The organism is Cupriavidus sp. 2SB (genome assembly GCF_005503625.1).
In the GTDB taxonomy this organism is placed as follows: Bacteria; Pseudomonadota; Gammaproteobacteria; order Burkholderiales; family Burkholderiaceae; genus Cupriavidus.
Genome location: NZ_SCMX01000002.1, coordinates 55,999 through 113,510 on the forward strand (window position 1 = coordinate 55,999; position 57,512 = coordinate 113,510).

52 protein-coding genes and 1 pseudogene (2 of these 53 only partly in view) are annotated in these 57,512 nt (G+C 63.8%); 16 read left to right on the top strand and 37 right to left on the bottom strand.

The window, feature by feature from the left end:
- From FFS21_RS01290 to sdhC, 28 genes are all read right to left on the bottom strand, one after another.
- A protein-coding gene (locus tag FFS21_RS01290) for an O-succinylhomoserine sulfhydrylase (RefSeq protein WP_137923124.1) crosses the window boundary here: on the bottom strand, positions 1-1,122 show its 5' portion. Its footprint begins 87 nt before the window's first position; only the first 1,122 of its 1,209 coding nucleotides appear in the window; it begins with the start codon at positions 1,120-1,122; its stop codon lies beyond the left edge, outside the window.
- 36 nt (positions 1,123-1,158) lie between these two features.
- Positions 1,159-2,685, bottom strand: coding sequence for an amidophosphoribosyltransferase (gene purF / locus FFS21_RS01295; RefSeq protein WP_137923125.1), 1,527 nt, complete (start codon positions 2,683-2,685; stop codon positions 1,159-1,161).
- 142 nt (positions 2,686-2,827) lie between these two features.
- Entirely contained in the window at positions 2,828-3,325 is a 498-nt protein-coding gene (locus FFS21_RS01300; protein WP_137923126.1) for a CvpA family protein, read from the bottom strand.
- Positions 3,326-3,409: 84 nt separating this feature from the next.
- The gene (locus FFS21_RS01305) at positions 3,410-4,141 is read right to left on the bottom strand and encodes an SPOR domain-containing protein (RefSeq protein ID WP_137923127.1); all 732 of its coding nucleotides are present in this window, start codon (positions 4,139-4,141) and stop codon (positions 3,410-3,412) included.
- A gap of 70 nt (positions 4,142-4,211) precedes the next feature.
- Positions 4,212-5,522: a bifunctional tetrahydrofolate synthase/dihydrofolate synthase gene (gene folC, locus FFS21_RS01310; protein ID WP_137923128.1), complete on the bottom strand. Its 1,311-nt coding sequence runs from the start codon at positions 5,520-5,522 to the stop codon at positions 4,212-4,214.
- Between the two features lie 79 nt (positions 5,523-5,601).
- Positions 5,602-6,474, bottom strand: a complete 873-nt coding sequence (gene accD, locus FFS21_RS01315; RefSeq protein ID WP_137923129.1) for an acetyl-CoA carboxylase, carboxyltransferase subunit beta — start codon at positions 6,472-6,474, stop codon at positions 5,602-5,604.
- A 173-nt stretch (positions 6,475-6,647) separates the two neighbouring features.
- On the bottom strand, positions 6,648-7,445 hold the full coding sequence (gene trpA, locus FFS21_RS01320; RefSeq protein WP_137923130.1) for a tryptophan synthase subunit alpha: 798 nt from the start codon (positions 7,443-7,445) through the stop codon (positions 6,648-6,650).
- Between the two features lie 17 nt (positions 7,446-7,462).
- Complete coding sequence (locus FFS21_RS01325; RefSeq protein ID WP_137923131.1) at positions 7,463-8,407, bottom strand: DNA-methyltransferase; 945 nt, start codon at positions 8,405-8,407, stop codon at positions 7,463-7,465.
- Positions 8,407-9,600, bottom strand: a complete 1,194-nt coding sequence (trpB, locus tag FFS21_RS01330; protein ID WP_137923132.1) for a tryptophan synthase subunit beta — start codon at positions 9,598-9,600, stop codon at positions 8,407-8,409. Before trpB ends, FFS21_RS01325 begins: the two co-directional genes overlap by 1 nt.
- Before the next feature lie 109 nt (positions 9,601-9,709).
- A complete protein-coding gene (locus FFS21_RS01335) occupies positions 9,710-10,420 on the bottom strand; it encodes a phosphoribosylanthranilate isomerase (protein WP_137923133.1) in 711 nt (236 codons plus the stop codon).
- Positions 10,410-11,249, bottom strand: coding sequence for a tRNA pseudouridine(38-40) synthase TruA (truA, locus tag FFS21_RS01340; protein WP_137923134.1), 840 nt, complete (start codon positions 11,247-11,249; stop codon positions 10,410-10,412). Before truA ends, FFS21_RS01335 begins: the two co-directional genes overlap by 11 nt.
- Positions 11,250-11,417: 168 nt before the next feature.
- A complete protein-coding gene (locus FFS21_RS01345) occupies positions 11,418-14,219 on the bottom strand; it encodes a motility hub landmark protein FimV (RefSeq protein ID WP_137923135.1) in 2,802 nt (933 codons plus the stop codon).
- Between the two features lie 336 nt (positions 14,220-14,555).
- Positions 14,556-15,692, bottom strand: a complete 1,137-nt coding sequence (gene asd / locus FFS21_RS01350) for an aspartate-semialdehyde dehydrogenase (RefSeq protein WP_137923136.1) — start codon at positions 15,690-15,692, stop codon at positions 14,556-14,558.
- A 367-nt stretch (positions 15,693-16,059) separates the two neighbouring features.
- A complete protein-coding gene (gene leuB / locus FFS21_RS01355; RefSeq protein WP_137923137.1) occupies positions 16,060-17,127 on the bottom strand; it encodes a 3-isopropylmalate dehydrogenase in 1,068 nt (355 codons plus the stop codon).
- 34 nt (positions 17,128-17,161) lie between these two features.
- A complete protein-coding gene (leuD, locus tag FFS21_RS01360; protein WP_137923138.1) occupies positions 17,162-17,812 on the bottom strand; it encodes a 3-isopropylmalate dehydratase small subunit in 651 nt (216 codons plus the stop codon).
- 10 nt (positions 17,813-17,822) lie between these two features.
- The gene (locus FFS21_RS01365; protein ID WP_130389614.1) at positions 17,823-17,954 is read right to left on the bottom strand and encodes an entericidin A/B family lipoprotein; all 132 of its coding nucleotides are present in this window, start codon (positions 17,952-17,954) and stop codon (positions 17,823-17,825) included.
- Between the two features lie 66 nt (positions 17,955-18,020).
- On the bottom strand, positions 18,021-19,430 hold the full coding sequence (leuC, locus tag FFS21_RS01370; protein WP_137923139.1) for a 3-isopropylmalate dehydratase large subunit: 1,410 nt from the start codon (positions 19,428-19,430) through the stop codon (positions 18,021-18,023).
- A gap of 399 nt (positions 19,431-19,829) precedes the next feature.
- Positions 19,830-20,531, bottom strand: coding sequence for an ABC transporter ATP-binding protein (locus FFS21_RS01375; RefSeq protein WP_137923140.1), 702 nt, complete (start codon positions 20,529-20,531; stop codon positions 19,830-19,832).
- Positions 20,531-21,298: a high-affinity branched-chain amino acid ABC transporter ATP-binding protein LivG gene (gene livG / locus FFS21_RS01380; RefSeq protein ID WP_137923141.1), complete on the bottom strand. Its 768-nt coding sequence runs from the start codon at positions 21,296-21,298 to the stop codon at positions 20,531-20,533. Before livG ends, FFS21_RS01375 begins: the two co-directional genes overlap by 1 nt.
- On the bottom strand, positions 21,295-22,548 hold the full coding sequence (locus FFS21_RS01385; protein ID WP_137923142.1) for a high-affinity branched-chain amino acid ABC transporter permease LivM: 1,254 nt from the start codon (positions 22,546-22,548) through the stop codon (positions 21,295-21,297). The genes livG and FFS21_RS01385 overlap by 4 nt, the downstream gene beginning before the upstream one ends.
- A gap of 9 nt (positions 22,549-22,557) precedes the next feature.
- A complete protein-coding gene (gene livH / locus FFS21_RS01390) occupies positions 22,558-23,484 on the bottom strand; it encodes a high-affinity branched-chain amino acid ABC transporter permease LivH (RefSeq protein ID WP_137923143.1) in 927 nt (308 codons plus the stop codon).
- A gap of 138 nt (positions 23,485-23,622) precedes the next feature.
- The gene (locus FFS21_RS01395) at positions 23,623-24,750 is read right to left on the bottom strand and encodes a branched-chain amino acid ABC transporter substrate-binding protein (protein ID WP_137923144.1); all 1,128 of its coding nucleotides are present in this window, start codon (positions 24,748-24,750) and stop codon (positions 23,623-23,625) included.
- 530 nt (positions 24,751-25,280) lie between these two features.
- Positions 25,281-26,582 (bottom strand): citrate synthase, encoded by a 1,302-nt coding sequence (gene gltA / locus FFS21_RS01400; RefSeq protein ID WP_137923145.1) that lies wholly within the window; start codon positions 26,580-26,582, stop codon positions 25,281-25,283.
- Positions 26,583-26,624: 42 nt separating this feature from the next.
- Positions 26,625-26,906 carry an FAD assembly factor SdhE gene (locus FFS21_RS01405; RefSeq protein WP_137923146.1) on the bottom strand — a complete coding sequence of 94 codons (282 nt, stop codon included), beginning with the start codon at positions 26,904-26,906 and terminating at the stop codon, positions 26,625-26,627.
- Positions 26,907-27,058: 152 nt separating this feature from the next.
- A complete protein-coding gene (locus FFS21_RS01410; protein ID WP_137923147.1) occupies positions 27,059-27,760 on the bottom strand; it encodes a succinate dehydrogenase iron-sulfur subunit in 702 nt (233 codons plus the stop codon).
- A gap of 34 nt (positions 27,761-27,794) precedes the next feature.
- Positions 27,795-29,573, bottom strand: a complete 1,779-nt coding sequence (gene sdhA, locus FFS21_RS01415; RefSeq protein WP_137923148.1) for a succinate dehydrogenase flavoprotein subunit — start codon at positions 29,571-29,573, stop codon at positions 27,795-27,797.
- A gap of 3 nt (positions 29,574-29,576) precedes the next feature.
- Positions 29,577-29,942, bottom strand: coding sequence for a succinate dehydrogenase, hydrophobic membrane anchor protein (sdhD, locus tag FFS21_RS01420; RefSeq protein WP_124683765.1), 366 nt, complete (start codon positions 29,940-29,942; stop codon positions 29,577-29,579).
- Positions 29,943-29,953: 11 nt separating this feature from the next.
- Positions 29,954-30,364 (bottom strand): succinate dehydrogenase, cytochrome b556 subunit, encoded by a 411-nt coding sequence (gene sdhC, locus FFS21_RS01425; protein ID WP_137923149.1) that lies wholly within the window; start codon positions 30,362-30,364, stop codon positions 29,954-29,956.
- Positions 30,365-30,381: 17 nt separating this feature from the next.
- Between sdhC and FFS21_RS01430 the strand changes: the two genes are divergently transcribed.
- Entirely contained in the window at positions 30,382-30,765 is a 384-nt protein-coding gene (locus FFS21_RS01430; RefSeq protein WP_137923150.1) for a hypothetical protein, read from the top strand.
- Here the strand turns inward: FFS21_RS01430 and FFS21_RS01435 are convergent.
- Entirely contained in the window at positions 30,747-31,616 is an 870-nt protein-coding gene (locus FFS21_RS01435) for a GntR family transcriptional regulator (RefSeq protein WP_137923151.1), read from the bottom strand. The two genes, FFS21_RS01430 and FFS21_RS01435, sit on opposite strands and share 19 nt — an antisense overlap.
- 420 nt (positions 31,617-32,036) lie before the next feature.
- On the opposite strand from FFS21_RS01435, the gene FFS21_RS01440 reads away from it, so the two are divergent.
- The 6 genes from FFS21_RS01440 to FFS21_RS01460 all read left to right on the top strand — a co-directional run bounded on the left by FFS21_RS01440 (position 32,037) and on the right by FFS21_RS01460 (position 39,491).
- Positions 32,037-33,020: a malate dehydrogenase gene (locus tag FFS21_RS01440; RefSeq protein ID WP_137923152.1), complete on the top strand. Its 984-nt coding sequence runs from the start codon at positions 32,037-32,039 to the stop codon at positions 33,018-33,020.
- A gap of 139 nt (positions 33,021-33,159) precedes the next feature.
- On the top strand, positions 33,160-34,140 hold the full coding sequence (locus FFS21_RS01445; protein WP_137923153.1) for an HpcH/HpaI aldolase/citrate lyase family protein: 981 nt from the start codon (positions 33,160-33,162) through the stop codon (positions 34,138-34,140).
- Positions 34,141-34,368: 228 nt separating this feature from the next.
- Positions 34,369-34,923: a hypothetical protein gene (locus FFS21_RS01450; RefSeq protein WP_137923154.1), complete on the top strand. Its 555-nt coding sequence runs from the start codon at positions 34,369-34,371 to the stop codon at positions 34,921-34,923.
- 246 nt (positions 34,924-35,169) lie between these two features.
- Positions 35,170-37,875 carry an aconitate hydratase AcnA gene (gene acnA / locus FFS21_RS01455; RefSeq protein WP_137923155.1) on the top strand — a complete coding sequence of 902 codons (2,706 nt, stop codon included), beginning with the start codon at positions 35,170-35,172 and terminating at the stop codon, positions 37,873-37,875.
- A 184-nt stretch (positions 37,876-38,059) separates the two neighbouring features.
- On the top strand, positions 38,060-38,203 hold the full coding sequence (locus FFS21_RS31900; RefSeq protein WP_171020303.1) for a hypothetical protein: 144 nt from the start codon (positions 38,060-38,062) through the stop codon (positions 38,201-38,203).
- Positions 38,204-38,288: 85 nt separating this feature from the next.
- The gene (locus tag FFS21_RS01460; RefSeq protein WP_137923156.1) at positions 38,289-39,491 is read left to right on the top strand and encodes a DUF2863 family protein; all 1,203 of its coding nucleotides are present in this window, start codon (positions 38,289-38,291) and stop codon (positions 39,489-39,491) included.
- A gap of 73 nt (positions 39,492-39,564) precedes the next feature.
- On the opposite strand, the gene trmB is transcribed toward FFS21_RS01460, so the two are convergent.
- Complete coding sequence (trmB, locus tag FFS21_RS01465) at positions 39,565-40,233, bottom strand: tRNA (guanine(46)-N(7))-methyltransferase TrmB (protein WP_171020304.1); 669 nt, start codon at positions 40,231-40,233, stop codon at positions 39,565-39,567.
- 106 nt (positions 40,234-40,339) lie between these two features.
- On the opposite strand from trmB, the gene FFS21_RS01470 reads away from it, so the two are divergent.
- The gene (locus FFS21_RS01470; protein WP_137923157.1) at positions 40,340-41,935 is read left to right on the top strand and encodes an ABC transporter substrate-binding protein; all 1,596 of its coding nucleotides are present in this window, start codon (positions 40,340-40,342) and stop codon (positions 41,933-41,935) included.
- A gap of 181 nt (positions 41,936-42,116) precedes the next feature.
- Here FFS21_RS01470 and FFS21_RS01475 read toward each other — a convergent pair whose 3' ends face one another.
- Together FFS21_RS01475 and FFS21_RS01480 are read right to left on the bottom strand one after the other, a co-directional pair.
- Positions 42,117-43,037, bottom strand: coding sequence for a class I SAM-dependent methyltransferase (locus FFS21_RS01475; protein WP_171020305.1), 921 nt, complete (start codon positions 43,035-43,037; stop codon positions 42,117-42,119).
- A 29-nt stretch (positions 43,038-43,066) separates the two neighbouring features.
- Positions 43,067-43,837 (bottom strand): tetratricopeptide repeat protein, encoded by a 771-nt coding sequence (locus tag FFS21_RS01480; protein ID WP_137923159.1) that lies wholly within the window; start codon positions 43,835-43,837, stop codon positions 43,067-43,069.
- A 167-nt stretch (positions 43,838-44,004) separates the two neighbouring features.
- Here FFS21_RS01480 and FFS21_RS01485 point away from each other — a divergent pair, with 167 nt between their 5' ends.
- Positions 44,005-44,496, top strand: coding sequence for a hypothetical protein (locus FFS21_RS01485; RefSeq protein ID WP_137923160.1), 492 nt, complete (start codon positions 44,005-44,007; stop codon positions 44,494-44,496).
- 68 nt (positions 44,497-44,564) lie between these two features.
- Here FFS21_RS01485 and FFS21_RS01490 read toward each other — a convergent pair whose 3' ends face one another.
- The 3 genes from FFS21_RS01490 to FFS21_RS01500 all read right to left on the bottom strand — a co-directional run bounded on the left by FFS21_RS01490 (position 44,565) and on the right by FFS21_RS01500 (position 48,715).
- The gene (locus FFS21_RS01490) at positions 44,565-45,059 is read right to left on the bottom strand and encodes a DNA-deoxyinosine glycosylase (RefSeq protein ID WP_137923161.1); all 495 of its coding nucleotides are present in this window, start codon (positions 45,057-45,059) and stop codon (positions 44,565-44,567) included.
- A gap of 112 nt (positions 45,060-45,171) precedes the next feature.
- The gene (gene htpG, locus FFS21_RS01495; RefSeq protein WP_137923162.1) at positions 45,172-47,073 is read right to left on the bottom strand and encodes a molecular chaperone HtpG; all 1,902 of its coding nucleotides are present in this window, start codon (positions 47,071-47,073) and stop codon (positions 45,172-45,174) included.
- Positions 47,074-47,179: 106 nt separating this feature from the next.
- The gene (locus FFS21_RS01500; RefSeq protein WP_137923163.1) at positions 47,180-48,715 is read right to left on the bottom strand and encodes an aminotransferase-like domain-containing protein; all 1,536 of its coding nucleotides are present in this window, start codon (positions 48,713-48,715) and stop codon (positions 47,180-47,182) included.
- Positions 48,716-48,799: 84 nt separating this feature from the next.
- On the opposite strand from FFS21_RS01500, the gene FFS21_RS01505 reads away from it, so the two are divergent.
- From FFS21_RS01505 to FFS21_RS01535, 7 genes are all read left to right on the top strand, one after another.
- On the top strand, positions 48,800-49,477 hold the full coding sequence (locus FFS21_RS01505; protein WP_137923164.1) for a VOC family protein: 678 nt from the start codon (positions 48,800-48,802) through the stop codon (positions 49,475-49,477).
- A 30-nt stretch (positions 49,478-49,507) separates the two neighbouring features.
- Positions 49,508-50,224 carry an alanyl-tRNA editing protein gene (locus FFS21_RS01510; protein ID WP_137923165.1) on the top strand — a complete coding sequence of 239 codons (717 nt, stop codon included), beginning with the start codon at positions 49,508-49,510 and terminating at the stop codon, positions 50,222-50,224.
- A 5-nt stretch (positions 50,225-50,229) separates the two neighbouring features.
- The gene (locus FFS21_RS01515; RefSeq protein ID WP_137923166.1) at positions 50,230-50,865 is read left to right on the top strand and encodes a LysE family translocator; all 636 of its coding nucleotides are present in this window, start codon (positions 50,230-50,232) and stop codon (positions 50,863-50,865) included.
- Positions 50,862-51,830: a DMT family transporter gene (locus tag FFS21_RS01520; RefSeq protein ID WP_137923167.1), complete on the top strand. Its 969-nt coding sequence runs from the start codon at positions 50,862-50,864 to the stop codon at positions 51,828-51,830. Before FFS21_RS01515 ends, FFS21_RS01520 begins: the two co-directional genes overlap by 4 nt.
- Before the next feature lie 12 nt (positions 51,831-51,842).
- On the top strand, positions 51,843-52,298 hold the full coding sequence (locus tag FFS21_RS01525) for a RidA family protein (protein ID WP_137923168.1): 456 nt from the start codon (positions 51,843-51,845) through the stop codon (positions 52,296-52,298).
- A 130-nt stretch (positions 52,299-52,428) separates the two neighbouring features.
- Entirely contained in the window at positions 52,429-53,616 is a 1,188-nt protein-coding gene (locus FFS21_RS01530; RefSeq protein WP_137923169.1) for an aminotransferase-like domain-containing protein, read from the top strand.
- A 42-nt stretch (positions 53,617-53,658) separates the two neighbouring features.
- Entirely contained in the window at positions 53,659-54,303 is a 645-nt protein-coding gene (locus FFS21_RS01535; protein WP_137923237.1) for a glutathione S-transferase family protein, read from the top strand.
- Positions 54,304-54,367: 64 nt separating this feature from the next.
- Here the strand turns inward: FFS21_RS01535 and parC are convergent, their stop codons facing one another.
- The gene (parC, locus tag FFS21_RS01540) at positions 54,368-56,695 is read right to left on the bottom strand and encodes a DNA topoisomerase IV subunit A (protein ID WP_137923170.1); all 2,328 of its coding nucleotides are present in this window, start codon (positions 56,693-56,695) and stop codon (positions 54,368-54,370) included.
- Positions 56,696-56,833: 138 nt separating this feature from the next.
- Positions 56,834-57,512 (bottom strand): annotated as a pseudogene (locus tag FFS21_RS01545) (lytic transglycosylase domain-containing protein) (it continues 127 nt past the right edge of the window).

The window sequence follows — 57,512 nt, forward strand, 5'->3', positions numbered from 1 at the left end:
CCCCGCGGCAGCCTTGACCTCGGGTGCCACGCGACCATGCGTGGTGGTGTACGGATGCGTGATCGTCGTGCGCGTGTCGCCCAGGTTGCCGGTGATCGAGCACAGCTTCGTGCTGTCGATCACTCGCCAGGCATTCGCGCGCATCTGCTCCGGCGTATCGCCCTTCAGTTCGAATGAAACAATCGCGCCACCGCCGCTCTGCTGGCGTTGGGCGATCTCGTACTGCGGGTGCGACTTCAGCGCCGGATGGAACACGCGGTTCACGGCCGGATGCGACTCAAGGAAACTGGCAATCTCCAGCGCGCTCTGCGAATGGCGCTCCATGCGGATGGCCAGCGTCTCCATGCCCTTGAGCATGACCCACGCATTGAACGCTGACATCGTCGGGCCCGCCGTCCGTACGAACGGGAAGACCTTGCCCATGATGTAGTCGTGCTTGCCCACCACGGCGCCGCCAAGTACGCGACCCTGCCCGTCGATATGCTTGGTGGCCGAATGCACCACCACGTCCGCACCGAACTTGATCGGCTGTTGCAGCGCTGGCGAGCAGAAGCAGTTATCCACCACGAACAGCGCGCCGGCGTTGTGCGCGATATCGCCAATGGCGGCGATATCGGACACTTCCGTCAGCGGGTTCGACGGCGTTTCCAGGAAGAACAGCTTGGTATTGGGCTTGACTGCCGCACGCCATGCGGACAGGTCACTGCTGTCCACATAGGTCGTCTCCACGCCGAACTTGGCGAGGATCGTGTTGAACAGCGTCATCGTCGATCCGAAGATCGATCGTGAACTGACCAGATGGTCACCCGACTGCAACGACGCCAGCGCCACCGACAGGATTGCGCTCATGCCCGATGCCGTGGCCATGCAAGCCTCGGCGCCTTCCAGCGCGGCCAGCCGCGACTGGAACATCGACACCGTCGGATTCGTGAAGCGCGAATACGTGTACGCCTCTTCCGAGTTCGCGAACCGCTCGGCCGCCTGGGCGGCGTTGTCGAAACAGAAGCTCGAGGTCAGGTACATCGCCTCGGAATGCTCCATGAAATCGCTGGAACGCAGGGTGCCGGCGCGCACGCCGAGGGTGTCGATGCCGTAGGACTCGGGTTGGAACGGTTCGCTCATGCTGCAATCACTACCCAATGTTGGTTGTTCTGGTTGTTATTCGTTGTTGCTCGAACGCTGCAGGTGAAGCTGCGAACGCTCGGTTTCACCGCTCGGGCCTTCACGGTCTGCCGTCGTGCGCGAAGCCTCCAGGCGATCGAGGTAAGCCTCGTCGATATCCCCCGTCACGTACTTGCCATCGAAGCACGAGGCATCGAAGTCACGCAGGTTCGGGTTGATATCGCGCAGAGCCTGCTTCAGCGCTTCCACATCCTGATAGACAAGCTGGTCGGCGCCGATCATCTTGGCCACTTCCTCGTCGGTGCGGCCATGGGCCACCAGCTCGCTGCGCGTCGGCATGTCGATGCCATACACGTTCGGGAACTTCACCGGCGGCGCAGCCGAGGCAAAGATCACCTTCTTGGCGCCGGCGTCGCGTGCCATCTGCACGATCTCGAACGACGTCGTACCGCGCACGATCGAGTCATCGACGATCAGCACGTTCTTGCCCTTGAACTCCACGCCCATCGCGTTGAGCTTCTGGCGCACCGACTTCTTGCGCACCGCTTGCCCCGGCATGATGAAGGTACGGCCAACGTAGCGATTCTTGAAGAAACCCTCGCGGTACGGCACGCCCAGTGCATTGGCTACCTGCATGGCGGCCGGACGGCTCGAATCGGGAATCGGCATGACCACATCGATGTCGCCTGCCGGCACTTCGCGGCGGATCTTCTCGGCCAGATAGTCACCCATGCGCATGCGCGCATCGTAGACGGGCACGCCGTCGATGCACGAATCCGGACGGGCCAGGTAGACATATTCGAAGATGCAAGGCGTCAACTGCGGATTCTCGGCGCATTGCTTGCTGTGCAGCTTGCCGTCGAGGTCGATGAACAGCGCCTCGCCCGGGGCCACATCACGGTCCATCGTGTAGCCCATGCCTTCCAGGGCTACCGACTCCGACACCACCAGGTATTCCTTGCCCGTCGGGGTATCCATGCTGCCGATGCACAGCGGACGGATGCCGAAGGGGTCGCGCACGGCCAGCAAGCCGTAACCCGAGATCTGTGCCGTGATCGCATAGGCGCCCTTCACGCGGCGGTGCAGACCGGCCACAGCCGTGAAGATCATCTCCGGGTCCAGCGCCTTGCCGCCGCTGGCCCGTTGCAGCTCGTCGGCCAGCACGTTCAGCAGCACTTCGGAGTCCGAATGCGTGTTGATGTGGCGACGGTCGCGGCGGAACATTTCCTCGCGAAGCTGTTCCGAATTGGTCAGGTTGCCGTTGTGGGCCAGCATGATGCCGTACGGCGCATTCACGTAGAACGGCTGGGCTTCTTCCTCGCTGGAGGAGCCGGCGGTCGGGTAGCGAACCTGCCCGATGCCCGAAGTGCCCGGCAGGCCGCGCATATTGCGCGTGCGGAACACATCGCGCACGAGGCCGTTGGCCTTGTGCATGTGGAAGGTGCTGCCATTGGCCGTGGCGATGCCGGCTGCATCCTGTCCGCGGTGTTGCAACAGCAGCAGGCTGTCATAGATCAATTGGTTGACAGGGCTGGTGGAAACCACGCCGACGATACCGCACATGCCGAACTCCCAGGAAAGGCAAATAATTCAGGGGCGCGATTCCGTCATGTACGCGACGGAACTGCGTTGGTACTACACCGCGCGCGCGCCGAAGTCCGGGCGCCCGCGTCTTGATCAGGTTTTCAACTTCCGACCTTCAATCTCAGGTCTTCACATACTTCGCCAGGTCGGGCGGCAGCCATTGCCGCAACTCGTTCATGGCCTGCACGACGTAGGGCCGAGATAGCGCATCGCGCCAGAACGGCTCCTCGGGCAGCTTCGTCAGTCCGGCGACCACGACCACAAGCATGACGATCAGCGCGCCGCGCGCCAATCCAAACACAAACCCCAAGCCGCGATCCGCAGGTTTCAGGCCTGTGGTCTCCAGTAACTGGCCCAGGATGGCCCCTGCCAATGCCGCCACGATCCACGTGCCGAAAAACACCGCCAGAAATCCCAGCGCACTGCGCGTCAGCGCGCCACCCGGCAACGATTCCGGCATCCATTGCGCGGCCATTCCACCGAAATGGTAGGCCAGCACGAAGGCCACTACCCAGCCCACCAGCGCCAGCACCTCGCGTACGAGGCCCCGCAACACGCCAATCAATGCCGATGCCACGAGGATAAAAGCCACCCCATAGTCGAAAAAAGTAAATGCCATGCGTCGGACTTCGATCCCTGTCAGATGGGGGCGGTCCGCGGCCCTGCAACGGCAAGGCTTCGCAAATCGCTCCGCTCCACCGTGTTATTGCTCGACCACTTTCGAGGTCAGCCCGATGGCACGTACTTTCTTGTCAGCTGCATCCACGGCATCGCGGCTATTGAACGGGCCGGCACGCAGCAGGATGCGATCCCCATCGGAGAGGGTCTTCTTTTCCACGTAGGCCGGCACCTTGCTCTCCTTGAGCTTGGCCAACCAGCCGCGCGCACGCTCTTCCGACGAGAACGCGCCGATCAAAATCAGGTACTTGGTGTTGGCATTGGCGCTGGCAGCAGGTTTGTCCGTCGGCTTGGCCTCTGCAACCTTGGCATCGGCCTTGCCCTTGTCAGCGGCAGGTGCAGGTGCATTGACGATTTCCTCGCCGGCATCGAGCGCCGCATCGTTACGGCCGCTGGATGCCTGGGGCGGCAGCGGGTCAGCCTTGCGCGCCTCGACCTTCGGCTTCTGCGTGCCGCCCTGCCCGTTGGCAACCTTGACGGCCACGTCTTCGGAGACCGGGCGCGGCTTGTGCTCGAACACGATCGGCAGCACGATGACCGCCGCGGCCAGCAGCACCACGGCGCCGATCAAACGGCGGCGGGCGCGTTGCTTTTGCGGGAAGTCGGGGTCGAGGCTGTCGTCGGCCCGGTCGGCGTAGTCGTCCGCCGTACGGCGCGATGCACCGATGCCGGAGCCGGAATCTGCCCGTGTGCGGCGACCGCGTTCGGGAGCCGGGTCATTGCCCTTGCGGGACGAAAACAGCGAAAGCAGGCCCATAGATGCCCAATGTTGGTGTTCGGTGCGATGTCATTCAGGCTGCCGATGGGGTGGCAGCGCCGTCAGCGAATTAGTTGGCCTGCGTGGCACGGTAGGCCAGCACGCCCGCTACGGTGTAGAACGACCCGAAGACCAGGATTCTATCATTCTCGGTGGCTCTCCCGATGGCATCGCGATAGGCCAATTCCGGGCTAGGGAACAACGCTACCGTGTTGTCGGGACCTTCGTGGAAGCCGGTGGTGTCGAGCGCAGCCCGCAGGTCGGCGCCGCTCGCGGCACGCGGCGTGGGCAGGTCGCACATGCACCAGTGATCCACCTTGTCGGCCACCTGCTGCAATACCCCGGCAATGTCCTTGTCCGCCATCGCGCCGAACACCGCGTACGTGTAGCGGAAGAATCCCATGTTGTCGAGATTCTGGCCCAGCGTGGCCGAGGCATGCGGATTATGTGCCACATCGAGGATGACAGCCGGACGACCCGGCATCACCTGGAATCGTCCCGGCAGTTCGACGAATGCCAGGCCATTGCGCACTTCCTGCGCGCTCACCGGCAGGTGCGGGCGCATGGCCTGCAGCGCTGCCAGCGCCGCCGACGCATTCAGCAACTGGTTCGCGCCGCGCAAGGCCGGATAGCCGAGACCATTGAGCTTGCGCTCGCGGCCAGTCCAGTCCCACTGCTGGCGCTCCTGCCCCGGCGCGGCCTGATGGCGGAAGTCGCGCCCTACCAGCCAGAGATCGGCGCCGATCGCTTCCGCGTGGTCGATCATCGACTGGGGCGGCACGGGGTCGCCACAGATCGCCGGCACATTCGGGCGGAAAATGCCCGCCTTCTCGTAGCCAATCTTCTCGCGGGTGTCGCCCAGGTACTCGGTGTGATCGATGTCGACGCTGGTAATCACCGCGCAATCCGTATCGATCACGTTCGTGGCATCCAGCCGGCCGCCCAGCCCCACTTCAAGGACGATGGCGTCGAGGCCAGCGTTGGCGAACATGTGGATGATCGCAAGCGTCGTGAATTCGAAATACGTCAGGCTGACCGGATCGGCAAAGCTCGTCCGGGCGCGTTCCACGGCCTCGAAGTGCGGCAGCAGTTGTGCATCGGTGGCCTGCTCGCCATTCAGGCGCGCACGCTCGTTGAACGAAATCAGGTGCGGCGACGTATGCAGGCCCACCTTGTAGCCGGCTTCCAGCAGGATGCGTTCGAGCATCGCGCAGGTCGAACCCTTGCCGTTGGTGCCGCCCACCGTGAAGACCACGGCGTCGATGCGCAGGCCCAGCGCCTCCTTGACGCGCGAAATCCGCGTCAAACCCATGTCGATGCCCACAGGATGGGCGGTTTCGAGGTGTTGCAGCCAGTCGGGGAGAGTGTGGAAGATGGGCATTGCTGATGGACGACACACAAAAAGAAAATGGCGCGGGTGATGGCACCCGCGCCATTGTCCTGCAAATCACGCTACCGCGTCAGGCTACCGCGTCGGCCGGCTGCTTCTGCAGCAGTGCCAGCAGTTGCGCCAGTTCCGCGCGCAGGCGGCGGCGGTCGACAATCATGTCGATGGCGCCCTTCTGCAGCAGGAACTCGGCGCGCTGGAAGCCTTCCGGCAGCTTCTCGCGCACGGTCTGCTCGATCACGCGCGGGCCGGCAAAGCCGATCAGCGCCTTCGGTTCGGCAATCACCACATCGCCCAGGAAGGCGAACGAGGCGGACACGCCACCCATCGTCGGATCGGTCAGCACGCTGATGAACGGCAGCTTGGCGTTCGACAGCTGATTCAGCATGGCCGTGGTCTTGGCCATCTGCATCAGCGACAGCAGGCTCTCCTGCATACGCGCACCGCCCGTGGCGGTAATGCAGATGAACGGCACCTTCTGCTCGAGCGCCGCCTGAGCGCCGCGCGCGAAGCGTTCGCCCACTACCGAACCCATCGAACCGCCCATGAATTCGAATTCGAAGCAGCTCACGACCACGGGAATCGTGTGGATCGCACCACCCATGACCACCATCGCATCGGTCTCGCCAGTGTCTTCCATGGCGGCCTTGATGCGGTCCGGGTACTTCTTCGTGTCCTTGAACTTCAGCGCGTCGACCGGCACGATTTCCTGGCCGATTTCATAGCGGCCCTCGGCGTCCAGCAGCTTGTCCAGCCGCTCGCGCGAGCGGATGCGCATATGGTGGTCGCACTTCGGGCAGACGTGCAGATTGGCCTCGACGTCCGTGCGGTACAGCGTGGACTCGCACGACGGGCACTTGACCCACAGCCCTTCCGGAATGCCCTTGCGGGTGGAGGGGTCGGTCTGTTGAATCTTGGGAGGGAGGAGTTTATCCAACCAGCTCATGAAAGCTCCTTTCGGATAGCTGCCGCACGCTTGTCACACTGCGGCGGCAGGGAATCAGGCCGCGAATTTACCATGCCCGGACAGTCGGATCGAAGCAAAACGCGCCAATTGTGCATTGAAAGACACAATTGGAGCGTGATTTTTCACCGATTCATGGGGTGTTGGACACGTTTTCAGGCGTCCAGTGCCTCGCGGATGCCGCCGATGAACGTACGCAGCGCCGCTACGGCCTGATCGCGCGGTGCATCTTCGAGCAGTTGAACCAGGCGACTACCGATCACTACGGCGTCTGCCACGCTGCCGATAGCGCGAGCGGTCTGCGCATCGCGAATGCCGAAACCGACACCGACCGGCAGGTTGGCGTGCTGCTTGATCAGCGGCAGACGCGCTGCCACGCTGTCGAGGTCGAGCGTGGCCGAACCGGTCACGCCCTTCAGCGACACATAGTAAAGATAGCCGCTGGCCACCTTCGCCACGGCAGCGATGCGATCGTCGGTAGAGGTTGGCGCAAGCAGGAAAATCGGGTCCATGCTGTGCTCGCGCATCAGTCCGGCGAACGACTCGCACTCCTCGGGGGGATAGTCCACCACGAGCACACCGTCCACACCCGCTGCGGCAGCGGCGCGGGCAAAGGTCTCCTCGCCCATGCGTTCGATCGGGTTGGCATAGCCCATCAGGACCACGGGCGTGGCATTGTCGGTCTTGCGGAACTCGGCTACCCACTCCAGCACGTGCTTGAGCGACACGCCCTGTGCCAGCGCGCGTTCCGACGCACGCTGGATCACAGGACCGTCGGCCATCGGGTCCGAGAACGGTACGCCGAGTTCGATCACATCGGCGCCACCTTCCACCAGCGCGTGCATCAGCGCTACGGTCAGGCCGGGTTCGGGGTCGCCCGCCGTGATAAACGGAATCAGGCCCTTCTTGTTCTGCGCGGCCAGTGCCGCGAAAGTCGTCTGGATACGGGACATGTCTGTGGCCATCGGCGTCAGATGAGGCGCTGCACCGGCGAAGCATCGGCTTCGTCGTTGGCAGCGTCCGGGGTCAGGTCGGAAGTTTCGGCGGATGCGGCAGCTTCGCTATCGGGGCGAATCTGCGCATACACAGGCTGCGCGGCCGTCACGCGGTCACGCACCAGCCCGGCATATTGCGGATTCATCTCGAAACCGACAAAACGCCGGCCATGGCGCACACACGCCACGGCCGTGGTGCCGCTACCCGTGAACGGGTCCAGCACAACACCACCGGGCGGGCAGCTCGACAGCACCATGCGCTCGACAATCTCTAACGGCTTCTGCGTGGGGTGATCGGCGCGCTCGGGGTCCTGCCGGTGGATACGCGGCACGCTCCAGAGATCCTTGGGGTTGTAGCCCACTTCCAGCCACTTCTTGCCTTCGAAGCGCGGACGGCTGCGCGCCTTCTTGGTCTCGGCATCGTAAGGAATACGCACCGGATCGAGATCGAAGTAATAGTCGCGCTGGCGAGCGAAGAAACCAATGTTGTCGTGCACCGACGAAAACTTGCGCGTGGTGCCGCCCATGCTCGGCACGCGGCGATCCCAGATGATCTCGTTGATCATCGTCAGACGCTTCTTGAGCATCACGAACAGTTCAGGCGAGTATTGCCAGGTGCAGAACAGGTACAGCGTGCCGCGCGGGGCCAGCTTCGGAATGATCGCGTCCATCCAGCGCTCGGACCATTCCAGGTAGGCATCACCAGACAGCAGGTCCGAGTCGTTGCCGTAGTCCTTGCCCAGTCCATAGGGCGGATCGGCGACGATCAGGTCCACCGAGCCGTCGGCGATCCGCTGGATGCCGTCGAGCGCGTCTTCCTGATAGAGACGCACGGCCTCGGTATCGAGAATATCGAACGGCGCCGCGGCGCCGCCCGTTTCTGCCTGGGATGCAGTCGAGTCAGGGGGCAGCGCGCGCATTACAGCTTCAAGCCTCCACGTTCGGCCACGGTATGCATGTCCTTGTCGCCCCGACCGGAGAGGTTCACGAGCAGCAGCTTGTCCTTCGGCAACGTCGGCGCCAGCTTGCAGGCATAGGCGATGGCATGGCTCGATTCCAGCGCCGGGATGATGCCTTCGATGCGGCAGCAATCGTGGAAGGCGCGCAGCGCCTCTTCATCGGTGATCGGCACATACTGCGCGCGGCCCAGGTCCTTGAGCCATGCGTGCTCGGGACCTACGCCTGGATAGTCCAGGCCGGCCGAGACCGAATGCGTCTCGATGATCTGGCCGTTCTCGTCCTGCAGCAGGTAGGTGCGGTTACCGTGCAGCACGCCCGGCGAGCCGCCAGTGAGCGACGCCGCATGGCGACCCGTCTCCAGGCCATCGCCGGCCGCTTCCACGCCGATCAGTTCCACGTCCTTGTGATCGATATACGGGTAGAAAATCCCCATCGCATTCGAGCCGCCGCCCACGCACGCGATCACGGCGTCGGGCTGACGGCCGGTCAGCTCGGGCATCTGGACTTTGGACTCTTCGCCGATCACGCACTGGAAGTCGCGGACCATCATCGGGTACGGGTGCGGACCCGCCACGGTGCCAATGATGTAGAACGTGGTTTCCACGTTGGTCACCCAGTCGCGCATGGCTTCGTTGAGGGCGTCCTTGAGCGTCTTCGAGCCGCTCTCGACGGGTACCACGGTGGCGCCGAGCAGCTTCATGCGGTAGACGTTGGCCGCCTGGCGACGTACATCCTCGGAGCCCATGTACACCACGCACTCCATGCCGAATCGCGCGGCAATCGTGGCCGTGGCCACGCCGTGCTGGCCGGCGCCGGTTTCGGCAATCACGCGCTTCTTGCCCATGCGCTTGGCCAGCAGCGCCTGGCCGATCACGTTGTTGATCTTGTGCGCGCCGGTGTGATTCAGGTCTTCGCGCTTGAAGTAGATCTGCGCGCCGCCGAGCGTCTCGCTCCAGCGTTGTGCGTGATAGATCGGCGAAGGCCGGCCAACAAAGTGCTTCAGTTCGCGCCGGTATTCGGCATCGAACTCCGGGTCCTTCTGGAAGTGCGCATAGGCATCGCGCAGTTCGTCCAGTGCGTGGACCAGCGTTTCGGAAACAAAGGTACCGCCATAGGGGCCGAAGTGGCCGCGTTGATCGGGCAGGTCGTACATGTCCAGGCTCTCAGGTGGCGCTCCGCGCGGTCTTGGCGGCGGAGTGCGGAAAACGGGAATCGGGCGGCCGGTGTGGCGAAGGGAGGGAGGCAGCCAATCGGCAAGCGAATCAGCTACCGGCCTGCCCTGCATCCGCCAGTCGCACGGCGCGCACGAATGCGGCAATGCGGGCGTGGTCCTTCACACCCTTGGACGCCTCCACGCCGCTGCTGACATCCACGGCATAGGGGCACACGCGTTCAATCGCGCCAGCGACGTTTTGCGCGTTCAACCCACCACTCAAAACGATGCGAGGAGCGTCGCTGGCGGGTGGGATAGCAGGATCGGGCGGAAGCCATTGAGCAGGAATCAGGGTCCAGTCGAAGACGTGGCCGCCACCGCCATAGCCTTCGACGAAGGCGTCGAGCAACAGGCCGGCAGCGTCACGGTACAGATCGGCGAATTCTACCAAATCGAGGCCCTGCCGAACACGGGCCGCTCGCACGAAAGGCAGCCGACAGCGCCGGGCAATGGCGGCGCATTGCTCCGGCGTCTCATCGCCGTGGAACTGAAGCAACGTCAACGGCACACGCTCGGTCACATGGGCCACTTCCTCGGCATCGGCATTGACGAACAGGCCGGTCACGGTCACGAATGGGGACACCTGCTCGGCCAGCGCCGCCGCGCGCGCCACATCCACATGGCGAGGACTCTTGTCGTAGAAGACCAGGCCAATCGCATCGGCGCCCGCGTCAACGGCGGCGCGCACGTCTTCGGCGCGCGTCAGTCCGCAGATCTTGATGCGCGTACGGGCAGGTACGCGGTCGGAATCAGGCGCCATGATCGGGTCCTTGGGAATTGTCGGGAAACACGCCGTGGAAGAAGCTGGCCGAGCGGTCCGCGCGGGGCAGCTGGTACGGCTCAGGATACTTGACGTCCACCAGATAGAGGCCGTCCGGCATGAAGGTCGGCGCGGCCTTCTGACGGTTGCGGCCTGCCAGCACCTCAGCCATCCATTCCGCCGGATAACGTCCGCGCCCCACGGCTACGAGGCAACCCATCAGGTTGCGCACCATGTGATGCAGGAAGGCACTGGCTCGAAAGCGCAGAAATACCCAGTTGCCGTCGGCCTCGATCGTGACGTCGTACATCGTCTTGACCGGCGACCTGGCCTGGCATTCGGCAGCCCGGAATGCCGAGAAATCGTGCTCGCCGATCAGGCAGCCAGCGGCAGCGCGCATCGCCGCCACGTCCAGCCGCTGCCCCGGCGGCAGCATCTGGTAGCCCGCCCGGCCGTGGATCATCGGCACCCGGTGCGGTCCCGTGTAGAGCGCGTAGTAATACATGCGCTCGTAGGCCAGGAAACGCGCGTGAAAACCATCGTCGACCGGCTCCGCCCATTGCAGCGCAATGGACTGCGGCAAGAAGGCATTGACCCCGCGCACCCACGAGAACTTGTCGCGGTTCAGTTCGGTGTCGAGATGGATCACCTGACCGAGCGCATGGACACCCGTGTCGGTCCGCCCCGCCACCGTGGTCAGCAGGCGCACGCCAGCGAAACGCTCTATGGCGTCTTCCAGATGATCCTGCACGGTATTGCGGTGGGGCTGGGACTGCCAGCCCGAGAAAGCCGATCCGTCGTACTGGAGGCCGATGGCGATACGGTTCATGAATATCGGATGCCCAAAAACAAAATGCGCCGGAAGGGACGCTTCCGGCGCATCGCTTCGGGCCGAGGCGGGCCATGACTCCGGCACGCCGCAAACCCTGCATCATACCGACCTTTGGATCAGATCCTTCGATCTGACCTCAGGCCGCCCAGCGTCCCTACCCTGCTTTCAGGCTACCTCGCGCAGCAACGTGCGGGCTTCGGTTTGCAGCGGATCCTGCGACTGGTCCACCACTTCCTGCAGCAGTTCGCGGGCACCTTCCTTGTCGCCGATCTCGATGTAGGCGCGCGCCAGATCGAGCTTGATCTGCATGTCGCGGCCGCCGTCCATGCCAGTGGCCGACAACGTGCTCGCCGACACACCATGCGTGGAATCGCCAAGACCTTCCGACGTCACACGGCTCAGGTCGATCGGCTCGGCGAGCCGGCCGTTCTGGAGCATCGTGGTCGCGGGCAGCGGCAGCGTCGATTCCGTCAACGACGGCACATCGAACCCGATCGACGCCGCTTCCGGAGTGGCCGGCATATCGGACTTCGCCGGATTCAGGTCCAGCGACAAGCTCGACATGTCGAACTCGAGCGGACGCGAGCGCGTCGGAGCGTCGAGCGGCGGCACACCGGCGTGCGCATCGGCATCGTCCAGGGACGCATCCAGGATGTCGTCGAGACGTGCTACCGGTTGCGACGCATCATGGCCGAACACCAGCGCGGCCGATTCCGGCGCCACGATGGGTTCGCCAGCCGCTGGCGCGGGGAACGCGTCGAGCGGCAGCGCCAGATCCGGCATGCCGCCGGTAACCATGCCCTGCGCCTGTGCCGGATCCTGCGTGCGCCACTGGTCCGCGACCGGCGTGGTCGTATCGGCTTCCACGATCGTGTCAGGCGCGACAGACAAATACAGCGCCGTGTTGGGATCGAGCTTGCGCCCCATTTCCGCGGCCTGGAGCCAGTCCGCACCTTGCCCGCCCGTCTGGGTGAACATTTCTTCTGCAATCACCCGAAAACCTTCCACATCCTGGCGAGTGTTATAGATCTCCAGCAGCTTCAGGCGAATGGCCTGACGCTCCGGACTTTGTTGCAACGCTTCGCGCAGGATCTCTTCGGCCTGCACGTCGCGTCCGTAGGCGATATACACCTCGGCCTCGGCAATCGGATCCACTTCCGTTGCCTCGTGCGAATTATTGCCAATGCGGAAGTCGGCACCGAACACACTGTGCTGCGAGGTATCGACGCTCTGGCCACCGGCCGTGCCGAACAGCGAATGCCCGCCGGCCATGACCGTGCTTTCCTGGGACAGGATGCTGTCGCCAAAACCCGTATTCTCGCCCGCCTTCTGCTTCTGGCGGCGGCGATAGTACGCATATCCGCCAAGCAACGCAACCAGCACACCTGCGCCGGGCAGCAGCATCGGGTTGGCGAGCAGTTCGTCGACGAACGAAGGCTCCGGCACGGGCTGGATAACAGGCGGCTTCTTCTTGGCTGCGACAGGTGCCGAAGCCGGGACTGCGGCTTGCGGCGCCGAAGCAGTTGCAGCCTGCGGAACGGAAGCGGCAGTCGCTTGCGGAGCAGATGCCGCGGCAACCGCAGCGGTAGCAGCAGGCGCCGGCTCCGGCGTGGCCGTGCTGGTGGCCTCGGCCGGCTTGGCCGGTTCCGGTGCTACGACGGTCGGCGCCGGGGCGGCGGCGGTCTCGGCAACCTTCGGCGCGGCGGCCGGAGTTGCCGGAGTAGCTGCCTTCGCGGCCTGGTTCGCCTGGTTCAGCTTGGCGATCTCCGCATTCTTCAGCTCCATCAAGCGCTGCATGTCGGAGATATTCTTCTCCAGCTCCGTCACGCGCGACTCGGCTTCCTTCAGCTTGCGCTGCGTTGCCACGTCGGCCTCGGCCTGGGCTTGCGCCTTGGCCTGGGCGCCCTTGTCGGCCTTCGACAGCTTCAGCTCATCGCGCTGTCCGGCGTCGGGCACCGTCGTGTCCTGCACGCGTGCCGTGACATTGCCCGATTGCTGGCGGCCCGAACCGGCATCCACCGACTTGGCGGCGGCAGCAGCGGCCAGGCGGCTGCGATAGCTGTCGAAGCCCTGCGTGCGAGCGACCACTTCGCGGCGGGCCTCCCTGGGGCTGACCGACTGCGCCTGCTGGGTGCTCGGCACCTTCAGCACGGCACCGGACTTGATCCGGTTGATATTGCCGCCGATGAAGGCATTGGGATTGTTGCGATACAGCGCGAGCAGCATCTGCTCTAGCGACACGGCATCCTGGCCTTGCGCGGCATCGCCGGCGATCGTGTAGAGCGTGTCACCGCGCTGGACGGTGTACTGGCCGTTGGCAGTGCTGGCCGTGGTGCCTTCGGCAGCCGGCGCAGCGGCGCGGTTCGGCTGGCGGGTCGGCGTCGGACGCTGGATCTGTGCGGACGGGGCGGGTGTGGGTGCAGCGGCAACAGGTGCCGGCGCCTGCGTCGGCGCGGCGGCCGGCGATGCATCAGGCGTGGCAGCCTGGACGACCGTGGTGGGCGCGAAGGCCTGGTTGGAAGGCTTGGCGCCAGCCGGGTCGAGCAAGAACGTGTAGGCTCGCGTGACCTTACCGCTGGACCATGTCATGTCGACAAGGATGTCGACAAACGGCTCGCTGAGTGGCTGGCTGGAGCGGACGGTGGCAACGTAGGTGCCGTTCGCACGCCGCTGGATGTCGAGCTTCACACCCGAGATCGCCGGCAGGTACGTCAGCCCCGCACGCGTATAGGCGGACGGCGGGGCCAGCTTGACGGCCAGGCCGTCGGCTTCCTCGGCCGTGACGCCGGTGATATCGATTTCAGCCTGGAGCGGCTGACCCAGATTGGATTGGACCCGCAATTGCCCGAACCCCGCAGCATAGGCGGCAGGCTGCGCAAGCAGCAAACCGAATGCCGTGACGGCCAGCGTTGACCAGCGCTGACGGACAGTAGGCGCATCTTTCCGGCGATGTAGGCTCACACTCACCTTGTGCTCCATTATTTTTTAGTAGCGATAAAGTAACCCGACCCCAAAATGGCTGGCTGGCAGACGGATGCCGGTGCAGCACGGAGTTCCGATATTTTGTCGGACTTCGTCCCTGCCCTGCCTCTCGTCCATACCGCCTCCCGGCGCAACCGGAAACCTCTCCGGACGCAGGGTGACGACGACCCCGTAGCCAAGCGCATGCCGGCTGTATTGTGAACCAAGCCTGCCGAAAAAAGGTCTCCAGATGCGACAACGCCGCGCTGGGGCGCGGCGTTGCTGGCAAAGCGACAGATTCTGTTGCCTCCCCGCAACGATGCGGAGAGGTCACTCTCAGGGTCAACCCTCGATCAGAATGCGCAGCATGCGACGCAGGGGTTCGGCAGCGCCCCACAGGAGCTGGTCGCCCACGGTGAAGGCCGACAGGTACTCGCCACCCATCTGCATCTTGCGCAAGCGACCGACCGGAATCGTCAGCGTGCCCGTCACGGCGGCCGGCGTCAGATCCTTCATGCTGGCTTCGCGCGTGTTCGGCACGACCTTGGCCCACTGGTTGTTGGCGGCCAGCATGCCTTCGATCTCGTCCAGCGGCACATCCTTCCGCAGCTTGATGGTCAGCGCTTGCGAGTGGCAGCGCATTGCGCCAATCCGCACGCACAGGCCGTCCACGGCAATCGGGGCCGCGCCAGTGGCGCCCACGAAGCCTTCGCCGCGGCCCAGGATCTTGTTGGTCTCGGCACCGCCCTTCCATTCTTCCTTGGAAACGCCGTTGCCCAGGTCCTTGTCGATCCACGGAATCAGGTTGCCAGCCAGGGGCACGCCAAACTGCTTCGTTTCATCGGCGGACAGGCCGTGCTGGGTAGCCAGGATCTGACGGTCAATCTCGAGGATGGCCGACGCCGGGTTGTCCAGCAGCGGCTTGACCGCGTTGTTCAGCGTGCCGAACTGCGTCAGCAGCTCGCGCATGTGCTGGGCACCGCCGCCCGAGGCGGCCTGGTACGTCATCGAGGTCATCCACTCGATCAGGTCGGCTTCGAACAGACCGCCCAGACCCATCATCATGCAGCTGACCGTGCAGTTGCCGCCGATGAAGTTCTTGACGCCCTTCGACAGCGCATCCTTGATCACACCAAGGTTGACCGGGTCCAGCACGATGATCGCATCGTCCTTCATGCGCAGCGACGAAGCCGCATCAATCCAGTAGCCGTTCCAGCCAGCGGCGCGCAGGCGCGGAAACACATCGTTCGTGTAGTCGCCACCCTGGGCGGTGAGCACCACGTCGCACTTCTTCAGTGCCTCGATGTCGTTCGCATCTTTCAGCGTGGTTTCATTCTTCGCCATCGCCGGGGCCTTGCCGCCTGCGTTGGACGTGCTGAAGAAAATGGGCTCGATATGGTCGAAATCGCCCTCTTCCTGCATGCGCTGCATCAGGACGCTGCCGACCATTCCTCGCCAACCGACGAGACCTACAATCATGACTTACCTCGGATGTGATGTGAACTTCCCCGCCATTTTCCTCGCCCGGCGTGGCTGCGCGGGGAAGACGGGCAGGCACGACGAACGATCTTAGGGGATCGTTTTGGTGATGGTTTTAATCGTCGTGGCGGTAACCGCCAGGCTGTGCGAACCCATGCCGATCGCGCCACGCACTGTAATGATAGTGGCGGCTGCAGCGGAAACAGTCAGATAGGACTGGGGGATTCGGGCCATGACGGGAGAGTCTACACGAATTTGCGGTGATGCCGCGGGCGGAATTGCGGCGTTTTGTAGCGTTTCGCTACCTTACTCCCCTCTCCCGCATGCGGGAGAGGGGAGCAAACCGACGGGCAGGAAACCGCGGTGCTTACAGCGCCGCCAGCACAGCCTCGCCCATTTCCTTCGTGCCCACCTGCTTGCAGCCCGGCGTCAGGATGTCGCCGGTGCGGTAGCCCTGGGCCAGCACCTTCTTGACGGCATTCTCGATGCGGTCGGCCTGTTCGGCACGATTCAGCGAGTAGCGTAGCATCATGGCGGCGGACAGGATCGTGGCCAGCGGATTGGCCACGCCCTTGCCGGCGATGTCCGGTGCCGAGCCGTGCGACGGCTCGTACAGACCCTTGTTGTTCGCATCCAGCGAGGCCGACGGCAGCATGCCGATGGAACCCGTCAGCATGGCGGCTTCATCCGACAGGATGTCGCCGAACATGTTGCCCGTGACGATCACGTCGAAGCTCTTGGGCGCCTTCACCAGTTGCATCGCGGCGTTATCCACGTACATGTGCGACAGCTCGACATCCGGATACTCCTTGCTGACCTCGATCACGATGTCCTTCCAGAACTGGAAGGTCTCGAGCACGTTGGCCTTGTCCACGCTGCACAGCTTCTTGCCACGCTTGGCGGCGGCTTGGAAGGCCACGTGGGCGATGCGGCGGATTTCAGGCTCGCTGTAACGCATCGTGTCGAAGCCTTCACGGGCGCCCTTGAACAAGCCGTCCGGCGCCTCGCGCACGCCGCGCGGCTGGCCGAAGTAGATGTCGCCGTTCAGTTCGCGCACGATCAGGATGTCGAGGCCGGCCACGAGTTCGGGCTTCAGGCTCGATGCGCCAGTCAGCTCGGGATAGCAGATTGCCGGGCGGAAGTTGGCGAACAGCTGCAGGTGCTTGCGCAGGCCCAGGATGGCCTGCTCCGGGCGCAGCGGGCGCTCCAGGCTGTCGTACTTCCAGTCGCCCACGGCGCCGAACAGGATGGCGTCAGCCTCCTGTGCCAGCTTCAGCGTGTTATCCGGCAGCGGATGGCCTTCGGCCTCGTAGCCGGCGCCGCCCACCGGCGCGGTTTCCATCTCGAACTTCTCGTCGAGGGCGTTGAGCACCTTGACAGCTTCGGCAACGATCTCGGGGCCGATGCCATCGCCCGGCAGGACTGCAATCTTCATCTCGTGTTTCCCTTGTTTACCTGTGCTTGCTGGATCAGCCGACCAGACGATTGCCGAGCCACGGCATCTTCGTCAGGCGTTCGGCTTCGTACGCCTTGATCTTGTCGTTGTGGCGCAGCGTCAGGGCGATATCGTCGAAGCCATTCAGCATGCAGTACTTGCGGAACGGAGCGATGTCGAACGGATAGCTGGTGCCGCCCGGCGTGGTCACGACCTGCTTGTCGAGATCGATCGTCAGCTGGTAGCCCGGAAACGCGTTGGTCTCGTTGAACAGGTGGTCCACCTGTTGCTCGGTCAGCGCTACCGGCAGCAGGCCGTTCTTGTAGCAGTTGTTGAAGAAGATATCGGCAAAGCTCGGCGCGATCACGGCGCGGAAGCCGTATTGCGTGAGTGCCCACGGCGCGTGCTCGCGAGAGCTGCCGCAGCCGAAGTTGTTGCGCGCCAGCAGGATCGACGCGCCCTGGTAGCGCGGCTGGTTCAGCACGAAGTCCGGGTTCAGCGGACGGTTGCTGTTGTCCTGGCCCGGTTGACCTACATCCTTGTAGCGCCATTCGTCGAACAGGTTCGGGCCAAAGCCCGTGCGCTTGATCGACTTCAAGAACTGCTTCGGGATGATCGCGTCGGTATCGACGTTCTCACGGTCGAGCGGCGCTGCGAGGCCGCTGTGTACGGTGAACTTATCCATGATGATTTCCTTACTTCCGGGCGGCGTTCTCGAGTGCCTGCCCGGCAGCCTGCGTGTCCTTGCCCAATCCGGCCACCGTATTGCAGCCAGCCAGTTGCAGCATGCCCAGGCATGCCAGCAGCGTGATCACGATCTTTTTCATGTTTTCTCTATTCGAAAAGATGTGTTGAACGATACAACCTGACCCTGCTCCGCGTTGGCCGAAGCCTCAGCCGAGCTTGCGGATGTCGACGAAATGTCCTTCGATGGCAGCGGCGGCGGCCATGGCCGGGCTCACCAGGTGCGTACGGCCACCGGCGCCCTGACGACCTTCGAAGTTGCGGTTCGAGGTGGATGCACAGCGCTCGCCCGGCTCCAGGCGGTCCGCGTTCATCGCCAGGCACATCGAGCAGCCCGGCTCGCGCCATTCAAATCCGGCAGCCTTGAAGACCTTGTCCAGCCCTTCGCGCTCGGCCTGTTCCTTGACCAGCCCGGAACCCGGCACCACCATGGCCAGCTTCACGTTGCCAGCTACCTTGCGGCCCAGCTTCTGCACCACCCACGCGGCGGCGCGCATGTCCTCGATGCGGCTGTTGGTGCAGGAGCCGATGAACACCTTGTCGATGCTGATCGATTCCATCGGCACGTTCGGCTGGAGATTCATGTACTCCAGCGCGCGCTCCATGGCGTTGCGCTTGTTCGAGTCCTTTTCCTTCTCGGGATCGGGCACACGGTCCTGGATGCTCACCACCATCTCGGGTGACGTGCCCCAGGTGACCTGCGGTTGAATCTCCTCGGCGCGCAGCTCCACCACCTTGTCGAAGTGGGCACCGGCATCGGTATGCAGTGTGCGCCAGTAGGCCACGGCCTGCTCCCACTCCACGCCCGTGGGCGCGTACGGACGGTTCTTCACGTATTCGAGCGTGACATCGTCCACAGCTACCAGACCCGCACGCGCGCCGGCCTCGATCGCCATGTTGCAAACCGTCATGCGGCCTTCCATAGTCAGGTCGCGAATGGCCGAGCCGGCAAACTCCATTGTGTAGCCCGTACCGCCAGCGGTGCCGATCTTGCCGATGATGGCCAGCACGATGTCCTTGGCGGTGCAGCCGCGCGGCAGCTTGCCTTCCACCTTGATCAGCATGTTCTTGGCTTTTTTGCCCAGCAGCGTCTGGGTAGCCAGCACGTGCTCCACTTCGGAGGTGCCGATGCCATGCGCCAGCGCGCCGAACGCGCCGTGCGTGCTGGTGTGCGAATCGCCGCAGACCACGGTCATGCCCGGCAGCGTGGCGCCCTGCTCCGGCCCGATCACGTGCACGATGCCCTGGCGGTGATCGTTCATCTTGAACTGGGTGATGCCAAAGGCGTCGCAGTTGGTGTCGAGCGTATCGACCTGCAGCTTCGAGATAGGATCGGCAATACCATGCGTGCGGTCGGTGGTCGGCACGTTGTGGTCCGAGACAGCCAGGTTCGCGCTGATGCGCCATACCGGACGCTCCGCCATCTTCAGTCCCTCGAACGCCTGCGGGCTCGTGACTTCGTGCAGCAGGTGGCGGTCGATGTAGAGCAGCGTGGTGCCGTCTTCCTCGACGTGGACGGTGTGGTCATCCCAGAGTTTGTCGTAAAGCGTCTTGGCCATGATGCGGGGGGCAGAACGTCCGACTCACAGGAGCCAGCCGTGTCCGCGCGTTGGTTTGCAGGGGAGTTTGTTATCCGGATGCCGTCGCGCCGTCTCGGGTCCGGCAGCTATTTTGCTGCTTTTCCGACGGGACCGGTAATTGCTTGACATCGCAAGCGATTATGCCATGTGCGCCAGCCGCCGACGGGCCGGCCAGACCACCCGGGCGGCGGTCATTGGCGAAAGGGGGATTTCGTGGATGGCGAAGGGGGTTACTGATGCCGGGTCTTGCTCCCCTCTCCCGCAGGGCGGGAGAGGGGTCGGGGGAGAGGGCCAGAGGCTCAAACTGCGATCAGTCGGCAAGCAGAACCGCTAGCCCTCTCCCCCAGCCCCTCTCCCAGTGGGAGAGGGGAGTAAAACTCAACCGCCCAGATAGGCCGCCCGAATCCGGTCATTCGCCAGCAGGTTCGCGCCCGTATCGGCCAGCACCACCTTGCCGGTCTCCAGCACATACCCACGATCAGCCACCTGGAGCGCCTTGTTGGCGTTCTGTTCTACGAGGAAAACGGTCACGCCTTCCTCGCGGATGGTGCGGATGATGTCGAAGATCTGCGCGATGATCAGCGGGGCCAGGCCGAGCGTGGGCTCGTCCAGCAGCAGCAGGCGGGGCTTGCTCATCAGCGCGCGGCCGATGGCCAACATCTGTTGTTCGCCGCCGCTCATCGTGCCGGCGCGCTGGCTGGCGCGCTGGTTGAGCCTCGGGAACAGCTTGAACACGTGCTCGATGCCTGCCTCGATCTCCTGGCGGCTGGAGAAGAAACCGCCCATCTTGAGGTTCTCCAGCACGGTCAGGCTCGGGAAGACGCGGCGGCCTTCCGGCGAGATGGCCATGCCCATGCGCATGATCTCGTGCGTGTTCCGCGCCGTGATGTCCTGTCCTTCGAACAGCACGCGGCCGGACGAAGCGCGCGGCGTGCCGCACACGGTCATCATGAGCGTGGTCTTGCCCGCGCCGTTGCTGCCGATCAGCGTGACAATCTCGCCCTGGTTCACTTCGATCGACACGCCCGACAGCGCCTCCACGGCACCATAGTGGGTGTGGACGTTTTCCAGCTTCAGCATCAGTCCTCTCCCAGATAGGCTTTGATCACGCGCGGGTCGTTGCGCACTTCGTCGGGCTTGCCGATCATGATGGGCTTGCCGTGCTCCATCACCAGGATGCGGTCTGACACACCCATTACCAGGCTCATGTCGTGCTCGATCAGCAGCACCGAGATATTGAACTCGCGACGCAGGCTGTCGATCAGTTGCTGCAGTTCGACCTTTTCCTGCGGATTCAGACCCGCCGCGGGTTCGTCGAGCATCAGCAGGCGCGGCTTGGTGATCATGCAGCGCGCGATTTCCAGCCGGCGCTGGTGGCCATACGACAGCGTACCCGCCTCCCGGTTGGCCACGCCGGTCAGTCCCATCCGTTCGAGCCATTCAGCTGCACGACCCAGCGCCTCGCGCTCGGCGCGGCGATAGGCCGGCGTGGCCAGCAGGCCGTGCAGCAGTCCGGCCTTCACCTGCCGATGCTGCGCGACCATCAGGTTCTCCACGACGGTCAGCTGACGGAACAGGCGGATGTTCTGGAACGTGCGGACCAGACCATGGCGCGCCACCACGTGGCTGGGCTGGCGTGCGATCGAATGGCCGTCGAGCATCACCTCGCCAGCCGTAGGCTTGTAGAAGCCGCCCACGCAATTGAACACGGTGGTCTTGCCGGCGCCGTTCGGGCCGATGATGGCAAAGACCTCGTCGCGACGCACATCGAACTCGATGCCGTCGACGGCCAGCAGGCCGCCGAAGCGCATCTGCAGGCCGGATACTTTCAGCATTTCAGCGCTCATCGCGGCAACTCCACGTGGGGACGGCTCGCGGGCAGCAGGCCCTGCGGACGCCACATCATCATCAGCACCATCACCAGGCCGAAAATCAGCATGCGGTACTCGGCAAAATCACGCGCCACTTCGGGCAGGATCGTCAGCAGGATGGCCGCGAGGATCACGCCCAGTTGCGAGCCCATGCCACCCAGCACCACCACGGCCAGGATCAGCGCCGATTCGATGAACGTGAACGACTCCGGATTGACCAGGCCCTGGCGCGCCGCGAAGAATGCACCGGCCAGGCCGGCGAACGAAGCGCCCAGGGTGAACGCCGAGAGCTTGATGCGCGTGGGGTTCAGCCCCAGCGAGCGGCAGGCGATCTCGTCCTCGCGCAGCGCTTCCCACGCACGCCCCATCGGCATGCGGATCAGGCGGCTCGTCACGAACAGCGTGAAACCCACCAGCAGCAGCGCCAGCAGGTACAGGAAGATCACCATGTGCTGGCCGGTGTACGGGATGCCGATCAGGTCGTGGAAGGTCTTTGCACCTTCCACGCTTGCACTGCGCGCCATCTCGATACCGAACACGGTCGGCTTCGGAATGCCCGACACGCCATCCGGACCACCGGTCAGGCTAGTCAGGTTGTTGAGCAGCAGGCGAATGATTTCCCCGAAGCCCAGCGTCACGATGGCGAGGTAGTCACCGCGCAGCCGCAGCACCGGGAAGCCGAGCACGAAGCCGAACAGCGCCGCGAAGCCAGCCGACAGCGGCAGGCATTCCCAGAACGTCAGGCCGAAATACTGGTTCAGCAGTGCGTAGGTATAGCCGCCTACCGCATAGAAACCGACGTAGCCCAGGTCGAGCAGGCCGGCATAGCCGACCACGATATTCAGGCCCAGGCCAAGGATCACGTAGATCAGCGCCAGCGTGGCCACGTCCACGGCGCCACGCGTACCGAAGAACGGGAACACCAGGCCCACGGCCAGCAGCACCCACACCGCCACGCGCTGCTGTTTCGCGCCCATGGCGGGCACCGTCGGCAACTTCACCGCGCTGCGCGCACGCGTCAGCATCGGCTTGAACAACTGGAACAGGAAGACGAGTGCCACGGCGATCCAGACCGGGCGCCAGTGCGGTTCGAGCACGACCTTGTAGCCGTCGAGCTTGAGTTGCAGGCCCAGGACCGGGATCGTCAGGATGGCCGTCATCACGGCGGCCGTCACCGCGTTCTTCAGGTTGGCGCCTGGCTGCGTTTGCGAAATCGATTGCGTCATGGGGCCCCCTTACACCTTTTCCACATCAGGCTTGCCAAGCAGCCCGGTGGGACGGAACAGCAGCACCAAAATCAGCAGGCCGAAGGCCACCACGTCCTTGTACTCGGCCGGCATGTAGCCGGCGGCGAATGTCTCGGCCAGGCCCAGCAGCACGCCACCGAGCATCGCGCCCGGAATGCTGCCGATGCCGCCCAGCACCGCGGCCGTGAATGCCTTGATGCCGGCGATGAAGCCGATGAACGGATTGAGCTTGCCGATGGTCAGTCCGATCAGCACGCCGCCCACGGCGGCCAGCATCGCGCCGAGCACGAACGTGAACGAGATCACGCGATTCGTATCGATGCCAAGCAGGTTGGCCATGCGCATGTCTTCCGCGCAGGCACGGCACGCGCGACCCATGCGCGAATGCCCGATGAACAGCGTCAGCGCAATCATCAGCACCAGCGTCACGCCCACGATCAGCAGGCGCGAGTACGGCACGGTCACCGTGAAGTCACTGCCCATCTGGAATTCGATGGCACCCGAGATCAGCAGCGGCACGGACACATCACGTGCGCCCTGCCCGATCTGGACATAGTTCTGCAGAAAAATCGACATCCCGATGGCGGAGATCAGCGGCACCAGCCGCGGACCGCCACGCAGGGGTCGATAGGCCACGCGCTCCACGGCATAGCCGTAGCAGCCTGTCACGGCCACGGAGACGATCAACGCCGCGCCCAACACGAGCGGCAGGGGATAGCCAGCTTGCGCGCCAATGGCGGTCAGCGTCACGAGACCCACGTAGGCGCCGATCATGTAGATCTCGCCGTGGGCAAAGTTGATCATGCCGATGATGCCGTAGACCATCGTGTAGCCGATGGCGATCAGCGCATAGATCGCACCCAGCGTCAGGCCATTGACCAGCTGCTGGGTGAATTGTGGAAGGAATTCGTTCATGCGGGGGACCTTGTGGATCGGGAAGTCCGATGCGCGATGCCGCTCGCCCTTATGTGGCGCATTATCGACATCGAACCGATACCAAAACGCCCCGCGAGCCGGTTGGCCGCGGGGCGTTTCGCCAGGATGGCGCCGGGTTTAGTTGGCGGCGGTCTTGGTGGCGTCCTTGTGCCACGTGTAGACGACAAACTTGAACGACTTCAGGTCGCCCTTGGCGTCGTACTCGACCTTGCCGATCGGCGTGGTGAACGCGTTCTTGTGCATGTAAGCGGCCACCTTCGTCGGGTCCGTGCTCTTGGCGCCGGCGATAGCGTCGCCGATGATCTTCACGGCCGCGTAGGCAGGCATCTGGAACGGGCCGTTGGCATCACGCTTCTTGTCCGCGAAAGCCTTCACCAGCGCCGCGTTGGCCGGATCGGCCGAGAAGTCGGCCGGCAGCGTCACGAGCATGCCTTCCGAAGCCGGGCCGGCGATGGCCGTCACGTCCTTGTTGCCCACGCCTTCCGGACCCATGAACGTGGCCTTCACGCCCTGCTCGCGCGCCTGGCGCAGCAGCAGGCCCATTTCCGGGTGATAGCCGCCGAAGTAGACGAAGTCCACGCCTTGCGACTTCAGCTTGGTGATCACGGCCGAATAGTCGGAATCGCCAGCGTTGATGCCTTCGAACACGGCTACGGGAATCTTGGCCGCTTCCAGGTCCTTCTTCACCGAGCTGGCAATGCCCTGGCCGTACGACTGCTTGTCGTGCAGCACGGCAACCTTCTTCGGCTTGACCTTGTTGATGATGTACTGGGCAGCCGCCGGACCTTGCTGGTCATCACGGCCAATCGTGCGGAAGATGAAGTTGCGCTTCTTCGTCTCGGTCAGCTGCGGCGCGGTGGCCGACGGCGTAACCATCACGATACCTTCGTTCTCGTAGATGTCCGATGCCGGAATCGTCGAACCCGAGCACACGTGACCAATCACGTAGTGGATGCCCTGGCTGACGACCTTGTTGGCGACGGCCACGGCTTGCTTCGGTTCGCAGGCATCGTCCAGCAGCACAGCTTCGAGCTTGTTGCCATTGGCGCCGCCAGCAGCATTGATCTGCTCGATGGCGGTCAGCGCACCGGCCTTGACCATGTCGCCGTACTGGGCGACGGAGCCGCTCATGGGGCCGGCGATGGCGATCTTGACGGTTTCGGCGTTGGCCGAAGTGAAGGCAGCGAGGCCGGCAGTGGCGAGCACGGCGGCCATGGCAGTGGACGAGAGACGGGAAAACGTCATCAGGAGCTCCTCGATTTATGTATGGGTCATTCCGGGCAGAGTCGGCATGACCGGCGCAATCGAACAGCACCCGCGGGAATATGGCAGACGGCGAACGGCAGACGGCCCAAAGCGGAAGTCGGGCCAGCGGTGACGACGTAAAGCGATGCGGGGCCCGGCATGTGCCGGCGCGCGCGCATTTCCCTCAGGGAAGCGGCGTACGCCGTAAGTTCGGAAAGACAACGTTGATGCGTTCTCTATTGCGCAAGCGCTTCGCCTGCCCCGCTTTTCCGAACCCGACATGCCGGAAGGGTGGCCCGGCTGCCGGTCGGCAAAGCAGCGGGCATTATAGGGCGAAAGTTGCAACCCGACAGAGCGAAGTTATCCATATTTGGCGGAAATCTGACAACTTATGCAGCTTGTTGCAACCGCACATGAGCAGGAAGCGTCGTGGAAAAGCCGTTTCACAACACTAGTGCGTGCAGGGTTGCTCGCAAAAAAAACGCCCCGGTTTCCCAGGGCGTCTTCTCTACAGCGGCACAGCAGACGGATCAGCGCTTGGCCATGTCCGGCACGTCGCGAGCGGCGGAGCCGTTGAACAACTGGCGCGGGCGGCCGATCTTGTATTCCGGATCGGTGATCATCTCTTCCCACTGCGAGATCCAGCCCGGCGTACGCGCCAGGGCGAAGATGCAGGTGAACAGCGAGGTCGGGATGCCCAGTGCGCGCTGCACGATACCCGAGTAGAAGTCCACGTTCGGGTACAGCTTGCGGCTGACGAAGTATTCGTCTTCCAGCGCGATCTTTTCCAGTTCCATGGCGAGCTTGAACAGCGGGTCGTTGTGCAGGCCCAGTTCGTTCAGCACTTCATGGCAGGTTTCGCGCATGAGCTTGGCGCGCGGATCGTAGTTCTTGTACACGCGGTGACCGAAGCCCATCAGGCGCACGCCCGAGTTCTTGTCCTTCACCTGCTTGATGAACTCGTTGATGTGATCGACGCTGCCGATTTCTTCCAGCATCTTCAACGCGGCTTCGTTCGCGCCGCCGTGGGCCGGACCCCACAGGCAGGCCACGCCGGCGGCGATGGCTGCGAACGGGTTCGTGCCCGACGAACCGGCCAGGCGGACGGTCGAGGTCGATGCATTCTGCTCGTGGTCGGCGTGCAGGATGAAGATGCGATCCAGTGCGCGCTCCAGCACCGGGTTCACGGTGTACGGTGCGCACGGCGTACCAAACATCATGCGCATGAAGTTGCCCGAGTAGGACAGGTCGTTCTGCGGGTAGATGTACGGCTGGCCGATGTTGTACTTGTACGCCATGGCGACCAGGGTCGGCATCTTGGCGATCAGGCGAATGGCCGAGATCTCGCGCTGGTGCGGATCGTCGATATCCATGGCGTCGTGGTAGAACGCGCTCATGGCACCCACCAGGCCCGTCAGGACAGCCATCGGGTGGGCGTCGCGGCGGAAACCGCGCATGAAGAATTGCAGTTGCTCGTGAACCATCGTGTGGTTCATCACCGAGCCAACGAATTCTTCCTTCTGCTTGGCGTTGGGCAGTTCACCCTTCAGCAGCAGGTAGCAGGTCTCGAGGTGGTCGCACTTCTGCGCCAGTTGCTCGATCGGGTAACCGCGATACAGCAGTTCACCCTTGTCACCGTCGATGTAGGTGATCTTGGAGTTGCACGAAGCAGTCGACATGAACCCCGGGTCATAGGTGAACTTGCCGGTCTGTCCGTACAGCTTGCGAATGTCGATCACGTCCGGGCCAACGGTACCCTGGTAGATCGGCAGCTCAACGCTGGGGGAACCATCGGAAAACGATAGCGTGGCTTTCACATCGGACGGCGTCATGTCGATTCCTTCAAATACTGTGAATAATGTTGTTGACCAAACTCAGACCGAACGCAGCAGGCTGAGTACCCGTTGCATCGGGGGCGTATCGAGCTCACCGTCCAGTTCCTTGCGGACCAGCAGCAGGTCCATCAAATCGTTGTCGCTGAGCTCGAACAGCTCACCCAGCGAAGCCACGTCTTCATCAGACAGGCTCTCCTCGTAACGATTGAAGAAACGTTCGACGATGATGTCGTTCTCCAGGAGGCCGCGGCGGGCGCGCCAGCGAAGCCGGGCACGCTTGTGCGGATCAGCCTGATGGGAGAATGTGGTGGATTGACTCATGGTCAGCCTTCTTTGAACGGCGGCCACCCGACTGGATACTGCACCGGGCTGACACGTCGCTTACATCAACTGCTAAATCAACTTCGATCAGTTGCAGACTGCCTGATGCGCCGCGTAAGACTCGGACGCATCAGGCAGTTTATACCCGCCGATTAAACAGCGCGGCGAACCATCAATTCCTTGATCTTGCCAATCGCCTTCGTCGGATTGAGACCCTTCGGGCACACGTCGACGCAGTTCATGATGCTGTGGCAGCGGAACAGGCGGTACGGGTCGTTCAGGTTGTCCAGACGCTCGCCGGTAGCCTGGTCGCGGCTGTCGGCGATGAAGCGGTAGGCTTGCAGCAGGCCGGCGGGGCCGACGAACTTGTCCGGATTCCACCAGAACGACGGGCACGACGTGGAGCAGCTTGCGCAAAGAATGCACTCGTACAGGCCGTCCAGCTCGTCACGCTCTTGCGGCGACTGCAGACGCTCCTTCTCGGGCGGCGGCTCGTCGTTGATCAGGAACGGCTTGATCGAGTTGTACTGCTTGAAGAAGTTCGTCATGTCGACGATCAGGTCGCGCACCACCGGCAGGCCGGGCAGCGGACGCAGCACGATGCGGTCCGGCAGCTCGCGCATGTTCGTCAGGCAGGCCAGGCCGTTCTTGCCGTTGATGTTCATCGCGTCCGAGCCGCACACGCCTTCGCGGCACGAACGACGGAACGAGATCGTCTCGTCGAGCTTCTTCAGCTTGACCAGTGCGTCCAGCAGCATGCGCTCGTGACCGTCGAGTTCCACCTCGTAGGTCTGCATGCGGGGTGCGGCGTCCTTGTCCGGATCGTAGCGGTAGACTTCGAAAATACGCTTCATTTCTGTGGGTCCTGTTTTCTCTACGATGCGCCGTTTAGAACGTACGGGCCTTGGGCGGAACCGATTCCACCGTCAGCGGTTGCATCTTCACCGGCTTGTAGTCGAGGCGGTTGCCTTCGCTGTAGAACAGCGAGTGCTTCAGCCAGTTGTCGTCGTCGCGATTCGGGAAGTCGCTGTGCGCGTGCGCACCGCGCGATTCCTTGCGGGCAGCGGCCGAGATCATCGTGGCCTTGGCCACTTCCACCAGGTTGGCCACTTCCAGGGCTTCCACCAGTGCGGTGTTGAAGACCTTGGACTTGTCCTTCAGGTGGATGTTGTCGGCACGCTCTGCCACTTCCAGAATGCGCTCGACGCCTTCGTCCATCAGCTTCTGCGTACGGAACACGCCAGCATGCGACTGCATGTTGCGGCGGATGTCGTTGGCCACGTCCTGGGTGTACTCACCCGAGGTCGTGCCCTGCAGCTTGGCCAGGCGCGCCATGGCGCGGTCGGCGGCGTCTGCCGGCAGCGGCTTGTGTTCCTTCTGCTTCGACGCGTTGGCGACGATGTGGTTGCCGGCGGCACGGCCGAACACCACGAGGTCCAGCAGCGAGTTCGTGCCCAGGCGGTTGGCGCCGTGCACCGACACGCAGGAGCATTCGCCGATGGCGTAGAAACCGTTGACCACTTCGTTCGGGTTGCCGTTCTTCGGCACCACGACCTGACCGTGGAAGTTCGTCGGAATGCCACCCATCTGGTAGTGGATGGTCGGCACGACCGGGATCGGTTCCTTGATGGCGTCCACGTTGGCAAACTTCATGCCGATTTCGCGGATCGACGGCAGGCGCTTCATGATGGTCTCGGCACCGACGTGAGTCAGGTCGAGCAGCACGTAGTCGCCGTTCGGGCCACAACCGCGGCCTTCCTTGATTTCCTGGTCCATCGAGCGCGACACGAAGTCACGCGGCGCCAGATCCTTCAGCGTCGGGGCATAGCGCTCCATGAAGCGCTCGCCATCCTTGTTACGCAGGATGCCGCCTTCGCCGCGCACGCCTTCCGTGATCAGCACGCCCGCGCCGGCCACGCCGGTCGGGTGGAACTGCCAGAACTCCATGTCTTCCAGCGGCACGCCTGCGCGCGCTGCCATGCCCAGGCCGTCACCGGTGTTGATGAAGGCGTTGGTGGACGCGGCATAGATACGGCCGGCACCGCCCGTGGCGAACAGCGTGGTCTTGGCTTCGAGGATATAGACTTCCCCGGTTTCCATTTCCAGTGCGGTCACGCCCAGCACGTCGCCTTCTTCGTCGCGGATCAGGTCCAGCGCCATCCACTCCACGAAGAAGTGGGTCTTGGCGCGGACGTTGCGCTGGTACAGCGTGTGCAGCAGTGCGTGGCCGGTACGGTCAGCCGCAGCGCAGGCACGCTGCACGGGCTTTTCACCGTAGTTGGCGGTGTGACCACCGAACGGGCGCTGGTAGATCGTGCCGTCGGCGTTGCGGTCGAACGGCATGCCGAAGTGTTCGAGCTCGTACACGACCTTCGGGGCTTCACGGCACATGAATTCGATGGCGTCCTGGTCACCCAGCCAATCGGAACCCTTGATGGTGTCGTAGAAGTGATAGTGCCAGTTGTCCTCGCTCATGTTGCCGAGCGAGGCACCGATACCGCCCTGCGCCGCAACGGTGTGCGAGCGGGTCGGGAAAACCTTCGACAGCACGGCCACGTTCAGGCCGGCTTCCGCGAGCTGGAGGGATGCGCGCATCCCGGCGCCGCCCGCCCCGACGATGACCACGTCAAATTTGCGACGCGGCAATCCAGTCTTGACTGCGACCATTTATTACACCCTCCAGAGAATCTGAGCAGCGTAGCCCGCACAACCAACGAGCCACAGAATCGTAAGAACTTGCAGCACGAGGCGCACGGCCATCGGCTTCACGTAGTCCATCCAGATGTCGCGAATGCCGATCCACGCGTGGAACAGCAGGGACAGAACCGTCAGGAACGTCAGGAGCTTCATCCATTGGTTGGCGAAGAGACCCGACCAGCCTTCGTACGAAGGATTGCCGAAGGCGAGATACACCCCGGCGAGCACCACGGTGAACACCACCATGATGACTGCGGTAACGCGTTGCGCGAGCCAGTCCTTGAGACCGTAGTGCGCACCGACGACAAGACGCTTGGGACCGATATTATTGTTTGCCACCTTCACTCTCCTCAGAACAGGCCAAACAGCTTGAGCCCGAACACCACGGTGAGCAGCAGGCTTACGACCAGCACGATCTTGGCCGAGGTGGCGGAGGCGGGCTTGGTCACGCCGACGTGCACGTCGAGCAGCAGGAAACGGATACCGGCGCAGAAGTGATGCAGATAGCCCCAGATCAGGGCCAGGATCACCAGCTTGACGAAGCCGTTGGACAGCAGGGCCGAGAACTTCGCGTAGCTCAGTTCGGAGGTGACGCTCTGCTCGAAGAGATACAGAACGAACGGAAGGAGGAGGAACATCAAGGCACCGCTGACGCGATGCAGGATGGATACCTTGCCGGCCCAGGGCAACCGGTAGCGCGAGATTTGCGCGATACCGATATTCCGGAACTCCGGCCTGGCTTGTTTGGCGGCTTCAGCCATGCGAGACCCCATTTGCTGTGAAAAGAAAACTGCAAAAGAACGACACTGCCATTACTCCCCATTGCATCGGCTTGCCACAGCGGTTACCGTGGATGCACCGGATTGCGTCTAACCCTGCATCGAACGTGTGGGGGCGCTGGATGCAAATGAATGCAGGAGCAAATCGGCGTGATTTTAGCGCCTTTGTTGCGCAGCGCACCAATAATTTTCGACTATCACGCACCAACGCGGCGTGCGCGACAATCGCACGCGACAATGCGCGCACCACTCCGGACGCGATATATCGGACGATTCCTGCCACGCGCGACAATGCTGGCGGACGGCCCCATGCGCATGCCGCAATAATCGGCTTCCAGGACAGTCCTTCCATCGCCATCGCGCATCAGCTCAAGTCGTTTTGATAATAGTGCCGGGTCGTGACATAAAGACCACGACGGACTTCCACCGGGCGGTCGCCATATGTAAATGAGACCCGCTCCACCGACAACAGCGGCGTACCGGGCTCCACGGAAAGCAACTCCGCCGCCGTGTTATCGGCAGCAACTGCGCGAATCTTTTCTGTTGCGCGGATCATCCGGGTGCCGAACTCGGCTTCGAAGAGCGCGTACATCGGGCCCTTCCACTCGTTGAGCTTCTCGGCCGTCAGGCCCTTGAAGTTGGCGCCAAGCAGCCAGATTTCGTCCAGCACCGTGGCTTCGTTCGAGAAATTCAGCACGCGACGGATCTGCACCACGCTGTCACCGGTGCGGATATCGAGCAGTCGCGCGATCTCGGCCGGTGCGCGCAGGCGCTTGCATTCGAGCACGCGGCTGGCGCCGTAATGGGGTTCGCCCTCGTCGGGCACCAGCCGCAGGAAGCGGAACTTGACCACGTCCTCATGGTGGGTGGTCACAAAGGTGCCTTTGCCCTGGCGCCGCGCCACAAGATTGTCGGCAGCCAGTTCGTCGATGGCCTTGCGCACCGTACCCTGGCTAACCTTGTAGCGGGCGGCCAGGTCCATTTCGCTCGGAATCATCTCACCCGGCTTCCATTCGCCCGTCTGCAGGCTCTGCATGATCAAAGCCTTGATCTGCTGGTACAGCGGACTGAACGTGGGGGATGGGACGGAGGCAGGCGCGGCGGCGGGCGTTGCAGGCGCCGGACTGGCGCCCTGCGGCGTAGCGGACGGCTGCGTCCCGGCGCTCCGGGGGGCGACCGATTCCGGCGAACCGTTGGCAGCCGTGGCGGACGGGGACGTAGGCAGGGATGACATAGCCCGGATTCAACCACAAATTCCGGAATCGCGTCCAGCACGCTATGAAATGTCTTATGTCTTATATAAGACATATGAATTGACATCAATCGGGGCGCACCCTAAACTCGCGCAGTCCGTGCCGCCGCCCTCGCCCAGGCTCCCGCATGGGGCTGTCCCGCCCCAAGGCCCGAGCACTTAGCGGATGCGGCGCACCACATAGCAGTAGTAGACTTACGCCTTGTCGCCCTCGACGCATGCCCATGGCCCGCGCGCTCCTCGTTGCGGCCCCCGGGCCTTGTATTGCGGGCTGCCGGCGGATGCCCGCCTGCCCCGTGGCGACACGAGACCAGCACCCGGTGACGCGCCGGCCTGCTCCAACCCCTGGACGGCCAGCCGCCATCGAACGGTTACCCCCTCTTTTCGTTTGGAGACTTACTCATGGCTAAAGCCCCAATGCGCGTCGCAGTCACCGGCGCCGCTGGCCAGATCGGCTATTCCCTGCTGTTCCGCATCGCCAACGGCGACATGCTCGGCAAAGACCAGCCGGTCATCCTCCAACTGCTCGACCTCCCGCAAGCCCAGACCGCCGTCAAGGGCGTGGTGATGGAACTGGAAGACTGCGCGTTCCCGCTGCTGGCTGGCGTGGTCATCACCGACGACCCCAAGGTTGCCTTCAAGGACGCCGACGTTGCCCTGCTGGTGGGTGCCCGTCCGCGTAGCAAGGGCATGGAACGCAAGGACCTGCTCGAAGCCAACGCCCAGATCTTCACGGTGCAGGGCAAGGCCCTGGACGAAGTGGCAAGCCGCGACGTCAAGGTACTGGTCGTGGGCAACCCGGCCAACACCAACGCCTACATCGCCATGAAGTCCGCGCCGAGCCTGAAGCGCGAGAACTTCACGGCCATGCTGCGCCTGGACCACAACCGTGCGCTGTCGCAGATCGCCGCCAAGACCGGCAAGCCGGTGTCGTCGGTCGAGAAGCTGTTCGTCTGGGGCAATCACAGCCCGACGATGTACGCCGACTACCGCTACGCCACCGTCGACGGCAAGAGCGTCAAGGACCTGATCAACGACCAGGTCTGGAACAACGACGTGTTCCTGCCGACCGTCGGCAAGCGCGGCGCCGCCATCATCGAGGCACGTGGCCTGTCGTCGGCCGCTTCGGCTGCCAACGCCGCCATCGACCACGTGCGTGACTGGGTCCTGGGCTCGAACGGCAAGGTCGTCACGATGGGCATCCCGTCGAACGGCGAATACGGCATTCCGAAGGACGTCATGTTCGGCTACCCGGTGACTACGGCCAACGGCAAGTACGAAATCGTGCAAGGTCTCGAGATCGACGCCTACAGCCAGGAAAAGATCAACATCACGCTGAAGGAACTGGAAGAAGAGCGTGCCGGCGTGCAACACCTGCTGGGCTGATCTCTAGTACCAGGAGCTACCCACTCATGAAACCGGGGTCCGCATCGATTGCAGAATCGGCGCGGACCCCGGTTTTTCTTTGGGCGCTCGCCTTGTCTTCTCATTAACCCCCTGCTTCATACGTCTTACGCAAACCAACGTGCATCCATCCGAGGTCCTGTTCCAGGGAGAAGCCATTCCCGTCCAGCTGCCGGTCTGCGACCACTACGCGGGCAGCGAGAAGCTCATGCGCAAATCGCTGGCCCTGCAGCAGTCGCTCGGGCCCGTGTTCGACATCACCTTCGATTGCGAGGACGGCGCCGCCGTTGGCCTTGAGCGTCAACACGCGGAGCTCTGCGCGCAACTGGTCAACAGCGCGGATAACGCCCACAACCGCGTTGGCGTGCGCATTCACGACCCCGCGCATCCGAGCTGGCGCGACGACGTGGACGTGCTGGTCTCCACCGCCGGGGCACGGCTGGCCTATGTGGTGCTGCCGAAAGTCACCGATGTAGTCGAGGTCGCCCGCATGACCGACCATGTGAACCACGTGGCGCGGGCCGCCGGCATTGCGCGGCACATTCCTGTTCACGTGCTGATCGAAACACATTCGGCACTTGAGCAGGTCTTCGAAATTGCCTCGCTGGTGCAGGTGGAATGCCTCAGCTTCGGGCTGATGGATTTTGTGTCGGCCCACCACGGCGCCATTCCGGCCGACGCGATGCGCTCGCCCGGCCAGTTCGAGCATCCACTCGTCCGGCGCGCGATGCTGGAGATTTCGGCGGCCTGCCATCGTCATGGCAAGGTGCCGTCGCACAATGTCAGTACTGATGTGCAGCACCCGGACCAGGCCGGTCACGACGCCAGTCGCGCACGCGCGGAGTTCGGCTACCTGCGCAAGTGGAGCATCCATCCGGGCCAGATCGAGCCCATCGTGGCGGCCTTTCGGCCCAGCGATACCGAAATCGGCACGGCAACGCAGATCCTGCTGGCGGCGCATGAGAACAACTGGGCGCCGATCCGCCACGACGGCCAGCTGCACGACCGGGCCAGCTATCGCTACTACTGGTCGCTGCTGCAGCGTGCACATGCCACCGGCACGGCGATTCCGGCCCCTGCTACCGATCTTTTCTTTGACTAGCCGCAATCAAGCGAAAACTGCTCATTTTTCTCGCCAAGTGGCCGATGGCAAACCGGTTGCGCCTGATTATGTAACGAATATCGGACTGACTTCGCCGCTTTGGACAAATCGTAGAGAATAGCGGCGGAAAGTTGCCGGAGCGCCATGTCATGGCAAGCGCCCCGGACTGTTCGACACAACGAAGCCCCCACCTTTTTGACTATCCACGTAATCCGGAAGGAATCACAAATGAACAAACTCGTGCTGGCGGCCTGCATTGGCGCTTTGACCCTGACCTCCGCTGGCGCTGCGCTGGCCCAGGAACCCGCCAAGAAGCCGGCTGCCACCAAGAAGGCGCCCGCCAAGAAGAGCTCCAAGTCCACCAAGGCTGCCGCCGCCGCGCCGGCCGTCGTGCCTTCGGGCGAAAAGTGGCAGTGCGAACTGGGCAATGTCATCTACATCAACGGCAACATGCTGCGCGATGAGGTGCTGACCGTGCACTGGTCGGGCAAGGACTACCGTCTGCCGCGCCAGTCCACCGTGACCGGCGCTGACCGCTACTACGATGCGCAATCGGGCCTGGACCTGGTCGTGATCCCGAGCAAGGCCATGCTGTTCAACAAGAACCTGGGCCAGCGCCTGGCCGACGAATGCCAGAGCGCCGACATGCTCGCAGGCGGCTCTGCCCCGACCCAGGCCGGCGCACTGCGCGCCCCGGTGTCCACGCCACTGCTGATGGCGCCCGCCGCCCAACCGGCCCCTGCCGAGCCGGCCCCTGCTGCACAAGCCGCGCCGAAGCAGTAAAGTCTCATCTTGCCCGCGTGCGTCGATATTTGGCGCACGGGGTAATTCGATGCTGGCCGTCAGAAGATCGCCAGCATCGAATTGCCTTGCACGATTGCCCTCACACACGGCAGTCATCACGTTGCTGTACGGTGCGCGTTTCAGGTCGGTCTGGCGCGCCGCGAGGTTTGCGGCGGAACCCTATCGCGTACCGGGGTCTGAAGAATAAGAGCATCTCCCGCGTCATCCCTCGATTGGAGTCAGGTAATGCCCCACAATCTCAATAACACTCTCAAAGAATTCAAGCTCGCCACGGGCGGCTCCGGCCAGTACTACTCGCTGCCACAGCTCGGAAAGGCCCTGGGCATCAAGATCGAGCGCCTGCCTGTATCGATTCGTCTGGTCCTGGAGTCGGTGCTGCGCAATTGCGACGGCAAGAAAGTCACCGAGGAACATATCCGCCAGCTTGCCAGCTGGAAGCCCAATGCCGAGCGCGTCGACGAGATTCCGTTTGTCGTGGCACGCGTGGTGCTGCAGGACTTCACCGGCGTGCCGCTGCTGGCCGACCTGGCCGCCATGCGCAACGTGGCCGAGAAGATGGGCAAGAACCCCAAGAAGATCGAGCCGCTCGTGCCGGTGGATCTCGTGGTGGACCACTCGGTGCAGATCGACCATTTCCGCGAGAAGAAGGCGCTCGACCTGAACATGCAGCTGGAATTCCAGCGCAACAACGAGCGCTACCAGTTCATGAAGTGGGGCATGCAGGCGTTCGACACGTTCGGCGTGGTGCAGCCGGGCTTCGGCATCGTTCACCAGGTGAACCTCGAATATCTGGCGCGTGGCGTGCATAACCGGGATGGCGTCTACTATCCGGACACGCTCGTCGGCACCGATTCGCACACCACGATGATCAACGGTATCGGTGTGGTGGGCTGGGGTGTAGGCGGCATCGAGGCAGAAGCCGGCATGCTGGGCCAACCGGTCTATTTCCTGACGCCCGATGTGGTGGGTGTGGAACTGAAGGGCCGCCTGCGCGAGGGCGTGACCGCCACCGACCTCGTGCTGACAATCACCGAGATGCTGCGCCGCGAGAAGGTCGTGGGCAAGTTCGTCGAGTTCTTCGGCGAAGGCACGGCCAGCCTGACCACGCCGGACCGCGCCACCATCGGCAACATGGCACCGGAATACGGCGCGACGATGGGCTTCTTCCCGGTGGACGAGAAGACCATCGACTACTTCCGCGGCACGGGTCGTACCGACGAGGAAATCGCTGCATTCGAAGGTTACTTCCGCGCGCAGCAGATGTTTGGCGTGCCGAGGGCAGGCGACATCGACTACTCCACGACGCTGACGCTGGACCTGGGCACCGTGGCGCCGTCTCTGGCGGGTCCGAAGCGTCCGCAGGACCGTATCGAGATCGGACACGTGAAGAGCACGTTTGCGTCGCTGTTCAGCAAGCCGGTGGCCGAGAACGGCTTCAACAAGGACCCGGCCGATCTGAACAAGGAATACGTCAACGCCGACGGCGTGAAGGTGCATAACGGCGACATCCTGATCGCCGCCATCACGTCGTGCACGAACACATCGAACCCGAGCGTGCTGCTGGCCGCCGGCCTGCTGGCGAAGAAGGCCGTGGAAGCCGGCCTGAACGTGGCGCCGCATATCAAGACGTCGCTGGCCCCGGGCAGCCGCGTGGTGACCGAGTACCTGACGGCCACGGGCCTGCTGCCCTACCTTGAGAAGCTCGGCTTCGGCGTGACCGCCTATGGCTGCACGACGTGCATCGGCAATGCCGGTGACCTGACGCCGGCGCTGAACGAATCCATCGTCGACAACGACATCGTGGCTGCCGCCGTGCTCTCGGGCAATCGCAACTTCGAGGCCCGCATCCACCCGAACATTCGCGCCAACTTCCTGGCTTCGCCGCCGCTGGTCGTGGCCTACGCCATCGCCGGCAATGTCACGCGCGACCTGATGACCGAACCGGTTGGCAAGGGCCGTGGCGGCAAGGACATCTGGCTCGGCGACATCTGGCCGACTTCCGAAGAAATCCAGGCACTGCTCAAGTTCGCGCTCGACGCGCAGGTGTTCAAGGGCAACTACGAACAGGTCAAGAAACCGAGCAAGCTGTGGGCGAATATCAAGGGGACGAAGGGCCAGGTCTACGATTGGCCGACCTCGACCTACATCGCCGAGCCGCCGTTCTTCCAGGACTTCACGATCGAGCCCAGCAACGAGGCCGTGACGGTACGTGGCGCGCGTGCACTTGGCGTGTTTGGCGATTCGGTCACGACCGACCACATCTCGCCGGCCGGTTCGATCAAGGACACCTCGCCCGCAGGCAAATACCTGCTGGATCATGGCGTGCTCAAGGCTGACTTCAACAGCTATGGTTCGCGCCGCGGCAACCACGAGGTCATGATGCGCGGCACGTTTGCCAACGTGCGGATCAAGAACCTGATGATCCCGCCGAAGGCCGATGGCTCGCGCGTGGAAGGCGGCATCACGCTGCACCAGCCCACGGGCGATCAGATGTCGATCTACGATGCCGCGATGAAGTACGTGGCCGAAGGCACGGCGACTGTGGTGTTCGGCGGCGAGGAGTACGGCACGGGTTCGTCGCGTGACTGGGCAGCCAAGGGCACGCAACTGCTCGGCGTGAAGGCCGTGATCGCGCGCAGCTTCGAACGTATTCACCGCTCGAACCTCGTGGGCATGGGCGTGTTGCCGCTGCAGTTCAAGGGCAGCGACAGCGTGCAGTCGCTTGGCATCATCGGCAACGAAACCTTCGACGTGGAAGGTATCGAGGGCGAACTGAAGCCCCAGCAGGACGTGGTGCTCGTGATCCACCGCAGCAATGGCGACACGCAGCGCGTGCCGGTGCTGCTGCGCATCGATACGCCGATCGAGGTCGACTACTACAACCATGGCGGGATTCTGCCGTTTGTGCTGCGGCAGTTGCTGGTGGCTTGATGTTTGGTTGTTCTCCCCTCTCCCGCGTGCGGGAGAGGGGAGCAAACCCGCAGCACCCTCACAAAACCCTTCCGGGTAATCCCCACCCTCCCCCGTAAGTTCTGCGCAAGCCTGCCCTGCCAGACTCGTCTCCACGCTTTGCAGCGTTACCTATACCTACAGAATCACAGTTTGGAGACAAATCATGGTCAAGATCCTGATCGCTTTCATCGTTGTAGCTGGCGCATGCCTGTACCTGCTCACCAAGGGCGGCGGCGAGGTATCGATGGCGGGCGAATCGCACACCACTGAATCCCACGCCCCGGCCGCCCCGGCTGCACAGAAGTAATCCACAAGGCAAGGGTTCGCCAGCACTGCGCCTGTCAACGCAGCGAGTAGAATACCGTTTTACGTAAAAACGGACGTCTTCACCTATGGCAGGTTTTCGCCCCAAGTCTTCTTCCCGACTCTCGCCCGATGCCGAGCGGCTCGTGGCCGACGCGCTCGCCCTGGATGCATCGGGCAGCCGCATGGAGGATGGGTACTGGGAGCGGCGGCTGTCGCAGCGGCTTCACCGCCTGCTGAAAAACGGCAGCCAGACCGCGCTCGACGCGGCTCTCGAACACCTGTTCAAGCACAACGCCGATGCGTCCGACGTGCTTGCCGAACAGGCCGAGACGCTGGCGGAATCCGCCACGGTCGAGATCGATGGCGTCAAGCACGATGCCCTGCTGATCGCCGCGCCGATCCTGGCTCACACGCGCTACGCCATTCCTTCGGGTGCATTGAAGCCCGAACTGGCGCAGACGCTGGCTGTTCACCTGCAGGCGCACGTCCTGGCCAAGGACACGCAGGTGGCGCTGTCCCCCTATCTCTACAGCATCGACCAACTGCCGCGCAGCCATAGCGACACGTTTGCGCTCACGCACAAGCTGGCCTCGGCGGCCATGGCCGGCGTCGTACCCAAGGTCGATCTGAAGGACCTGCCCGAAACGGCACCGATCCTGGCCGATCCGCGTTACCTGCTGGCCGTGGTGGTGGCGCCGCATGAAGGCGCGCTGTTCCGCTGGCAGGAAGATGCCAAGGAACATCACGCCGAGCGCTCGGTCTGCCTTGAACAATGGCGCCAGCAGGTACAGCCCACCGTGGCCGTGCTGCTGCCGGGCTGCGAATTCGAACTGCTGCTGCCCGATGCCTTCTTCCTGTCATGCCGCGAATCGGACAAGAGCATCCGTCCGCTGACGGTGCGCGCCGCAGTGAACTACCTCTGCGGCACGCTCGACGTTCCGGCTGGCCAGCTTTCCGCCGTGGTGGCAGGTTTCGGCGAGGAAGTGGTCGAGGAATACCGCGTCGGTTTCACCATGCGCGGCGAGAAGGATGTGATCTACGGCATCGTCTGGCCAGTCTATGGCCGCGAGTCCGGCGAGGTCGATGCCGAGGAAAAGGGTAACCCCGTCGAGCAGATCTGCGAGGAACTGCGCAACGCGGGTGTGGAAGACATCTTCCGCCACGCCGCGCTGTTCGATCCCGAGTATTGCGAGGATTGCGGTACGCCGCTCTACGCAGACCGCTCGGGCGAGATTGTGCATGCCGAGTTGCCGGAAGACGCGCCGACGCAGCAGCCGCTGTTTCATTGAGGCACGCTCGCCTCTTTGTTTTGCTCCCCTCTCCCGCAACGCGGGAGAGGGGAACGTCTAGCGGGAAATCAAGCTACTCCCGCACGCTCACACATCTCCACAGCTCATGCCCTGACGCCCCGTACTTGCGTTCGAACGGCGTCATCGGTGTTTCCGGCTGCCACACCGCCGTCTGCGTCGGACGTCCCACCATCGACAACGCCGCGGCGAATTCGTCGATGTAAATCTTCCAGTTGCTCCGACATTCGAGATAGTCGCCGCACGCTGCCAGCGCCGGAAACACGGCATGGCCCTGCCAACGCCGCGACAGGTGGCCGATCTTGGGCCAAGGGTTCGGATACAGCACATAGTGGCGCTTCACGGGCACCTTGCCATCCTGCAGCAAGCGCCAGAAATCAACGAGATCGGCGCGCGCCCAGTGGAAATTGCCGGGCATCTCCGCTTCCCACCAATCCTTGCCGGCGGTCAGACGCTTTTCCGACTGGTCGATCCCGATCACATAGTGATCAGGAAACGTGGTCGCCAATCGCAGCGTACTCTCTCCCACTCCACATCCCGCATCGATGATCAGCGGCTGGCCGCCAGCGCGCTGCCAGGCGTCGATGGCGATATCGAACGCGCGTTGGGTCGGAAAGCCGATCGGCTTGCGGAACGGCTCATCCAGGTGACGCTGCAGCAGCGTGGCGAGATGATCGTGGATGCCGGTCTGGGCCGACAGGACAGTGCGGGAATTGGCGAACATGGGCGCGATTGTACCGGCATGCCCCAGCATGTATCGGACATGGAAGGTCATTTGGCGGCACAATAACGGCCAATCCGCGCCCACCAACGTACGAGGAGTCCCGTCCATGATCCAACGCATCCGCCGCACGCTGCTGAAAGCCTCGCTATCCCTCGTGCTCGGCGCCAGCGCGTTGACGCTGCTGCCCGCCAACGTTGCTCATGCTGAAGACCTGCGTATCGGTCTGGCCGCCGACGTGACTTCGATGGACCCGCACTGGAACAACGCGGGCCCGAACAACGCCATCGCGCTGCACGTTTTTGAATCGCTCGTGTTCATGGACAAGAACGCGCGCTACATCCCCGGCCTGGCGCTCTCGTGGAAGCCCATCAATGCCATTACGTGGGAAATCAAGCTGCGTCCCAATGTGAAATGGCATGACGGTACGCCGTTCACGAGCGAGGACGTCAAGGCATCGCTCGAACGTCCCGAAAAACTGACCAACGCACCGGGCTCGTTCACGAGCTACACCAAGCCGATCGCCCGCATCGACACGCCCGACGCGCTGACCGTGCGGCTGACCATGAGCGTGCCGAACTACGCCAACCTCGCCAACGACCTGAACAGCGTACCGATCATGCCGAAGAAGATCGCGGCCACGCTAACGCAGGCCGATTTCGATTCGGGCAAGGCAATGATCGGCACAGGCCCGTACAAGTTCGTCCGATTCGCGCGCGGCCAGGAAATCGTGATGACGAAGAACCCCGACTACTGGGGACCGAAGCCCGTATTCGACCGCGCCATCTTCCGCATCCTGACCGATAACGGTGCGCGTACTGCGGCACTGCTGGCTGGCGACGTGGACGTGATCGAGACCATCCCGGCTGCGGACGTGGCGAAGCTCAAGCAGAATCCGAAATTCAAGATCGAGCAGACCGTGTCATGGCGCACCATCTTCTGGCAGATGGACCAGTCGCGCGACAACCCGCCGTTCGTCACCGACAAGTCCGGCAAGCCGCTCGGCAAGAATCCGTTCACGGATGCTCGCGTGCGTGCCGCCATCAGCAAAGCGATCAACCGTGACGCCATTGTCAGCCGCATCATGGAAGGGCTGGCCGTACCGGCCTCGTCGATTGTCTCGCCGCCGATCTTCGGCCACCCGGGCACCAAGCCGGATGCCTACGACCCCGAAGGCGCCAAGAAGTTGCTGGCCCAGGCCGGCTATCCGGATGGTTTCGGACTCACGCTGCACGCCACCAACAATCGCTACCTGAACGATGCACAGGTGGCCCAGGCCACGGCGGGCATGCTGACGCGCATCGGCATCCAGACCAAGGTGGAAACGCTGCCCGTGGCCGCGTACTTCACGCGTGCACGGCAAGGCGATTTCGCATTCGAAATGCTCGGCTGGGGCTCGGCTGCCGCCGACGTGGCACTGCGTTCGATCACTGGCACGCCGAACCCGAAGACCGGCTATGGCACGTGGAACTGGGGCAAGTACAGCAATCCGAAGCTCGATCCGCTGATCGAGAAATCGCTGACGACGGTATCGAGCGAGAAAGACCGCGAGCAGAACGCCCGCGTGGCCGCGAAGTTCGCACTGGATGACCACGCGATCATTCCGTCGCACAGCCAGCTGGCGATGTGGGCGATGCGCAAGGGCATCAAGTATGAGGCGCGAACGGATGAATGGTCGTTGGCGCAGTTTTTTGGGAAAGAGTGAGTCGAGGGCCTGACGCTCCCCGCTTGTTTGTTCCCCTCTCCCGCAAGGCGGGAGAGGGGTTAGGGGTGAGGGCCAGCGGTTCAAATTGCGATCCGTCACGGATTGCACCGCCTGCCCTCACCCCCGCCCCTCTCCCACTTCGCGGGAGAGGGGAGCAAGTCAAAACAAGCCAGCGGTGACCTCAAATCACCAACCTCTCCTCCTGCCGAGCATTCGCCGCACGCAGTTTCTTCACCCAGTCTTTCGCCGGCAGCTTCGTCGCCGTCTCGACGATTTCCGCGCGCGCTTCCAGCGTTTCCCATGACACGTCGATGGCCGGACCGTTGAAGGCCAGCGCGATGACGTTGCCGTCGTGCACTTCCGGAAACACCAGCACACGATTGTCGAAGGCATCGCAGATGCGCTCGATGTTTTTCGGGAAGCTGTCGTGGTCACCGAACAGGTTGATCGTCATCACGCCCGGTGCTTTCAGCACACGGCGGCAGGCGCGGTAGAACGCCGTGGTGTCGAGCACGGGGCCGCGTGCCGTGGCGTCGTAAAGATCCACCTGCAGCGCATCCAGCGCGGCGGTCTGCGCGCCATCCATGACGTAGTCCCACGCATCCTGCTCGCGCACGGTCAATCGTGCGTCGTCGTCGCGCAGGCCGAACATGCTGCGTCCGGCGACGATCACTGCCGGGTTCAGTTCCACTGCCGTGACTTTCGCTTTCGCGAAATGCCGATAGCAGAACTTGGTCAGTGCAGCGGCGCCGAGGCCGAGCTGCGCCACGTGGAAGCCTTCGGTTGCGGGCGACAGGAACAGCAGCCACGCCATCATCTGCTGTGCGTATTCGAGTTCGATGGCGTCGGGCTTGCGCAGACGCATGGCGCCCTGCACCCACTCGGTCCCGAAATGGAGATAGCGCACGCCATCCATTTCCGAGAAGGTCACGGGAGCGAAGCGCGGCGTCATGCGGCGCTCGTCAGTGCGGTCCGTGGGATCGGATTCCTCATGGAAATCGTTCGCACGATCAGCACGATGGGGGCGGGAGGATTTGCGTTCGCCGCGCGCGGGGCGGCGCGAGGCCACGGCCTCGATCGATTTGCGTTTCAGAAGCGTCATAGAACAAAAGAGTGCGCCAATGGCGCGGATCATTGGCCCAGCGCGACCTGGGCGCGCTGCAGCCATTCGCGATTGTGTTCGCGGGCATGACGCGGCCAGTGGCGCGCGTCGTGGACGATTTCGGTATAGAGCGCCTTGGCGCGCTCGCGATCCGCCGCATCGGGCTGCTGCGCCAGCCAGTCCGCAAACAGGCAACGTGCCGCCACGTCGCTGGCGTTAGTGAGCGCCCGCTCGAACGCGTCGCGCGTACCCGGCGCGCCCACGGCAGCTAGCGCGCGGGCATACATCAGCGACGGATCGGACTGGTTCGCAGCCTGCGGATTGGCCGCGAACAACCGCTCCAGCGTGGCCTGAGCATCGGCAGGACGGTTCGTGGCCAGTTGCGCGCGCGCCAGCCCTTCCAGCAGCGCCGGATCGGAAGCGAATGGCCCATTGGCCGCCGCCTGATAGTGCTCCAGCGCCTCGGGCGCATTACCGGCATCAAGTAGCGCGGCACCCAGGCGCATACGGTGATCGACAGTCGGCGCGCGGTCGAACGCATCGCGCGCTTCCCGCACGGCCCGGTTCGGATCGACGATCTGCTTGATCGCCCGAGAGGCCGCTCGCGCGCCGCGCGTCTGGCGCAGGCTGGGCAGGTAGATGGCGAAGAAATAGACGATGCTGCCCAGTCCCGGGAAGATAAACAGCAACAGCAGCCAGTACATGTTCTGGTGGGTACGGACAGCATGCACGGCGAAAAAGATCGCCACGATGACGTGCAGGCCGATGCCGCCAATTCCAAGATTCCCGAGATTCAACATATTCAGTGAAGCCCTTCGAGGTTGCAGTAAAGGTCAGACATGGCCGCGATTGTGACAGATGCGGCCGGGAATCCGGTAAGACCCCGGTACGCCCCTTAAGTTTTCGCACGACCGGCCGATGAAGATGAGGGCTCTCCCTTCATCGCCCTTCGATTGGAAAAAGAAGAATGACATCAATCAACAGCATTGCCCCGCGTATCGCCGTTGCCAGTGACGCGACGGTCACCAACACGCATCGCTTCACCCAGACAGCGGACGAAACGACAACCCAGACCACGGAAGACCAGGCCACCTCGGCTGTATCGTCCAGTACCGAAACTAGCGACAAGAGCCGCATCGAGGGCCCAGCCGGCGTGGGAAAGGGCGGTGGTGCCGGCGGCGCCGAAAGCAGTTCGGATGACAGCGAATCGGTGGTCATCCAGACGCTGAAGGAACAGATCGAAGCGCTCCAGAAACAACTGGCCGCGCAGACTGCGCAACTCCAGGCCGCACAGGACGCGCCCACCGACGACCGGACCAAGGCTACTACCGTCGCCACCCTGCAAGCCGGCGTGACGTCCACGCAGGCCGCACTGTCCGCCGCCATGTCCAAGCTGGCCGCTGCCTATCAGGAACAGTCAGGCTCCAGCACGGGCAACATCGTCCATACGACGGCCTGAACGGCCGGATTCTGGAAGGGAAGCCTGCTCCGCCGGCATTTGCTGCCGGCGGCGCGCACGCTCACCTCCTACATCAGCCACTCCCGCAACCCCAGCCACCTCACCAACTTCTCCGCATACGCCAACGTATAAGCCGGGCTGCTCGACGGCAGGTTCACGATGGTATGCCGGTCGGCATGCTCGCCCAGGGCTTTGATGCCGATCTTTGCCGCCGTGCCGCCGTTGAATGCGATGGCCTTGAGTTCGGGCAACGTGGCGATCAGGCCGATGAGGTCGTTGCCCTGGTGATCCTTGATATTGCTGTCGAGGCTGCCGTCGCGGCGGGCTTCGGCCACGACGTCCCAGAGGCCGACGCGGTGTTGGCGTAGCGTGGCGAGGCGGTTTTCATAGGCGAGATTGACGAGATCCACTTGAAGGACGTCGCTCATCAGGTGCCAGAAGCGGTTCTGCTTATGCGCGTAGTACTGCGATTGCGCGAGGGACACTTCGCCGGGCAGGCTGCCCAGGATGAGGATGCGGGTGTGGGGGTCGACGACCGGGGGGAAGCAGCGTTTGGTGGTCATCGATTGGATTTGCGATAGCGGTGGCGGAGAGGTTTGCCCTCACCCCCTGCCCCTCTCCCGCGAGCGGGAGAGGGGAGAGAACGGGCGGGATGACTAGACATCCCGCAGTACGTCAAGCCAGCAACCGGTTCACGCGCTGCACGTAGGCGGCCGGATCTTCCAGCATGCCGCCTTCGGCCAGCAGGGCCTGGTCGAAGAGTACGCGGATGCGGTCGCCGAATGCAGCGTCGTCTGCCACGTCGCGCAACTTCTTCACCAGTGCGTGCTCGGGGTTCAGTTCGAGGATCGGCTGGGCGTCCGGCGCTTTCTGGCCGGCTTGCTTCAGCAGGCGCTGCAGGTAGCCGCTCATGTCGCCTTCGTCGGAGACCAGGCACGATGCCGAATCGGTCAGGCGCAGGGTCACGCGAACTTCCTTGGCCTTGCCTTCCAGCACGGCGGTCGCGCGGTCGACCACGTCCTTCCATTCGGTGGTCGCCTTCTCCTGTTCGGCCTTCTCGGCTTCGTCGGCCAGCGCGCCGAGGTCCAGATCGCCACGCGCCACGGACACCAGTTCCTTGCCGTCGAAATCGCGCAGGTACGACAGCATCCACTCATCCACGCGCTCGGTCAGCAGGATGACTTCGATGCCCTTCTTGCGGAAGACTTCGAGGTGCGGGCTCGACTTGGCGGCGGACCACGTATCGGCAGTTACGTAGTAGATCTTGTCCTGCCCTTCCTTCATGCGGCCCACGTAGTCAGCCAGCGATACCGATTGCTCGGCCGTGTCGTTGTGCGTGGAGGCAAAGCGCAGCAGCTTGGCGATGCGTTCGGCATTGGCGTTGTCCTCGCCCATGCCTTCCTTGAGCACCTGGCCGAACTGCTCCCAGAACGTCTTGTACTTGGCGCGTTCGGCTTCGTCCTCGCTCTCGGCCATCGATTCGAGCATCGACAGCACGCGCTTGGTGGAGCCTTCACGGATCGCCTTCACGTCGCGGCTTTCCTGCAGCAGTTCGCGCGAGACGTTCAACGGCAGGTCCGCCGAATCCACCACGCCCTTGACCCAGCGCAGGTACGACGGCAGCAGCTGCTCGGCGTCGTCCATGATGAATACGCGCTTCACATACAGCTTCAGGCCCGCCTTGTGATTGCGATCCCACAGGTCGAACGGTGCACGCGCCGGGATGTACAGCAGTTGCGTGTATTCGCTGCGGCCTTCCACACGATTGTGTGTCCACGCCAGCGGGGCTTCCTGGTCATGCGCGATGTGCTGGTAGAACGCCTGGTATTGCTCGTCGGTGATATCGGACTTGCTGCGCGTCCAGAGCGCGCTGGCCTGGTTCACGCTTTCCCATTCGCCGGTCTGCTTCTGCGTCTGCGCCTCGGCATCCCACTCTTCCTTGGGCATGCGGATCGGCAGCGAGATATGGTCCGAGTACTTGCGGATGATGTGTTGCACGCGGTACGACGACAGGAAATCGTCCTCGCCTTCGCGCAGGTGCAGCGTGATCGTGGTGCCGCGCTCGGCGCGGTCGATCGCATCGATCGTGAATTCGCCATCGCCAGTGCTTTCCCAGCGCACGGCCTCGCTCGCTGCCAGACCCGCGCGGCGCGTATCCACAGTGACCTTGTCCGCGACGATAAACGCCGAGTAAAAGCCCACGCCGAACTGGCCGATCAGCGCGGCGTCCTTCTGCTGGTCGCCGGACAGTTGCTGGAAGAACTCCTTGGTGCCCGAGCGCGCGATGGTGCCCAGGTTGCGGATCGCCTCGTCACGGCTCATGCCGATGCCGTTGTCGGTGATCTTCAGCGTGCGGGCGGCCGGGTCGATCTCGATCTTGATGGCGAGGTCGGCGTCGTTCTCAAGCAGGGCCGGATTCGCAATCGCTTCGAAGCGAAGCTTGTCGGTGGCGTCGGAAGCATTCGAAACCAGCTCGCGCAGGAAAATTTCCTTGTTGCTGTACAGCGAGTGGATCATCAGGTGCAGCAACTGCTTCACTTCCGCCTGGAAGCTCATCGTTTCGTGCGGTGCGGTCATGGTTCTCCTCTTGAATATCGAAAAACGGGTCTGCGCAAAGGTGTCCCGCCCCGTGGTTCCGGAGCGGGATCGTTGGCGCAGGAAATAGGGTCGAAAGCGGCTTATTTCAAGGGCCGGTGGTACCGGAGCCCGCCGGCAGCCCGGAAAGCCGTTCCATCTGGTCCGCCAGGAAGCGCAACATGCCCGGATCGGCACTGCTGGCGACGTTGAAGCGCGTCCACGTGGACGGCATCTGCGAGGGCGAGAACAGGCTGCCGGGCGCGAACAGGTAGCCTTCCTCGTGCCCAGCCGTAGCAATCACATTGGTGTCCACGCCCGTATCGGCCCACATGTACATGCCGGCCACCTGCCCCGGAAAAATCCGAACGCCTAGACGCTCAAGCCGCGCGCGGGTCTCGTCGCGGGCGCGCTCCAGCCGCACCCGCACACGCTCGGTGTGCTTGCGGTAGTGCCCCTCGGTCAGCACCTTGTAGACCACGCGCTCGTTGATTTCCGGTGTGGCCATGCCGGTGACGAGCTTGCTGTCGGTCAGCGAAACAGCCAGGTCCGGGCTGGCGGCGATAAAGCCCACGCGCAGGTTGGCCGCCAATGTCTTTGAGAAACTTCCCAGATAGATCACGCGCTTCAACTGATCCAGGCTGGCCAGCCGCGTGGCGGCGTGCCCCGGCGGGCAGAGGTCGCAATAGATATCGTCCTCGACGATGGTGAAGTTGTACTGCTCGGCCAGTTGCAGCAACCGGAACGCGCGCGCGGCGGATAGCGAGGTCCCGGTGGGATTGTGCAGCACCGAATTGACGACGATCAGCTTGGGACGGTGCGCCTGGGCGATGCGCTCCAGCGCCTCCAGGTCCGGGCCGTCGGCGGTATAAGGCACACCGATCACGTTGGCACCCTGCGTGGCAAAGCGCGCGAACATCACGAACCACGCGGGGTCGCCCACCACCACCGTATCGCCGGGTTGCAGGAATTGCCGCGCGATCAGGTCGAATGCCTGCGTGATGCCCGAGGTCATGACGATCTGGTCGGGCGTGACGCCGATCTCCAGTTCCTCCAGACGGGTACGCAGTTGCTGGCGCAGCGGCAGGAACCCAAGCGGCGTGCCACTCGACAGGAAATGCCCGCCCGGCTGCCGGCCCAGGCTGCGCATCGCGCCCGACAACAGTTCGCCATCGAGCCATTCATTGGGCAGGAATCCCCAGCCCGGCGCCTTGTGGCTCTCGGCGGAGTGGAACATGCTGCGCAGCAGCCAGGTGACATCCACATTGCGGATGGCCGGCGACGTGGGCGGCACCACCACCGATGGATGCGGCAGACGATCCCGCACGTAGAACCCCGAGCCCCGGCGCGATTCGAGATAGCCCAGCGCCACGAGCCGCTCATACGCCTCCACCACAGTAAAGCGCGAAATCCCTTTCTCCGACGCGAGCTGGCGGATCGACGGCATGCGCATGCCGGCCCGGAACACGCGCTCGTCGATGCGCAACCGCGCCCATTCGGTGAGCTGTTCGACCAACGTCATCTGGGCCGAGGGGATCGGGTCCGGCAGACGTGCTTGTCCGCTCGATGGCATCACAAGACGCAAAGGTCTCGTGCCGCTTACGGCACTTTCTGAATTCCCGCTATGCTTCTCGCTGCCGTCCATGTGGCGCTCCCGCAACTGTACTGAAGACGATTTGCTCAACTGTATCGGTACTGTACCGACTACCTTGACTACCATCAACCATCCATGAATCTCGCCATTGACCATCTCGTGATCGCCGCACCCGACCTTGACGCGGGTAGCGAACATGTCGCCAGCGTGCTCGGCATTGCGCCGCAGGCCGGCGGCGCCCATCCACGCATGGGCACGCATAACCGCGTGCTGGGGATGTTTGGCGGGATGTATCTGGAAGTGATTGCCATCGACCCCGCCGCGTCTGCACCCGAGCGGGCGCGCTGGTTCGGCCTCGACAGCGAGGCCGTGCGCGAGCGTCTGCGCGATGGCCCCTTCCTCGCACACTGGGCAGCCCGTGTCGAACGTCCGGCCGACCTGTCGCGCTGGCAGGCGCAGTACCCGGACAGGATCGCCCCGGCCATTCCGATGGATCGCGGCACGCTGCACTGGCGCCTGACGGTGCCTGACGATGGCAGCCTGCCCGCTTGGCAAGGCGAGGCCGCCAGCGCTGGCGAGGGCCTGTTTCCGACGCTGATCCAGTGGGACGTGCAGAATCACCCCGGTATCAGCCTGCCTCGACAGGATCTGGCATTGCGCCGCCTGCGTGGCCAGCATCCGCATGCCGAATTGCTGCGCCAGGGGCTGGCATGGATCGGCGCCGCGTCGCTGATCGACATCGAACAGACTGACGGCCCGCCCGCCCTGCTGGCCGAGATCGAAACCCCGACAGGGCTCAAGACCCTGCGCTGACCCGAAACGACACCCAAGGAGCCCCCACCGATGTCCGCCACCACGCTGAAGCGCTTCGACGACGACGCTTACCTCGATCACTGCGAGGCCACAGTCGTGGCAGTCAGCGAGGCGGGCATCGAACTGGACCAGACCGTCTGCTACGCCCGCAGCGGCGGTCAGGCAGGCGACACGGGCACGCTGACCACACCCGATGGCCGCGAAATCACGTTGGCCGATACGGTCTACGCCGAAGACCGCACGCGCATCCTGCACGTGCCGGCAGCCGACATGCCAGCGCTGCAGCCGGGCGACCGCGTGACAGTGAACATCCACTGGGCCCGCCGCCATCGGCTGATGCGCCTGCATACTTGCCTCCATCTGCTCGGCTCCTTGATTCCCGTACCGGTTACGGGCTGCAGCATCTCGCCTGACTCTGCGCGCATTGATTTCGATCTGCCCGAATCCACGCTCGACAAGGCGGTGCTGACCGAACAGCTCAACGCGCTGATCGAGGCGAAAACCCCGGTGGGCATCGACCGCATCACGCCCGAGCAACTGGCCGCCCAGCCGGATCTGGTGCGCACGGTGGGCGCGGCGCCGCCAGCCGGTACGTCGACTATCCGCATCATCGAGATTCCGGGCGTTGACCGACAACCCTGCGGCGGCACGCACGTGGCCAACACAAGCGAGATCGGCGCCATGGTGGTCACCAAAATCGAGAAGAAGAGTCGTACCAACCGGCGCGTGGTCGTCAACTTCGCGTGACCGGCATGGAAGCGTGGCTCACCGGCCTGTCGATGGCCCAGTTCCTGGCGTTGGTCACGCTGCTTGCGGTGGGCGCGTTCACGCCTGGCCCCAACACCACGGTGGCAGCGGTCACCGGCGCCAACTTCGGCTTTCGCGCCACGCTGCCGCACTGCGTGGGTGTGGCGGTGGGCTTCGCCAGCGTGATCGCGCTGTGTGCCAGCGGCATCGGCGCGCTGGTGATGGCGAGCCCGACGCTGGCTGCGATCATCCGCGTGGCAGGCGTGCTCTATCTGCTGTGGCTGGCCTGGCGCATTGCGCGCAGTGCATCGCTGGCCGAGAAAAGCGTGCTCAAGCCGATGAACGTGTGGCAGTCGGTACTGATGCAGTACGCCAACATCAAGGCGTGGATGCTGGCGCTGGCCGTGGCGGCTTCGTACACCGAAGGCGCGCCGTCGCTGGCGCAGCGCGTGCTGCTGGTCAGCGTGCTGTTCGCCACGTTCGGCTTCTTCAGCAACGGTGCCTATGGCGTGCTCGGCGCATCGTTGCGGCAATGGCTGATGCACGGCAACCGCGTGCGCTGGTTCAATGGGGCGATGGGGTTGGCGCTGGCACTCACGGCAGTCTGGATCGCCATCGCCGGCGCACCCCATACGTCATGACCACACGTTCCCCTGCTCCCTCCGGCGGCATGCTGCTCGGTTTCATCGGCGTGGCGATCTTCAGCCAGACGCTGCCGTTCACGCGCATGGCCGTGGCCGAACTCGACGCCACGTTTGTGGCGCTGGCGCGTGCCGTGATCGCCGCCGTGCTGGCCGTGGCACTGCTGGCCGCGCGCGGCGCGCTGGCATCGGAGCGGCGCCCGCGTGGCCGTCAGTGGCTGCGGCTGGCCGTGACCGCGCTGGGTGTGGTGGTGGGTTTCCCGCTATTTTCTTCGCTGGCCATGCGCGAGGTGCCAGCCGGGCACGGCGCTATCGTGATCGGCCTGTTGCCGCTGGCAACAGCCGTGTTCGCGGCGTGGTTCGGCGGGGAGCGCCCGTCGCTGGCGTTCTGGCTGTCGGCACTCGCCGGTAGCGCGCTGGTGGTGGCTTTTGCCTTCTGGCAGGGCGCGGGTGGCCTGCAGCACGCGGACTGGTTCCTGTTCCTGGCCGTGGTGCTGGGTGCGCTGGGCTATGCCGAAGGCGGCAAGCTGTCGCGCGAGTTGGGCGGACTGGAAACGATCAGTTGGGCGTTGGTGGTTTCGCTGCCACTTTTGCTGCCCGTAGTGGCTTGGCTAGCCATGGCGCACGCGCCAGAAATCGCTGCCGCATCGCCACGTGCGTGGCTCGGCATGGCCTATGTGTCGGTCTTCTCGATGTTTATCGGCTTCCTGTTCTGGTACGCCGGGCTCGCAAAGGGCGGCGTGGCCCGCGTAGGACAGATACAATTGCTGCAGCCGTTCCTCACGCTGGCGGGCGGCGCCCTGATCCTGGCCGAGCCGCTCGATGCCGCCACCGTCGCTTTTGCCGTGGCGGTGATTGCCGTAGTAGCCCTGGGACGACGCGCCGCCGTGCGCAACACCGCACCCGCCTCCGCACCAGCCCCCGCTGGAGAAACGCCCCCTATTCTTCCAGGACGCATTCACTGACAGGAGTCACGCATGTCCGTCTACGACACCCTTGCCCGCCTCGGCGTGGAACTGCCCACCGCCGGCGCCCCGGCTGCCGCCTATGTCATGGCCGCCACCACCGGCAACACCGTATTCCTGTCGGGCCACATCGCCCGCCGCGACGGCAAGCCGTGGGCTGGCAAGCTCGGCAAGGATATCGATACCGCGACCGGCCAACAGGCGGCACGCGGCATCGCCATCGATCTGCTGGCCACGCTGCACGGCCATATCGGCGACCTGAACCGCGTCACGCGCATCGTCAAGGTCATGAGCCTGGTGAACTCCACGCAGGAATTCACCGAGCAGCACCTGGTGACCAATGGCTGCTCCGAGTTCCTGGCCGAAGTCTTTGGCGAGAAAGGCAAGCACTCGCGCAGCGCGTTCGGCGTGGCGCAGATTCCGCTGGGCGCCTGCGTCGAGATCGAGATGATCGTCGAGATTGCCTGATCGCTTGATGGCTTGATCGCCTGATACGAAGATACTCAGTACAGAGACAAACGCCGGGCCGGCCTGCCAGTCAACGCCCCAAGGCCCGGCGCATATGAAACGCGATTTACCCCACCCAAGAGAACCAATCATGAAATGGGCCATCTCCCGCCGGGCACAGCAACTCACCAGCTCGGCCATCCGCGAAATCCTGAAAGTCACCGAGCGTCCGGAAGTCATTTCCTTCGCCGGCGGCCTGCCCTCCCCGGCGTCGTTCCCGGTAGCGGCCATGGAAGCGGCGGTGGCCCGTGTATTCGCCGATAACCCGCAGGGCGCGCTGCAATACGCGGCCACCGAGGGTTACCTGCCGCTGCGCGAGTTCGTGGCAAAGCGCTACAACGTCGGCGTCGAGCGCGTGCTGATCACTACGGGTTCGCAACAGGCGCTGGACCTGATCGCCAAGGTCATGATCGATCCGGGCAGCCCCGTGCTGGTGGAAACGCCGAGCTATCTGGGCGCGCTGCAGGCGTTCTCGCTGTTCGAACCCGAGTTTGTCTCGGTGCCGACCGACGAGCGCGGCCTGATCCCCGAAGCGCTGACACCCGAACTGACCGCTGGCGCGCGCTTCCTGTACGCGCTGCCGAACTTCCAGAACCCCACGGGCTGCCGCCTGCCTCTGGAGCGCCGCCAGGCACTGGTGCAACGCGCGAAGGACCTGAACCTGCTGCTGGTCGAGGACGATCCCTACGGCGAACTGAGCTACACCGGCAACACGCTGCCGACGCTGCTGTCGATGAATCCGGACGGCGTGATCTACATGGGTTCGTTCTCGAAGATCCTGGCCCCCGGCATGCGCCTGGGCTTTGTGATCGCCCCGCCCGACCTGCACTTCAAGCTGTGCCAGGCCAAGCAGGCATCTGACCTGCACACGCCGACCTTCACGCAGCGCATTGCGTACGAGACCATCAAGGACGGCCTGCTCGACACGCACATCCCCACCATCCGCGAGCTCTACGGCAAGCAGTGCGCCTACATGCTCGACGCCCTGAAGCGCCATATGCCGGAAGGCGTAACGTGGAATGTGCCAGAAGGCGGCATGTTCATCTGGGTGGAGTTGCCCGAGGGCCTGAACAGCATGACGATCCTCGAGGAAGCCGTGCGCCGCAATGTGGCCTACGTGCCGGGTGCGCCGTTCTACGCTGGCAACCCGCGCATGAACACGCTGCGCCTGGCCTTTGTGACGGTGCCGCCGGAGCGGATCGAACAAGGCATGACGGTGCTGGGCGAACTGTTCCGCGAAGCCATCGCCAAGGCATCGCCGCAACCGCACGCCGCCTGAGGAAAGCCGATGCCGACCCTGGAACCGTACGAGCCGCAAAGCCTGCTGCGCATCTGGGGCCGGCTGTCGTCGATCAATGTGCAGAAAGTGGTCTGGTGCGCGCGAGAGCTGCACCTGGACCACGAGCGCATCGACATCGGCCATCAGAAAGGCGAGCTGGATACCGAAGCCTATATCCGGCTGAATCCGAACCGGATGATCCCGGTCATCGAGGATTTTCGTGACACCGACGTGGCCGGCGAGCCATTCGTGTTGTGGGAGTCCAATGCCATCGTGCGCTACCTGTGCGCACGCTATGGTGAAGGCACGCTCTGGCCTGCCGACGTCAAGGCGCGTGCCTCGGCCGATCGCTGGATGGACTGGCAGACTACGGCGTTCAGCCCGGCCATGGTACAGGCGTTCCTGCAGACGGTGCGCGGTCCCGCCGATCAGCGCGACGAGGCCATCATCGCCCAGTCTTGCGCCCGCACGGAGCCACTGGCAAAGATGCTCGACGAGGCGTTGGCAGATCGGGAATTCATCGGCGGCGACCGCTTCACGATGGCCGATATCGCACTGGCCTGCGCGGCGCACCGCTGGATGGGTTCGCCGGTGAAGCATTTGCCGCGCCCGAATCTGGAGCGATGGCTGGCGGCGATGCGGGCCAGGCCCGCGGCGTTGAGTATTCTGGTGTTGCCGTTGCAGTAACGGTGTTCGGACTCCCCTCTCCCGTATGCGGGAGAGGGGAATAAACCGGTGCGGGAGGCGGGACTTACCCGGCCTTCACCGGTTCCAGCTTCACTTCCTTCAGCCTCGGTTCGATCGCCTTGCCCTTGCGGGCGCGCTTGCCCACGTAGGGCAGCAGCGTCTTGCCGGCGAGCTTCTGCGGAGGCAGCTTCCCGCCTCGCATGCCTGTACCGGAAATGATCAGCCCCGGTGCGCCCACGGCTACCGCCTGTTCCAGCGTCTCCTTGGATTCGAGTTCCATCAGGATCACGCCACGGCCGCCGGCAGACAGCACCTTCACCTCATCGAGACCCACCAGCAGCAGACGCCCATTGGCCGAGAAGCACGCCACATGCGTGGCATCTTCGCCTACGGGCGCCGGCTGCAGGATCGCGTCGCCATCGTCGAGCGTCACGAACGCCTTGCCGGCCTTCTGGCGGCCGATCATGTCGCCGACCTTGGTCACGAAACCGTTGCCGCCCGCCGTGGCGATCAGCATGCGCTGCTCCGCGCTGCCCGCGAACGTATGGGCGATCTGCGAACCCGCAGCCAGATCGATCAGTGTGGTCACGGGCACGCCATCACCGCGCCCGCCCGGCAGGCCGGAGACGGCCACCGAATAGACCCGGCCATTGCTGCCGAACGCCAGCAGCGTATCGACGGTGCGGCATTCAAACGTGCCATACAGGTTGTCACCGGCCTTGAACGTGAACTGCGACGGATCGTGGTCGTGGCCCTGGCGCGTACGCACCCAACCCTTGCCCGAGACGATCACGGTCACTGGCTCGTCCACCACCTTCACTTCGGCAGTCGCGCGGCTCGCTTCCTGGATCATCGTGCGGCGCGGGTCCTTGTCCTCCGGGCTGTACTGCTTGGCGTCCTGTTCGATCTCCTTGATGATCTTGCGACGCATCATGGTTTCGGACTTCAGCAGCACGTCCAGCTCGGCCTGCTCGTCGCGCAGCTTCGCCAGTTCCTGTTCGATCTTGATGGCTTCCAATCGCGCCAGTTGGCGCAGGCGGATTTCCAGGATGTCTTCGGCTTGCCGGTCGCTGAGGCGGAACGCCTCGATCAGCGCGGGCTTGGGATCGTCGCTTTCGCGGATGATGCGGATCACCTCGTCGATGTTCAGCAGCACCAGCATCCGGCCTTCGAGGATGTGGATACGGTCCTCAACCTTGTTCAGCTGGAAGCGCGAACGCCGGGTCACCGTCTCGAAACGGAACGCGATCCACTCGCGCAGGATGTCTTGCAAACCCTTCTGGCGCGGCCGGCCATCGGTGCCGATCATCACCAGGTTGATCGGCGCACCGGACTCCAGGCTGGTATGCGCCAGCAACGTCTGGATAAAGTCCTGCTGGTCCGTGTTCTTGCTCTTGGGTTCGAACACCAGGCGCACCGGCGCGTCCTTGCCGGACTCGTCGCGCACGGCATCGAGCACGCCCAGCAACGTGGTCTTGAGCTGGGTCTGTTCCGGGGTCAGCGCCTTCTTGCCGGTGCGGATCTTCGGATTGGTGATTTCCTCGATTTCCTCGAGCACCTTCTGCGACGACGTACCCGGCGGCAGTTCGGTCACCACCATCTGCCACTGGCCGCGCGCCATTTCCTCGATGGTCCAGCGCGCGCGCACCTTCAGGCTGCCACGGCCGTTCTCGTAGATCTGCGCGATTTCCGAAGCGGGCGAGATGATCTGGCCACCGCCCGGATAGTCCGGTCCCGGCATGATCGCCAGCAGTTCGGCCAGCGAGATATTCGGATTGCGGATCATCGCCACTGCGGCACCTGCGACTTCACGCAGGTTGTGCGGCGGGATTTCCGTGGCCATGCCCACCGCGATACCGGACGCGCCGTTGAGCAGCACGAACGGCAGACGCGCGGGCAGCAGCTTGGGCTCTTCTTCCGAGCCGTCGTAGTTGGGCAGGAAATCCACCGTGCCCATGTCGATCTCGTCGAGCAGCAGCCGCGAGATCGGCGTGAGGCGCGCTTCGGTGTAGCGCATGGCCGCCGCGCCGTCGCCGTCGCGCGAGCCAAAGTTGCCCTGGCCGTCGATCAGCGGGTAGCGCAGCGAGAAGTTCTGCGCCAGGCGCACCATCGCGTCATACGCGGATTGGTCGCCGTGCGGGTGGAATTTACCGAGCACCTCACCGACCACACGCGCCGACTTCACGGGCTTGGCATCGGCGCGCAGCCCCATCGCCTGCATGGCGAACAGGATGCGGCGCTGCACGGGCTTCTGGCCGTCGGCCACTTCGGGCAGCGCGCGGCCCTTCACCACGCTCACGGCGTAGTCGAGGTAGGCGCGCTCGGCGTACCGCGCGAGCGTCAGCGAATCCGCCGGCTCTTCGGGCTGAAACGTAGTATCTGCTTGATCCATGGTGGGCAAGGGTGCGGCGGCCAGCTCCCGGAAAACTCAGGGCACCGTCCACCGGCTGTTGCAATCAGCGTGGGATTCTAATGGATGTGGATGACGATGCCGCCGCAAATAGCATCGTCCTTTGTGGCGCGCCTCGCCTCAAGGCATCGGCCGGCGTCCGCCGATCACCATCTGGACGCGCTCGGCGGCCACGCCGGTGCGCAGCACGCGCGGACCATCGGCGCCTGCCGGCTGGTACAGGCGGTAGAACTCCAGCACGGTCTTCACGTACTGGCGGGTCTCGGCGTAAGGCGGAATCTGGTTGTTGTAGCGCTGCACCGCCCTTCGCCCGCGTTGTACGCGGCCAACGCGAGCTCAAGGTTGCCCGGGAACATCTGCATGAGGAAGCGCAGGTAGCGCACGCCAGCGGCGATATTGAGCTTGGGATCGGCCAGCTTCTGCTCGATCGAGCCACGCTTGTCCGCCGCCACGCCAAACCGCGCGCCGGTGTCCGGAATGACCTGCATCAGGCCGATGGCGCCCTTGGGCGACACCGCGCCAGCGTTGAAGCCGCTTTCCACGGCCATCACTGCCCGGACCAGCGCCGGGTCCACATCGTGCGCCCCGGCCACGCGTTCGATGATCGGATCGACGCGCCGCAGGTTCGGGTGGTTGAGCATGGTGCGGAACAGCTTGTCGCGCTCCGGCGTGGACTTGCCTTCCAGCGACACCGCGCCGCGATGACCCAGGTTCGTCGAATCGAACTGGCCGCCGTCCTTCATGAAGAGCTTGTAGCGCTCATCGAGCCTGGCATCCGCAAAGTGCGCCACGCCATCCT

Bases quoted from the DNA above. Each gene is read 5' to 3' on its own strand.
- trpA (WP_137923130.1), bottom strand. From the start codon at position 7,445: ATGTCCCGTATCCAGACGACTTTCGCGGCACTGGCCGCGCAGAACAAG.
- FFS21_RS01500 (WP_137923163.1), bottom strand. From the start codon at position 48,715: ATGGACGGCAGCGAGAAGCATAGCGGGAATTCAGAAAGTGCCGTAAGC.
- leuD (WP_137923138.1), bottom strand. From the start codon at position 17,812: ATGGATAAGTTCACCGTACACAGCGGCCTCGCAGCGCCGCTCGACCGT.
- FFS21_RS01450 (WP_137923154.1), top strand. From the start codon at position 34,369: ATGAACAAACTCGTGCTGGCGGCCTGCATTGGCGCTTTGACCCTGACC.
- sdhA (WP_137923148.1), bottom strand. From the start codon at position 29,573: ATGGTCGCAGTCAAGACTGGATTGCCGCGTCGCAAATTTGACGTGGTC.
- FFS21_RS01440 (WP_137923152.1), top strand. From the start codon at position 32,037: ATGGCTAAAGCCCCAATGCGCGTCGCAGTCACCGGCGCCGCTGGCCAG.
- folC (WP_137923128.1), bottom strand. From the start codon at position 5,522: ATGCCCATCTTCCACACTCTCCCCGACTGGCTGCAACACCTCGAAACC.
- FFS21_RS01480 (WP_137923159.1), bottom strand. From the start codon at position 43,837: ATGTTGAATCTCGGGAATCTTGGAATTGGCGGCATCGGCCTGCACGTC.
- FFS21_RS01435 (WP_137923151.1), bottom strand. From the start codon at position 31,616: ATGTCATCCCTGCCTACGTCCCCGTCCGCCACGGCTGCCAACGGTTCG.
- purF (WP_137923125.1), bottom strand. From the start codon at position 2,685: ATGTGCGGTATCGTCGGCGTGGTTTCCACCAGCCCTGTCAACCAATTG.
- FFS21_RS01505 (WP_137923164.1), top strand. From the start codon at position 48,800: ATGAATCTCGCCATTGACCATCTCGTGATCGCCGCACCCGACCTTGAC.
- FFS21_RS01470 (WP_137923157.1), top strand. From the start codon at position 40,340: ATGATCCAACGCATCCGCCGCACGCTGCTGAAAGCCTCGCTATCCCTC.
- FFS21_RS01410 (WP_137923147.1), bottom strand. From the start codon at position 27,760: ATGAAGCGTATTTTCGAAGTCTACCGCTACGATCCGGACAAGGACGCC.
- livG (WP_137923141.1), bottom strand. From the start codon at position 21,298: ATGAGCGCTGAAATGCTGAAAGTATCCGGCCTGCAGATGCGCTTCGGC.
- FFS21_RS01460 (WP_137923156.1), top strand. From the start codon at position 38,289: ATGGCAGGTTTTCGCCCCAAGTCTTCTTCCCGACTCTCGCCCGATGCC.
- FFS21_RS31900 (WP_171020303.1), top strand. From the start codon at position 38,060: ATGGTCAAGATCCTGATCGCTTTCATCGTTGTAGCTGGCGCATGCCTG.
- FFS21_RS01520 (WP_137923167.1), top strand. From the start codon at position 50,862: ATGACCACACGTTCCCCTGCTCCCTCCGGCGGCATGCTGCTCGGTTTC.
- FFS21_RS01475 (WP_171020305.1), bottom strand. From the start codon at position 43,037: ATGACGCTTCTGAAACGCAAATCGATCGAGGCCGTGGCCTCGCGCCGC.
- FFS21_RS01485 (WP_137923160.1), top strand. From the start codon at position 44,005: ATGACATCAATCAACAGCATTGCCCCGCGTATCGCCGTTGCCAGTGAC.
- FFS21_RS01405 (WP_137923146.1), bottom strand. From the start codon at position 26,906: ATGAGTCAATCCACCACATTCTCCCATCAGGCTGATCCGCACAAGCGT.
- htpG (WP_137923162.1), bottom strand. From the start codon at position 47,073: ATGACCGCACCGCACGAAACGATGAGCTTCCAGGCGGAAGTGAAGCAG.
- acnA (WP_137923155.1), top strand. From the start codon at position 35,170: ATGCCCCACAATCTCAATAACACTCTCAAAGAATTCAAGCTCGCCACG.
- leuB (WP_137923137.1), bottom strand. From the start codon at position 17,127: ATGAAGATTGCAGTCCTGCCGGGCGATGGCATCGGCCCCGAGATCGTT.
- FFS21_RS01525 (WP_137923168.1), top strand. From the start codon at position 51,843: ATGTCCGTCTACGACACCCTTGCCCGCCTCGGCGTGGAACTGCCCACC.
- FFS21_RS01305 (WP_137923127.1), bottom strand. From the start codon at position 4,141: ATGGGCCTGCTTTCGCTGTTTTCGTCCCGCAAGGGCAATGACCCGGCT.
- sdhC (WP_137923149.1), bottom strand. From the start codon at position 30,364: ATGGCTGAAGCCGCCAAACAAGCCAGGCCGGAGTTCCGGAATATCGGT.
- accD (WP_137923129.1), bottom strand. From the start codon at position 6,474: ATGAGCTGGTTGGATAAACTCCTCCCTCCCAAGATTCAACAGACCGAC.
- FFS21_RS01300 (WP_137923126.1), bottom strand. From the start codon at position 3,325: ATGGCATTTACTTTTTTCGACTATGGGGTGGCTTTTATCCTCGTGGCA.
- FFS21_RS01515 (WP_137923166.1), top strand. From the start codon at position 50,230: ATGGAAGCGTGGCTCACCGGCCTGTCGATGGCCCAGTTCCTGGCGTTG.
- truA (WP_137923134.1), bottom strand. From the start codon at position 11,249: ATGAACCGTATCGCCATCGGCCTCCAGTACGACGGATCGGCTTTCTCG.
- FFS21_RS01395 (WP_137923144.1), bottom strand. From the start codon at position 24,750: ATGACGTTTTCCCGTCTCTCGTCCACTGCCATGGCCGCCGTGCTCGCC.
- asd (WP_137923136.1), bottom strand. From the start codon at position 15,692: ATGATTGTAGGTCTCGTCGGTTGGCGAGGAATGGTCGGCAGCGTCCTG.
- FFS21_RS01385 (WP_137923142.1), bottom strand. From the start codon at position 22,548: ATGACGCAATCGATTTCGCAAACGCAGCCAGGCGCCAACCTGAAGAAC.
- trmB (WP_171020304.1), bottom strand. From the start codon at position 40,233: ATGTTCGCCAATTCCCGCACTGTCCTGTCGGCCCAGACCGGCATCCAC.
- FFS21_RS01490 (WP_137923161.1), bottom strand. From the start codon at position 45,059: ATGACCACCAAACGCTGCTTCCCCCCGGTCGTCGACCCCCACACCCGC.
- FFS21_RS01365 (WP_130389614.1), bottom strand. From the start codon at position 17,954: ATGAAAAAGATCGTGATCACGCTGCTGGCATGCCTGGGCATGCTGCAA.
- trpB (WP_137923132.1), bottom strand. From the start codon at position 9,600: ATGTACGACCTGCCCGATCAACGCGGCCACTTCGGCCCCTATGGCGGT.
- gltA (WP_137923145.1), bottom strand. From the start codon at position 26,582: ATGACGCCGTCCGATGTGAAAGCCACGCTATCGTTTTCCGATGGTTCC.
- livH (WP_137923143.1), bottom strand. From the start codon at position 23,484: ATGAACGAATTCCTTCCACAATTCACCCAGCAGCTGGTCAATGGCCTG.
- FFS21_RS01335 (WP_137923133.1), bottom strand. From the start codon at position 10,420: ATGGCGCCTGATTCCGACCGCGTACCTGCCCGTACGCGCATCAAGATC.
- FFS21_RS01325 (WP_137923131.1), bottom strand. From the start codon at position 8,407: ATGCGCGCGCTGCCCCCTGACTCGACTGCATCCCAGGCAGAAACGGGC.
- FFS21_RS01510 (WP_137923165.1), top strand. From the start codon at position 49,508: ATGTCCGCCACCACGCTGAAGCGCTTCGACGACGACGCTTACCTCGAT.
- parC (WP_137923170.1), bottom strand. From the start codon at position 56,695: ATGGATCAAGCAGATACTACGTTTCAGCCCGAAGAGCCGGCGGATTCG.
- FFS21_RS01375 (WP_137923140.1), bottom strand. From the start codon at position 20,531: ATGCTGAAGCTGGAAAACGTCCACACCCACTATGGTGCCGTGGAGGCG.
- FFS21_RS01530 (WP_137923169.1), top strand. From the start codon at position 52,429: ATGAAATGGGCCATCTCCCGCCGGGCACAGCAACTCACCAGCTCGGCC.
- leuC (WP_137923139.1), bottom strand. From the start codon at position 19,430: ATGGCCAAGACGCTTTACGACAAACTCTGGGATGACCACACCGTCCAC.